Annotated in this window: 47 protein-coding genes, 3 tRNA genes and 1 pseudogene (1 of these 51 only partly in view); 34 read left to right on the forward strand and 17 right to left on the reverse strand. The window is 67.0% G+C overall.

The window, feature by feature from the left end; all coding sequences use genetic code 11:
* Positions 1-558: pseudogene (rnr, locus tag AC13FN_RS01105) on the reverse strand (ribonuclease R) (its annotated part extends 1,671 nt beyond the left edge of the window); the annotation flags it as partial.
* Positions 559-917: 359 nt separating this feature from the next.
* Between rnr and AC13FN_RS01110 the strand changes: the two are divergent.
* A tRNA-Leu gene (locus AC13FN_RS01110) sits at positions 918-1,002 on the forward strand.
* A 133-nt stretch (positions 1,003-1,135) separates the two neighbouring features.
* Here the strand turns inward: AC13FN_RS01110 and AC13FN_RS01115 are convergent.
* Complete coding sequence (locus tag AC13FN_RS01115) at positions 1,136-2,242, reverse strand: SPFH domain-containing protein (protein ID WP_217015543.1); 1,107 nt, start codon at positions 2,240-2,242, stop codon at positions 1,136-1,138.
* A gap of 4 nt (positions 2,243-2,246) precedes the next feature.
* Positions 2,247-2,858, reverse strand: coding sequence for a CFI-box-CTERM domain-containing protein (locus AC13FN_RS01120; protein ID WP_482995092.1), 612 nt, complete (start codon positions 2,856-2,858; stop codon positions 2,247-2,249).
* Here AC13FN_RS01120 and AC13FN_RS01125 point away from each other — a divergent pair.
* Positions 2,832-3,524: a hypothetical protein gene (locus tag AC13FN_RS01125; RefSeq protein WP_482995093.1), complete on the forward strand. Its 693-nt coding sequence runs from the start codon at positions 2,832-2,834 to the stop codon at positions 3,522-3,524. The genes AC13FN_RS01120 and AC13FN_RS01125 overlap by 27 nt on opposite strands.
* Positions 3,525-3,596: 72 nt before the next feature.
* A tRNA-Leu gene (locus AC13FN_RS01130) sits at positions 3,597-3,681 on the forward strand.
* A gap of 71 nt (positions 3,682-3,752) precedes the next feature.
* Here the strand turns inward: AC13FN_RS01130 and AC13FN_RS01135 are convergent.
* Entirely contained in the window at positions 3,753-4,499 is a 747-nt protein-coding gene (locus AC13FN_RS01135; RefSeq protein WP_329921757.1) for a sulfite exporter TauE/SafE family protein, read from the reverse strand.
* 99 nt (positions 4,500-4,598) lie between these two features.
* Between AC13FN_RS01135 and AC13FN_RS01140 the strand changes: the two genes are divergently transcribed.
* The 3 genes from AC13FN_RS01140 to AC13FN_RS01150 all read left to right on the forward strand — a co-directional run bounded on the left by AC13FN_RS01140 (position 4,599) and on the right by AC13FN_RS01150 (position 6,233).
* A complete protein-coding gene (locus AC13FN_RS01140) occupies positions 4,599-5,498 on the forward strand; it encodes a LysR family transcriptional regulator (protein ID WP_329921755.1) in 900 nt (299 codons plus the stop codon).
* Positions 5,499-5,548: 50 nt separating this feature from the next.
* Positions 5,549-5,633: transfer RNA gene (locus AC13FN_RS01145), tRNA-Leu, on the forward strand.
* Positions 5,634-5,954: 321 nt separating this feature from the next.
* Entirely contained in the window at positions 5,955-6,233 is a 279-nt protein-coding gene (locus tag AC13FN_RS01150) for a hypothetical protein (protein WP_197644740.1), read from the forward strand.
* Positions 6,234-6,344: 111 nt separating this feature from the next.
* Here AC13FN_RS01150 and emrB read toward each other — a convergent pair whose 3' ends face one another.
* The 4 genes from emrB to emrR are packed head-to-tail and all read right to left on the reverse strand — an operon-like array spanning position 6,345 to position 11,065.
* Positions 6,345-7,931, reverse strand: a complete 1,587-nt coding sequence (emrB, locus tag AC13FN_RS01155; protein ID WP_054171346.1) for a multidrug efflux MFS transporter permease subunit EmrB — start codon at positions 7,929-7,931, stop codon at positions 6,345-6,347.
* A gap of 7 nt (positions 7,932-7,938) precedes the next feature.
* Complete coding sequence (emrA, locus tag AC13FN_RS01160) at positions 7,939-9,120, reverse strand: multidrug efflux MFS transporter periplasmic adaptor subunit EmrA (RefSeq protein WP_053449231.1); 1,182 nt, start codon at positions 9,118-9,120, stop codon at positions 7,939-7,941.
* A gap of 11 nt (positions 9,121-9,131) precedes the next feature.
* Positions 9,132-10,625: a multidrug efflux transporter outer membrane subunit EmrC gene (emrC, locus tag AC13FN_RS01165; RefSeq protein ID WP_482984294.1), complete on the reverse strand. Its 1,494-nt coding sequence runs from the start codon at positions 10,623-10,625 to the stop codon at positions 9,132-9,134.
* Entirely contained in the window at positions 10,622-11,065 is a 444-nt protein-coding gene (gene emrR / locus AC13FN_RS01170; RefSeq protein WP_005415875.1) for a multidrug efflux system transcriptional regulator EmrR, read from the reverse strand. The genes emrC and emrR overlap by 4 nt, the downstream gene beginning before the upstream one ends.
* Positions 11,066-11,237: 172 nt before the next feature.
* Between emrR and AC13FN_RS01175 the strand changes: the two genes are divergently transcribed.
* Together AC13FN_RS01175 and parC are read left to right on the forward strand one after the other, a co-directional pair.
* The gene (locus AC13FN_RS01175; protein WP_010486276.1) at positions 11,238-12,119 is read left to right on the forward strand and encodes a helix-turn-helix domain-containing protein; all 882 of its coding nucleotides are present in this window, start codon (positions 11,238-11,240) and stop codon (positions 12,117-12,119) included.
* 60 nt (positions 12,120-12,179) lie between these two features.
* Entirely contained in the window at positions 12,180-14,423 is a 2,244-nt protein-coding gene (gene parC, locus AC13FN_RS01180; RefSeq protein WP_049436494.1) for a DNA topoisomerase IV subunit A, read from the forward strand.
* Between the two features lie 245 nt (positions 14,424-14,668).
* On the opposite strand, the gene bfr is transcribed toward parC, so the two are convergent.
* Positions 14,669-15,157, reverse strand: a complete 489-nt coding sequence (gene bfr / locus AC13FN_RS01185; RefSeq protein ID WP_010486279.1) for a bacterioferritin — start codon at positions 15,155-15,157, stop codon at positions 14,669-14,671.
* 124 nt (positions 15,158-15,281) lie between these two features.
* On the opposite strand from bfr, the gene AC13FN_RS01190 reads away from it, so the two are divergent.
* Positions 15,282-17,609 carry a penicillin acylase family protein gene (locus tag AC13FN_RS01190; protein WP_482984293.1) on the forward strand — a complete coding sequence of 776 codons (2,328 nt, stop codon included), beginning with the start codon at positions 15,282-15,284 and terminating at the stop codon, positions 17,607-17,609.
* 123 nt (positions 17,610-17,732) lie between these two features.
* Here AC13FN_RS01190 and AC13FN_RS01195 read toward each other — a convergent pair whose 3' ends face one another.
* Both AC13FN_RS01195 and asnB read right to left on the reverse strand, forming a co-directional pair.
* Positions 17,733-19,121, reverse strand: a complete 1,389-nt coding sequence (locus AC13FN_RS01195) for a cation:proton antiporter domain-containing protein (protein ID WP_401741128.1) — start codon at positions 19,119-19,121, stop codon at positions 17,733-17,735.
* Positions 19,122-19,220: 99 nt separating this feature from the next.
* Positions 19,221-20,912 carry an asparagine synthase B gene (gene asnB, locus AC13FN_RS01200; RefSeq protein WP_217015531.1) on the reverse strand — a complete coding sequence of 564 codons (1,692 nt, stop codon included), beginning with the start codon at positions 20,910-20,912 and terminating at the stop codon, positions 19,221-19,223.
* A gap of 333 nt (positions 20,913-21,245) precedes the next feature.
* Here asnB and AC13FN_RS01205 point away from each other — a divergent pair, with 333 nt between their 5' ends.
* The gene (locus AC13FN_RS01205; RefSeq protein WP_482984292.1) at positions 21,246-22,124 is read left to right on the forward strand and encodes a tetratricopeptide repeat protein; all 879 of its coding nucleotides are present in this window, start codon (positions 21,246-21,248) and stop codon (positions 22,122-22,124) included.
* A gap of 125 nt (positions 22,125-22,249) precedes the next feature.
* On the opposite strand, the gene dapE is transcribed toward AC13FN_RS01205, so the two are convergent.
* Genes dapE through map form a run of 6 tightly spaced genes read right to left on the reverse strand, consistent with a single transcriptional unit; the run spans position 22,250 to position 29,182 of the window.
* Positions 22,250-23,377: a succinyl-diaminopimelate desuccinylase gene (gene dapE / locus AC13FN_RS01210; RefSeq protein WP_482984291.1), complete on the reverse strand. Its 1,128-nt coding sequence runs from the start codon at positions 23,375-23,377 to the stop codon at positions 22,250-22,252.
* Positions 23,374-23,745 carry an arsenate reductase gene (locus tag AC13FN_RS01215; protein WP_192840217.1) on the reverse strand — a complete coding sequence of 124 codons (372 nt, stop codon included), beginning with the start codon at positions 23,743-23,745 and terminating at the stop codon, positions 23,374-23,376. Before AC13FN_RS01215 ends, dapE begins: the two co-directional genes overlap by 4 nt.
* Before the next feature lie 31 nt (positions 23,746-23,776).
* A complete protein-coding gene (locus AC13FN_RS01220; protein ID WP_049436488.1) occupies positions 23,777-24,643 on the reverse strand; it encodes a hypothetical protein in 867 nt (288 codons plus the stop codon).
* Between the two features lie 2 nt (positions 24,644-24,645).
* Entirely contained in the window at positions 24,646-25,710 is a 1,065-nt protein-coding gene (dapD, locus tag AC13FN_RS01225; RefSeq protein WP_478410798.1) for a 2,3,4,5-tetrahydropyridine-2,6-dicarboxylate N-succinyltransferase, read from the reverse strand.
* Complete coding sequence (locus tag AC13FN_RS01230) at positions 25,710-28,319, reverse strand: [protein-PII] uridylyltransferase (RefSeq protein ID WP_456044017.1); 2,610 nt, start codon at positions 28,317-28,319, stop codon at positions 25,710-25,712. Before AC13FN_RS01230 ends, dapD begins: the two co-directional genes overlap by 1 nt.
* 20 nt (positions 28,320-28,339) lie before the next feature.
* A complete protein-coding gene (map, locus tag AC13FN_RS01235; RefSeq protein ID WP_049436485.1) occupies positions 28,340-29,182 on the reverse strand; it encodes a type I methionyl aminopeptidase in 843 nt (280 codons plus the stop codon).
* Positions 29,183-29,355: 173 nt separating this feature from the next.
* Here map and AC13FN_RS01240 point away from each other — a divergent pair, with 173 nt between their 5' ends.
* From AC13FN_RS01240 to AC13FN_RS01355, 24 genes are all read left to right on the forward strand, one after another.
* Entirely contained in the window at positions 29,356-29,886 is a 531-nt protein-coding gene (locus tag AC13FN_RS01240; protein WP_054171335.1) for a Csu type fimbrial protein, read from the forward strand.
* Positions 29,886-30,635 (forward strand): fimbrial biogenesis chaperone, encoded by a 750-nt coding sequence (locus AC13FN_RS01245; protein ID WP_482984290.1) that lies wholly within the window; start codon positions 29,886-29,888, stop codon positions 30,633-30,635. Before AC13FN_RS01240 ends, AC13FN_RS01245 begins: the two co-directional genes overlap by 1 nt.
* 7 nt (positions 30,636-30,642) lie before the next feature.
* The gene (locus tag AC13FN_RS01250) at positions 30,643-33,021 is read left to right on the forward strand and encodes a fimbria/pilus outer membrane usher protein (RefSeq protein ID WP_482984289.1); all 2,379 of its coding nucleotides are present in this window, start codon (positions 30,643-30,645) and stop codon (positions 33,019-33,021) included.
* On the forward strand, positions 33,018-34,055 hold the full coding sequence (locus AC13FN_RS01255; RefSeq protein ID WP_329921728.1) for a Csu type fimbrial protein: 1,038 nt from the start codon (positions 33,018-33,020) through the stop codon (positions 34,053-34,055). The genes AC13FN_RS01250 and AC13FN_RS01255 overlap by 4 nt, the downstream gene beginning before the upstream one ends.
* 132 nt (positions 34,056-34,187) lie before the next feature.
* On the forward strand, positions 34,188-34,433 hold the full coding sequence (locus AC13FN_RS01260) for a hypothetical protein (protein ID WP_401741144.1): 246 nt from the start codon (positions 34,188-34,190) through the stop codon (positions 34,431-34,433).
* On the forward strand, positions 34,433-35,131 hold the full coding sequence (locus AC13FN_RS01265; RefSeq protein ID WP_482984288.1) for a fimbrial biogenesis chaperone: 699 nt from the start codon (positions 34,433-34,435) through the stop codon (positions 35,129-35,131). The genes AC13FN_RS01260 and AC13FN_RS01265 overlap by 1 nt, the downstream gene beginning before the upstream one ends.
* Before the next feature lie 219 nt (positions 35,132-35,350).
* Positions 35,351-36,157 (forward strand): 30S ribosomal protein S2, encoded by an 807-nt coding sequence (gene rpsB, locus AC13FN_RS01270; protein ID WP_005408748.1) that lies wholly within the window; start codon positions 35,351-35,353, stop codon positions 36,155-36,157.
* 126 nt (positions 36,158-36,283) lie between these two features.
* Complete coding sequence (gene tsf / locus AC13FN_RS01275) at positions 36,284-37,159, forward strand: translation elongation factor Ts (protein ID WP_054171331.1); 876 nt, start codon at positions 36,284-36,286, stop codon at positions 37,157-37,159.
* A gap of 258 nt (positions 37,160-37,417) precedes the next feature.
* Positions 37,418-38,956: a GGDEF domain-containing protein gene (locus AC13FN_RS01280; RefSeq protein ID WP_049436476.1), complete on the forward strand. Its 1,539-nt coding sequence runs from the start codon at positions 37,418-37,420 to the stop codon at positions 38,954-38,956.
* A gap of 121 nt (positions 38,957-39,077) precedes the next feature.
* Positions 39,078-39,806, forward strand: a complete 729-nt coding sequence (gene pyrH / locus AC13FN_RS01285; protein ID WP_010486325.1) for a UMP kinase — start codon at positions 39,078-39,080, stop codon at positions 39,804-39,806.
* Between the two features lie 96 nt (positions 39,807-39,902).
* Positions 39,903-40,457 (forward strand): ribosome recycling factor, encoded by a 555-nt coding sequence (frr, locus tag AC13FN_RS01290; RefSeq protein WP_032127942.1) that lies wholly within the window; start codon positions 39,903-39,905, stop codon positions 40,455-40,457.
* 5 nt (positions 40,458-40,462) lie between these two features.
* Positions 40,463-41,230: a polyprenyl diphosphate synthase gene (gene uppS, locus AC13FN_RS01295; RefSeq protein WP_032127943.1), complete on the forward strand. Its 768-nt coding sequence runs from the start codon at positions 40,463-40,465 to the stop codon at positions 41,228-41,230.
* Positions 41,227-42,063, forward strand: coding sequence for a phosphatidate cytidylyltransferase (locus AC13FN_RS01300; protein ID WP_439448826.1), 837 nt, complete (start codon positions 41,227-41,229; stop codon positions 42,061-42,063). The genes uppS and AC13FN_RS01300 overlap by 4 nt, the downstream gene beginning before the upstream one ends.
* Before the next feature lie 2 nt (positions 42,064-42,065).
* Entirely contained in the window at positions 42,066-43,256 is a 1,191-nt protein-coding gene (locus AC13FN_RS01305; RefSeq protein WP_482984287.1) for a 1-deoxy-D-xylulose-5-phosphate reductoisomerase, read from the forward strand.
* A gap of 55 nt (positions 43,257-43,311) precedes the next feature.
* The gene (gene rseP, locus AC13FN_RS01310; RefSeq protein ID WP_049436474.1) at positions 43,312-44,670 is read left to right on the forward strand and encodes an RIP metalloprotease RseP; all 1,359 of its coding nucleotides are present in this window, start codon (positions 43,312-43,314) and stop codon (positions 44,668-44,670) included.
* 74 nt (positions 44,671-44,744) lie between these two features.
* Positions 44,745-47,108, forward strand: coding sequence for an outer membrane protein assembly factor BamA (gene bamA, locus AC13FN_RS01315; RefSeq protein ID WP_049436473.1), 2,364 nt, complete (start codon positions 44,745-44,747; stop codon positions 47,106-47,108).
* A 440-nt stretch (positions 47,109-47,548) separates the two neighbouring features.
* Positions 47,549-48,571 (forward strand): UDP-3-O-(3-hydroxymyristoyl)glucosamine N-acyltransferase, encoded by a 1,023-nt coding sequence (gene lpxD / locus AC13FN_RS01320; RefSeq protein ID WP_049433841.1) that lies wholly within the window; start codon positions 47,549-47,551, stop codon positions 48,569-48,571.
* Complete coding sequence (gene fabZ / locus AC13FN_RS01325; protein ID WP_008265823.1) at positions 48,568-49,026, forward strand: 3-hydroxyacyl-ACP dehydratase FabZ; 459 nt, start codon at positions 48,568-48,570, stop codon at positions 49,024-49,026. Before lpxD ends, fabZ begins: the two co-directional genes overlap by 4 nt.
* Before the next feature lie 16 nt (positions 49,027-49,042).
* Complete coding sequence (gene lpxA / locus AC13FN_RS01330) at positions 49,043-49,834, forward strand: acyl-ACP--UDP-N-acetylglucosamine O-acyltransferase (RefSeq protein WP_049433842.1); 792 nt, start codon at positions 49,043-49,045, stop codon at positions 49,832-49,834.
* Entirely contained in the window at positions 49,831-51,090 is a 1,260-nt protein-coding gene (gene lpxB / locus AC13FN_RS01335; RefSeq protein ID WP_054171329.1) for a lipid-A-disaccharide synthase, read from the forward strand. Before lpxA ends, lpxB begins: the two co-directional genes overlap by 4 nt.
* Positions 51,087-51,722 (forward strand): ribonuclease HII, encoded by a 636-nt coding sequence (locus AC13FN_RS01340; RefSeq protein WP_054171328.1) that lies wholly within the window; start codon positions 51,087-51,089, stop codon positions 51,720-51,722. Before lpxB ends, AC13FN_RS01340 begins: the two co-directional genes overlap by 4 nt.
* Positions 51,723-51,950: 228 nt before the next feature.
* Complete coding sequence (gene dnaE / locus AC13FN_RS01345) at positions 51,951-55,541, forward strand: DNA polymerase III subunit alpha (RefSeq protein ID WP_197646192.1); 3,591 nt, start codon at positions 51,951-51,953, stop codon at positions 55,539-55,541.
* A gap of 64 nt (positions 55,542-55,605) precedes the next feature.
* Positions 55,606-56,475 (forward strand): hypothetical protein, encoded by an 870-nt coding sequence (locus tag AC13FN_RS01350; RefSeq protein WP_054171327.1) that lies wholly within the window; start codon positions 55,606-55,608, stop codon positions 56,473-56,475.
* A gap of 113 nt (positions 56,476-56,588) precedes the next feature.
* Positions 56,589-57,548: an acetyl-CoA carboxylase carboxyltransferase subunit alpha gene (locus AC13FN_RS01355; RefSeq protein ID WP_049433847.1), complete on the forward strand. Its 960-nt coding sequence runs from the start codon at positions 56,589-56,591 to the stop codon at positions 57,546-57,548.
* Positions 57,549-57,671: the final 123 nt, after the last annotated feature.

The following is a 57,671-nucleotide window of genomic DNA, read 5'->3' on the forward strand; positions in this document are numbered from 1 at the left end:
GCCATCGCGCGCGCCACCGGTCTGGTCCGGCGGTACCTGCACGTTGCGCTGGATGCGCTTGTCGTCGGGCACCACGTAATTGATGCCCATTTCAATGCTGAAGCGACCGATCAGGCGGGTCATGCCGCGTTCGAGCACGCGCGCAATGCTGCCTTCGCGACGGCCACGGTGGTCGATGCCGGTCACGCGGGCCAGCACCTTGTCACCGTGCATGACCTTGCGCATTTCATACGGGGGCAGGAACAGGTCGTCGCCCCCCTCGACCGGGCGCAGGAAGCCGAACCCTTCCGGGTTGGCGATCACCACGCCGGTGACCAGGTTCAGGGTCTGGATCGGGGCGAAGCCGCCACGGCGGTTCTGCACCAGCTGGCCATCACGGACCATGGCACCGAGCCGGCGCGACAGCGCTTCGGCACGATCGGGTGCGGTCAGGCCCAGGCGTGCGCCCAGTTCCTCGGCGGTCTGCGGCCCTTCGCAGCGCTCCAGCAGGGCCAAGATGGCCTCGCGGCTGGCGATGGGCTGTTCGTATTTCTCCGCTTCACGCGCGGCATAGGGATCGTCGATCACCTTGCCGGTCGGCGGCAGCTTGCGGCCCGGGGTCGGGCCTGGCGCGTCAGTATTGCGGACCTTGCGGCCACGCGGTGGTGCGCCGCCTTCATTCAATTCGGGGAACCAGCCCGGCAACGGCTTGCCCGGCTTGGTGGTGCGGGCTGCGCCCGCCTTGGCGCCCTTCTTCGGGCCCTGGCTGCGGGAGGTGCTCCCGCCCTTGCTTGGTTTTTTGGTAGTCATCGCCCTACATGGTAGCCGTTGACGGCGTGCAGAACGGGTCAGTGGCCGTCTTGAAGGCCTTGCGTGAAAAATATTCAGGAAGTCGTTGACAGCCTGCGGATTCATCTTCACAATTGCGCCTCTGGAACGCCCAGGTGGCGGAATTGGTAGACGCACTAGTTTCAGGTACTAGCGGGTAAAACCGTGGAGGTTCGAGTCCTCTCCTGGGCACCACGTTTCAAGGCTTCGGCCGCACAGAACCCCGCCATGGCGGGGTTTTTGCGTTATGCCCGTCCCCCACGCCAGCAATGGCGGCATGGAAACGGGACGCCGCCATCGGCGTCCCGGCGGATAACCGGTAGAGGCGCTAGGGCAGCGGCGGCGGGTCACCCGGGATCGGTGGCATGCCCCCTTCTGCAAGCGGCGGGATCTCCCGCACCGCCTTCCAGGCAGGCAATCCCTCATGCCAGACCAGTGTCTCCACAGTGATGCGACGCTCACGCAGGAGGCGCAACACCTGCTCAAGGCCGTGAGGCCCCGACGCATTGCCGTCCACGGCCAGGAAGTACTGCGTGGCGACAGGAAGCGAGGGAGGCTGTGCCGGCAGGCGCGGCGTCAGCGCATCCAGCTGACTTGCCATGCCCCGCCCCAACCCCAGGCCAGCACCGAGCCCCAGCCCGGCCTGCACCGCCGGATTGCCTTCGTTGGCCGCTGCGGTTTTCAACACGTCGATCGACCTGTCGTACTGGTAGATATCGCGCCCCAGCATGTTCAGCTCAGCCGTCTTTTCCTTCAGTTCCTTCAGCCGCCGGAAGCTCGGATCGTCTTCCGGTACGTTGACCGAGTGGAAGTAGAAATTGACGACGCTGACACCGAATTGACCCATCTCTTCATCGATGGCCGCACTGCATTGCGCAGCAATCTCCTCAAGGTGCAGCGACGCTTCGACGACGGAGATGCGCAGCGTCGTCAGCGCGCGCGCCAGGTGCACGTTGACGGCCTGCAGCACCACCCCGGTGAAGTACTCGACCACCTGCCCGGCCGAAAAGCCGGTCCCCGCCCCCACCAGCGACTCCAGGAACCGCCGCGCGTCGGTGATCCGGAAACCGTACTGGCCATAGGCGCGCACCGGCACGACCACGCCGTATCGGGGATCCTCCAGCTGGATCGGGCGACGGGTCCCCCACAGGTTGTCCAGCTTCGAGACGAGATTGACGAACCAGACTTCGGCCTGGAACGGACTGTCCATTCCGAACGGCACACTGGTGAGCGTGGTCAGGAAAGGCAGATTGTGCGTATCGAGCGTAATCGTCCCTTCGCGCACCTCCTCGCGGATGGTGCCGCGGTAGACGAAGAACGCGACCTGGCCGGGCTTCACCACCAGCTGCGAACCCCACCTCAGGCGGGTGGAGGGAAACTTCCAGACGAAGTCCTGCGCAGTGTTCTCGAACGCAACGACATCAATGAGCGCCATGCAGTCAGGCCTCGATCATGTTGGCAGACAGGCGACGGCGCGCCCACGCAGCCAGCGGTGCAACAAGCAGCACCCGCGTAGCGCCACGGGCCAGCGCACTGCCCTCGATCAGGCGAGCCACCGGCGGCGAGCAGCGATAGTAGAACCTGACAAAGCGGCGGCCTGCCGCTGTCCTGCGCAGCACGCGGTCCCGATACCGCCGCAGCACCCGCACGCTGCCATCCTCATATGAGCCCATGGCCGCCGTGGCAATGAAACACCCCGTCTTCGCCGGCGGCGGCAGGCCACCGGCCACCGCTTCGGGCCAGGCGCTGGCATCGTAGACGTTGTTGTAGAACTGCCTGCAGTACTTCTGGAATCCCTGGCACCAGTCCAGCGGCGGATCCGAATGGACGGTCGCGCCCTGGATGCGCACTTTCAGGACCTGAGCAGCGCAGATCGTCTTCAGAAGCGCTTCGGAGATGATGTAACGCCCATTCTCGAAGCAGAACAGCTGGCCACCGATGTGCTCGACCTGGGTGTCCTGCTCGGTGAACTCGACCCGTTGATTGACCTGGTCGCAATTGAAGATGATCACACCATCGCGCGCATGGAACCAATCATCGGCACGGATCACCACGCAATCGAGCACAAGGACATCGAGCTCAGCCGTCTTGACACGCCGCAGTGTAAACCGGGCATTGAACGCGCTCAGATTTTCCGAGCTGATGGCGACCTCGTCCAGGTAATCGCGGATGTAGAGGTTGCCCTCTCCCCACATGAACTGCTGGACATGCGTGATTTCGGTCTTTTCGGTGAACTCGTCGAAGGTTTTCTCGACGAAGGAATCTGCTGCATCCGACACTTACACTCCCCCTGTTTGCTGCAAAAGTGCGCCGAGCCTCCGCTCGACGTTTTCAATCTTCCGGGCAATGCTCGGATGACCGGTTTCAACCTGCTGCTCGACAAGAAACGCGAGCTCGCGACGCAAGGAGGCCTCCAGGGCACGCGGCTCCGCTTCGCCGGCACTCCCGGCATCCATCGCGGGCCCGACCGCCGCTGCCTCTTCCGCCAGGCTTCCACAGTAGGCACACACCCGCATTGCTGCCCGCAGGGGCGCACCGCACGACCGACACTCCACCATTCACTCCTTGCTGCTGCATGCCAGGATCTCGTTTCCAACCCGACCACGGCAGGCATGCTCCCTGCGCCGCGTCGGTCAGCGCTGCATCATCGGGCCAAAACGTGCGGCAATCCAGACGGCAAACGGGTGGGACGCATGGGGGCCTGGCTGCCCTTGTGAGCCCCCTCGCAGGCATACCGGGCACAGGTGTTGACACCCCCGTCACAACACCCCATAATCTCGCTCCTCGACGCCCAGGTGGCGGAATTGGTAGACGCACTAGTTTCAGGTACTAGCGGGTAAAACCGTGGAGGTTCGAGTCCTCTCCTGGGCACCACGTCGAGAATGAGAAAAACCCGCGAAAGCGGGTTTTTTCATGCCCGGAATCCGGCATTGCGGCCACCGGCATCAGACCAGCGGCCGCAGCACCAGCTCCAGCCCAAGCAGCAGCAGGAACCCGAGGAAACAGGCGCGGAACACCCGTGCGCTGATGCGCTGCCGGATCACCTGCCCCAGCCACATGCCCAGCAATGCCGGCAGCACCGCCAACGCACTCAGCCCCAGCTGCTGGATGCCGAATGCGCCATGCAGCACCAGGCCGGTGGTCAGCGAAATCGTCGACACAGTGAAGGCCAGCCCCAACGCCTGCACCAGCTCCTCGCGCTGCAATCCCAGCGACTGCAGATACGGTACCGCCGGCATCACGAACACGCCGGTGGCGCCGGTCACCACGCCCGACAATGCCCCCACCAGCGGCCCCAGCCAACGCTCGCGCCGCTGCGGCACCCGGAACACCGGTGCAAGCAGGGCATAGACGGCATAGACCACCAGCGCCACTCCCAGCGCAACGCGCGACCAGGTGCGATCGACCCGCACCAGCAGCGCCGCCGAACCCAGTGTCACCACCACCACCGCCAGCATCATCGGCCACAGGCGCCGCACGATGGGGCCCAGCGACGGCCCGGACAACAGCTGCCACGCATTGGTGACAAAGGTGGGGATGAACAGCATCGATGCCGCCGCCACCGGCGACAGCGCGCCACCGAGCAGACCCATCGCCACGGTCGGCAACCCCATGCCGGTCACGCCCTTGACCACGCCAGCCAGCACGAACACCACCACCAGCAGCACGTAGAAGTACATCGATTCACTCATGCCTTCATTGGATCGGGCCGTCGCCCGGCGCACAATGCGGTCTTCCCCGCCCACCCTTCGGCTGACCCGAAGGCTCGGGCATTGCGATGAGGGCATGACATGCGGATGGATATCGCCGACCTGCGCCTGTTCCTGGCGATTGCTGAGGCGGGCAGCATCACGGCCGGCGCGGCGCAGGCAAACCTGGCACTGGCTTCGGCCAGCGAACGCCTGCGCACGATCGAAGCCGATGCCGGCACCGTGCTGCTGAACCGCCATCCGCGTGGCGTCAGCCTGACCGAAGCCGGCGCCGCCCTCGCCCACCATGCACGCCTGATCCTGCAGCAGCAGGCGCAGCTGCGCGGCGAACTGCAGGCATTCGCGCATGGCGCGCGCGGCACCCTGCATCTGTATGCCAACACCGCAGCGCTGACCAACTACCTGCCCTCGCGGCTGGCACCATGGCTGGCCGAACGCCCACGCCTGCACGTGGAACTGCTGGAGCGCACCAGCCCCGAAGTCGTGCGTGCGATCAGCGCTGGCCAGGCCGAGGCCGGCATCATCAGTGATGCGGTCGACGCTGCCGGCCTGCAGCAGCATGTGGTGGCCGAAGATCCACTGGTGATGCTGCTGCCCGCAGACCATCGCCTCCCATCGCGGCGCAGCGTGGCCTTCGCCGATGTTGCCGGCGAGACCTTCGTCGCCCTGGCCGATGGCAATGCACTGCAGACCTACATCGAGGACCAGGCGCGCGACATCGGGCGGCGCCTGGACGTGCGTATCCGCATGAAGACCTTCGAAGGCGTGTGCATCATGGTCGGCCACGGCATTGGTATCGGCATCGTGCCGCGGACCATCGCCCGCCAGCATCGGCGCAGCACGCATACCGTCGCCGTACCGCTCGCCGATGCGTGGGCACAGCGCCGCCTGTGCGCCTGTTTTGCCGAGTGGGCGCAGTTGTCATCGGCAATGCGCAGCCTGCTGCTTCACCTGGGCGTGCAGCCGCAGAAAAAGCTGTGAAATGTTGTTGACACATCCTCTGCCGTACCGCACAATTCGTCTCCTGAGTCGCCCAGGTGGCGGAATTGGTAGACGCACTAGTTTCAGGTACTAGCGGGTAAAACCGTGGAGGTTCGAGTCCTCTCCTGGGCACCACGACTCAAGATGATCAAACCCGCGAAAGCGGGTTTTTTCGTTTCCGGGGTTTGGCGAGCGTGGCATCGCATCTACCGCTCGAACTGTCGTATCTCGCACCACCCAGGCGTCACCCGCTGGTGCATACCCCCTCCGGGCGCGTCGTCACCAAACCCTGAACGGCCTCCTTTTGGGTCGCACTTCACGTTACGCGTTCAATTCGTAATTTTCCTAGTCGGAGATCTACCCGATTCCTTTTCGGTGGAAGGCAGCTTTACGGGAGCCGGTTGCAGGTCTATCGCCACGACCTGACCAGCGCCCCCTTTCCCCAAAGGAGCCCCAATGCAGCGCAACATCATCTGCCCTCACTGCCACACCGGCTCGAACCACGGCGTACGCGTATGCGTGGGATGCCAGGCCGAGGTCCACTACGGCGCATCGAAGGAGGCCGTAGTGTTCGTCTTTGTCGCCGCCATCATCTGCGGCGCACTGGTCGGCAGCCGATTGCAGGCCACTGCCGGCTGGATCACGTGCGGCGCCGTACTTGTGGCGGGAATGTGGGCCGTTTCCCGATTGTTCCGTGATCGGGTGGAGTTCAAGCGCATCTATCGCACGCGCTGAACCTGCACCGCTGCACTCCCCCAACGGCAGGGCCCGTGCGACCCGCATTGCACAAACAAGAACCCCGCCTTGCGGCGGGGTCAAAATACAGCACGTGTTTCCAGGGAGTTTTCAGTGCCCGCCGCCGGCGGCCGCACCTGCGCCTGCGCCGAACGGCGGTTTGGCCAGCCAGAGGAACGCGATGATCGCCAGGAAGATCCAGCCCAGCAGGAAGAAGATGTCGTTGAAGCCCATCTGCGATGCCTGGTGGTTGATCATGTTGTTCAATACCGCTGCACCATGTTGCAGGTCGCCCTGCCCCATCGCCGTCACCTGGTCCTGCATGCCCGGCTGATAGACCGAGATGTGCTCGGTCAGGTCAGCATGGTGCACCTGGGTGCGCCGCGCCCACAGCCACGTCGTCAGCGACGCCGCGAAACTGCCGCCCAGCGTACGCAGGAAGGTGGCCAGGCCGGAGCCCGCCGCGATCTCGCGCCCATCCAGGTCCGACAGCAGGATCTGCAGCACCGGCATGAAGAAAAGCGCGACGCCGATGCCCATGATCAGCTGCACGCCGGCCACGTGGGTGTAGTCCACCTGCAGGTTGAAGTTCGAACGCAGGAAACTGGTCATCGACAACACGATGAACGCCACCGTGGCCAGCATGCGCATATCGAAGCGCGATGCATACTTGCCCACGAACGGGGTCATGATCACCGGCAGGATGCCGATCGGCGCCGTCGCCAGGCCCGCCCAGATCGCGGTGTAGCCCATGTCACGCTGCAGCCACTGCGGAATCAGCAGGGCCACGCTGAAGAACGCCGCGTACGCCACCACCATCGCCAGCGTACCGGCGCGGAAGTTGCGATGCCGGAACAGCTTCAGGTCGACGATCGGATCCTTGTCGGTCAGTTCCCAGATCAGGAACACCGTCAGCGTGACTACGGCCACACACGCCAGCACCACGATCTTCATCGACGAGAACCAGTCCTCGTCATTGCCCAGGTCGAGCACCAGCTGCAGCGCACCGACACCGATCACCAGGGTGACCAGGCCGACATAGTCCATCTTCGGCTTCTCGATGTGCTCCGGGCGCCCCTTCAGCTGGTTGCCCACCACCAGCGCGGCAAAGATGCCCAGCGGCACATTGATCAGGAAGATCCATTCCCAGCTGTAGTTGTCGGTGATCCAGCCACCGAGGATCGGGCCGCAGATCGGCGCCACCACGGTGATCATCGCCAGCAGTGCCAGCGCCTGCCCGCGTTTCTCGCGTGGATAGATCGAGACCAGCAGCGACTGCGTGATCGGGTACATCGGGCCGGCCACGAAGCCCTGCAGCGCACGCGACAGCACCAGCATGCCCATGCTCTGCGCCAGGCCGCACAGCAGCGAGGTGATGACGAAGGCCAGCGTGGCCCAGACGAACAGCTTGCGTTCGCCGAAGCGGCGGCTGAGCCAGCCGGTAAGCGGCAGCGCGATGGCCGTGCTGACCGCGAACGAGGTGATGACCCAGGTGGCCTGCTGCGAACTGGCGCCAAGATTACCGGCGATGGTCGGCAGCGAGACGTTGGCGATGGTGGTATCGAGCACCTGCATGAACGACGCCATCGCCAGGCCCACGGTGCACAGGGCGACGCTGGGCGGCAGGAACCCGGAGGCCGCACCCGGCGCCGCCGGTGCGCCCGGAGCGCCGGGCGCGGCTGGAGCTTGTGCGGACATGGCGACCTCAGCCCACCTTTGCCTGCTGCTGCGGCAGGTTGCCCTGGATGATCGTGTGGATCACCTCGTCGGCATCATGCAGCTGCTTGGCATACACGTCGGTGTCGAACACCGTGCCCTTGGCCGGAGTGCTCGGCAGCACTTCGCCCTTCTGGTCACGCAGGCTCACTTCGGCCTTCATCGACAGGCCGATGCGCAGCGGGTGTTCGGCCAGCTGCTTGGCATCGATGGCGATGCGGACCGGCACGCGCTGCACGATCTTGATCCAGTTGCCGCTGGCGTTCTGCGCCGGCAGCAGCGAGAACGCCGAGCCGGTGCCCAGGCCCAGGCTCTGTATGCGACCCTTGTACTTCACGTCACCGGCGTACAGGTCCGACTTCAGCTCCACTTCCTGGCCCAGGCGCATGTGGCGCAGCTGGGTTTCCTTGAAGTTGGCCTCGACCCACATCTGCTCGGTCGGCACTACCGCCATCAGCGCGTTGCCCGGCTGCACGCGCTGGCCGACCTGCACCGAACGACGGGCAACGTAGCCGGTGACCGGCGCGACGATGCCGGCGCGGGCGTTGTTGAGGAAGGCCTGGCGCAGCTGCGCGGCGGCCGCCTGCACGTCCGGCTGGGTGGCGATCACGGTGTCGTCGACCAGCGCGCGGTTGCGCTCGACGGTCTCGCGCGAACCGGCCACGGCGGCTTCGGCAGCGGCCAGCTCGTCACGGGCGTGGGCCAGTTCTTCATTGGAAATGGCGCCGGTGGCGGCCAGGTCCTTGCGGCGGGCGAAGTCGTCGCGCACGCGCTTCAGGGTCACCTGGCGGGCGTTCAAGTCCGCCTGCGCACCTTCTACGCTGCGGTACAGGCCACGGGTCTGGCGCACGGTCTTGGCCAGGTTGGCTTCGGCCTGCTGCAGCGCCACCGATGTATCGGACGGGTCCAGCTGCACCAGCAGCTGGCCGCGCTCCACGCGCATGCCGTCATCGGCGTTGATGGCGACCACGGTACCGGCCACCAGCGGGGTGATCTGCACCTGGTTGCCCTGCACGTAGGCGTCGTCGGTCTCTTCGAACCAACGGCCGAACATGAAGTACCACAATGCCAGTGCGGCAAGCAGCAGCACGACGATCACGAACAGGCCGCGCAGCAGGTTGCCGCGGCGGTTGGAGGCGGCCGGGGCCGCAGTGTCTTGGGTCTGGCTCATGGCGGAAGTCTTCAGGAATGCGAGGAATCGGAATGGGAGGCGATCGGTGCGCGGTCGGCGTCAGCGGGCTGGAAACCACCGCCCAGCGCCTTGCTCAGGCGCACCGAGGTCTGCACCTGCTGCGACTGCAGGCCGGCCAGCTGCTGCTGCGACTGCAACAGCGTGGACTGCGCGGTCAGCACGTCCAGGTAGCTGCCGATGCCGGCGCGGTAGCGCTGCTGGGCCAGGTCGAAGGCCGAGCGTGCGGTGTCCACGGCCTGCTGCTGCGAATGCGCCTGCTGCGCCAGCGAGCGCACCGCGTTGACCTGGTCGGCCACGTCGCGCAGCGCATCGAGCACGGTCTGGTTGTAGTTGGCCACCGCCAGGTCGTACTGCGCATCGGTGTTGGCCAGGTTGGCGCGCAGCTTGCCGCCTTCGAAGATCGGCAGGCTCAGCGCCGGGCCGATGTAGGCGAAGGTGGAGCTGCTCTTCAGCAGGTCACCCACGTTCGGGGCAACCACGCCGGCCAGCGCGGTCAGGTTGAAGCTCGGGTAGAACTTGGTCCTGGCCACCTTGATCTGCTTGTCGGCCGCTTCCACGCGCCAGCGCGCGGCCACGATGTCCGGGCGACGGCCCAGCAGTTCGCTGGGCAGCACGCCCGGCAGCTGCAATGCCACCGGGTTCAGCGGTTGCGGGCGCTGGATCGACAGGCCACGGTCCGGGCCCTTGCCGACCAGTGCCGCCAGCGCGGTGCGGGCGGCGTCGATGCGCTGCTGCGCGGCCTGCACCTGCTGCTGTGCGGCCGGCACGCGGGCTTCGGCCTGGCGCACCTGCAGGTCGCTGTCGATGCCGGCGCTACGGCGCTGGCGGGTCAGTTCCAGCGACTTCTGCGAGCGGCCCAGCTCTTCTTCGGCCACGTCATTGAGCTGCCATGCATAGGCCAGATCGGCATAGGCCTGGGTGATGCCGGTGGACAGGTTCAGGCGTGCAGCCTGGGCTTCGACGGTGGCGGCATGGGCGCCGTCCACGGCCGCTTCCCAGGCAGCGCGCTTGCCACCCCACAGGTCCACGCCATAGCTGAAGTCAAAGGCGACCTGGCTGCTGCCGGCGTAATGGCCACCCATCTCGCTGCCTGCCATCGACTCGGGCAGGCGCAGGCCGGTGTAGCCACCGGACACCGACAGGCTCGGCAGTCGGTCGGCGCGCGCGGTACCCACCTGCGACTGGGCCTGGCGCAGGCGCGCATCGGCGGCGTCCAGGCTCGGGTGACCGGCCAGGCCTTCGGCAACCAGGGCGTCCAGCTGCGCATCGCCCAGCGCCTTCCACCAATCCTGCGCCGGGAAGCCGGTGGCGCTCAGGTCGGTGTCGGCCAGGGTGCGTTCGCTGTGCAGGCTGTCCACATCGAGCACGTGGCCCTGCGGGTTGAGGCCAAGACTGCTGGCGCAGGCGGCCAGGGCCAGGGCCAGCGCTGACACCAGCAGCGCGCGCCCGGACCGGCGGAGAGTGGAATGCGGGATCGGGTTCATGGGGTCGTCAGGGAATCGCGGATTCGGGTAAGGAGGGACAGCAGCAGCGTGCGCTCGTCGGCGGAAAGATCACGCAGGGCGTAATCCATCACCGCGTCGCCACGCAGCTTCAGCCGCGCCCACAGCGCGCGGCCTTCATCGGTCAGTACGATCTGCAGCGCCCGCCGATCCTGCGCATGCGGCTCGCGGCGGACGCAGCCCAGCGCCTCCAGCTTGTCCAACAGGCGGGTCACCGCACTGGGCACCTGGTCGATGGCCTGGGCCAGCTCGTTGGCCGTGCACGGGGCCATGTTGGAAAGCACCTTCAACCCGATGTAGTGGGTGAAACCGATACCCAGGTCTTCTTCAGCCATGGATGCGTCGAGTTGACGGACCAGGCCGTCGCGCACCTGGCGCAGCAGCAGGCCGAAGCTGGGGGGAGTGGTTGCAGGACAGATCATGGGGGAGCATTCTCTTCCAAAAAAAATATTTCTCAATGGAAATATTCGATCTGGCATCGAATGCTGTGTTGCAGCAGCGGGCTGGATCAATGAAGGCGCCTACCTTAATGATCTGGTCAGGTGGCCCGGTAGTACAATTCAGCCAATGGATGACACATTTCAGCCAGTAGATATGATGAACAAGGCAGAAATTCCCCCTTCCAAGCGCCTGCTCAGGGATGACGCACTGGACTGGTTCGAGCGCAATGACGGGCCACCGGCTGTCGCCTTCCGCTTCGACAGCCCGCAGGGATTGGTCCGAGAAGTGGATTGGCATCATCACCAGCGCGCGCAGCTGATCTGCGTGGAGCGCGGCCTGTTGACCACCCGGACCTCGCACGGGACATGGTCACTGGCGCCGGGCTCGGCCGGCTGGATGCCGCCGCTGGAGCCGCATACGGTCACCCTCGACGGCCCGCTGCGCGGCTGGGGCATGGCACTGGCCGCGCCGGCCTGCGCCACCCTGCCTGCCGATCCCTGCGTGCTGGGCCTGTCCAAGCTGGCGCAGGCGCTGGCCGACCGCATCTGCGAATGGCCGCTGGGCTATGACACCACACCCGAGCGCCAGCACATCATCGAGGTGCTGCTGGACGAGATCCGCACCGCGCCACGCCAGCGCATGCATCTACCGATGCCGCACGACCGGCGCCTGCTGAAGATCGCCTCGCAGCTGCTGGCCGACCCCTCCGACGAGCGCAGCCTGGCCGAATGGGCGCATTGGGCCGGCCTGTCGCCGCGCAGCCTGACCCGCCACTTCCGCGATGAGACCACGCTCAGCTTCGCCCAGTGGCGGCAGCAGGCCCGCTTGTCCGAGGCCCTGCGCCAGCTGACCGACGGCCGCAGCGTGGCCGACATCGCCCACGCGCTGGGCTTCAGCAGCGCCAGCGCCTTCGTCACCGTGTTCCGCCGCCACTTCGGGCTGCCGCCGGGGCGCTACCTGGCACGGGCCGGCCACGGCCTGGAAACCGGGCTGGACCCTGCACGCGGCTTGGCATCCCCCGCCGCATCCGGATAATCACAGGATTGCGAGCGGCGACCGCCGTCGCCGCCTCCTGACAACAGGTAACAACGCCGCATGACCGAACTTGCCCGCCCCGTGTTCCACGGATTCGAACAACTGCCGCTGCGCGAGTACGCCGAACGCGCCTACCTCGACTACTCGATGTACGTGGTCCTGGACCGCGCCCTCCCGTTCATCGGCGACGGCCTGAAGCCGGTGCAGCGCCGCATCATCTATTCGATGAGCGAGCTGGGCCTGAACGCCGCGTCCAAGCCGAAGAAGTCCGCGCGCACCGTCGGTGACGTCATCGGTAAGTACCACCCGCACGGCGACAGCGCGTGCTACGAGGCGCTGGTGCTGATGGCCCAGCCGTTCTCGTACCGCTACCCGCTGATCGAGGGCCAGGGCAACTTCGGCTCCAGCGACGACCCGAAGTCGTTCGCGGCGATGCGTTACACCGAATCCAAGCTGACCCCGATCGCCGAAGTGCTGCTGGGCGAACTGGGCCAGGGCACCACCGACTGGGCACCGAACTTCGACGGCACCCTGCAGGAACCGACCTGGATGCCGGCGCGGCTGCCGCACCTGCTGCTGAACGGCACCACCGGCATCGCCGTGGGCATGGCCACCGACGTGCCGCCGCACAATCTCAACGAGATCGTCAGCGCGCTGCTGCACCTGCTGGACAACCCCGATGCCAGCGTGCGCGACCTGTGCGAGCACGTGCAGGGCCCGGACTATCCGTCCAGCGCCGAGATCATCACCGCGGCCAATGACCTGCGCAACATCTACGAGACCGGCAACGGCAGCGTGCGCGCACGTGCGACCTTCACCAAGGAAGCGCACAACATCGTGGTCACCGCGCTGCCGTTCCAGGTGTCGCCGTCGAAGGTGATCGAGCAGATCGCCGCACAGATGCGCGCCAAGAAGCTGCCGTGGCTGGAAGACATCCGCGATGAGTCCGACCATGCCAACCCGGTGCGCGTGGTGCTGGTGCCGCGTTCCAACCGTGTCGACGCCGAGCAGCTGATGGGCCACCTGTTCGCCACCACGGACATGGAACGCAGCTACCGCGTCAACCTCAACGTGATCGGGCTGGACGGCCGTCCGCAGGTGAAGAACCTGAAGATGCTGCTCAGCGAATGGCTGACCTTCCGCAGCAACACCGTCACCCGCCGCCTGCAGCACCGCCTGCAGAAGGTCGAGCGCCGCCTGCACCTGTTGGAAGGCCTGCTGGTCGCCTTCCTCAACCTGGACGAGGTGATCCATATCATCCGTACCGAGGACGAACCGAAGGCAGCGCTGATCGCGCGCTTCGGCCTGTCCGAGGAACAGGCCGAGTACATCCTGGAAACCAAGCTGAAGCAGCTGGCCCGCCTGGAGGAGATGAAGATCCGTGGCGAGCAGGACGAGCTGGCCAAGGAGCGCGAGAAGATCCTCGGCATCCTCGACAGCAAGGCCAAGCTGAAGAAGCTGATCCGCGACGAACTGACCGCCGACGCCAGGAAGTTCGGCGACGCACGCCGTTCGCCGCTGGTGCAGCGCCAGGCCGCACAGGCCATCGACGAGACCGAGCTGGTGCCGAGCGAGCCGATGACCGTGGTGCTGTCGGAGAAGGGCTGGATCCGTGCCGCCAAGGGCCACGACGTCGATGCGTCCGCCCTCTCCTACCGCGACGGTGATGCCCTGCAGGGCGCGGTGCGTGCGCGCAGCACCCAGCAGGTCGCGTTCCTCGACAGCGAGGGCCGCGCCTACTCGACGCCGGTGCACACCCTGCCCTCCGCGCGTGGCAACGGTGAACCGCTGACCGGCCGCTTCTCGCCGGCTGCGGGTACCAGCTTCGTGACCCTGGCCAGTGCCGAGCCGGACACCCGCTTCGTGCTGGCCTCCAGTCATGGCTATGGCTTCGTCACCCGCTTCGAGAACCTGATCGGTCGCAACAAGGCCGGCAAGGCGATGCTGAACCTGTCGGCGGGTTCATCGGTGCTGACCCCGTCGGTAGTGGCCAATGTCGCCACCGACCGCATCGTGGCAGTGACCAGTTCGGGCAACCTGCTGGCGATCGCTGCCAACGACCTGCCGGAACTGGACAAGGGCAAGGGCAACAAGATCATCGAGATCCCGAAGGCCAAGCTCGCCACCGAACGCGTGGTCGCCATCGTGGCGATCAGCCCGGGACAGACCCTGCAGGTACGCAGCGGGCAGCGCACGATGGGGCTGAAGTTCAACGAGCTCGACGCCTACCTCGGCGCCCGCGCCACCCGCGGCCACCTGCTGCCGCGCGGCTGGCAGAAGGTGGAAGGGTTGTCGGTGGAGTAAGGCGCCCGCCTGGTAGGTGTCGACCTCGGTTGACACGCCTTGCCTGACGTCAGATACGAAAAAGCCGGGGCAATCCCCGGCTTTTTCGTTGTCGGCTGGCGGGCGGTGGAGCAGCTGGCTGGCGAAAGCTGGCTGGCGGTGCTCCGGTGCTGGCGGGCGACAGAACTTTTGTAGAGTCGAGCCATGCTCGACTCGGATCCAACAGCAGCCGAGCATGGCCCGGCTCTACAGAGAGCGGTGCCGGCTCAGTGCGCCGGGGCGCCGTTGCCGTCGATCTTGCTCAGCTGGTACAGCTCCAGGCCGATGCGCTTGATCAGGCCCAACTGCTGCTCCAGCCACCAGGCGTGGTCTTCCTCGGTGTCCTTCAGCTGCGCCAGCAGGATGTCGCGGCTCACGTAGTCGCCGTTCTCTTCGCACAGCTTCATGCCGGCGGCGAGATTGTTCCGAACCGCGTATTCAGTGTCGAGATCCTTCTGCAGCATCTCTTCCACGGTCTTGCCCGGCTCGGTGGCATGCGGACGCATGTCCGGGTCGCCGCCGAGGAACAGGATCCGGCGCAGCAGCGCATCGGCGTGCTGGGTTTCCTCTTCCATCTCGTGGTTCAGGCGTTCGTACAGCGCGAACAGGCCCTGATCCTCGTAGCGGCGGGAATGGATGAAGTACTGGTCGCGGGCTGCAAGCTCGCCGCGCAGCAGTTCCTTCAGGCAGGCGATGACGTCCGGGTTGCCTTTCATGGGGGGGCTCCTGTGAATCGATGTGACATAGGGTGCCGCATTTCAAAATACGGTGATCTAATCGGAATCAGTCGCAGTTGCGCCTGCGGCTACAATCGGCCCACGAGTTCGGAAAGGACGTGCGATGCGACGTACATGGCGTTGGGTGCTGGACGTGTTGATCGCCATCGTGCTGGTCACCGCACTGGTCCTGTGGCTGCTGCTGCGCGGCAGCCTGGCCGACCTGGACGGCGAGCATGCGCTGCCGGGGCTGGCCAAGCCGGTCACCATCGAGCGCGATGCGCTGGGCGTGGTCACCATCACTGCGGGCAGCCAGGCCGACGCGATGCGTGCATTGGGCCGCGTGCATGCGCAGGAACGTTACTTCGAGATGGACCTGATGCGCCGCAGCGCCGCCGGTGAGCTGTCGGCACTGTTCGGACCGAAGGCCATCGACGCCGACAAACGCATGCGCGTGCATCGCCTGCGCGCGCGCACCGAGGCGAACCTGCAGGCCGCGCTGGGCGAAAACGGCGCGGCCGTGCGTGCCTACGTCGACGGTGTCAACGAAGGGCTGGCCGGCCTTTCCGTGCGGCCGTGGGCGTACCTGCTGCTGCGGCAGTCACCGCAACCGTGGAAAGCCAGCGACAGCGTGCTGGCCGGGCTGGCCATGTACGCCGACCTGCAGGACCCGGACAACCAGACCGAGCTTGCGCTCAGCCGCATCCGCGCAGTGGTGCCGCCCGCGCTGTACGCGCTGATCGCCCACGACGGCACCGAATGGGATGCACCGCTGTTCGGCGAACCGACCGGCAACGCCACGCTCCCCGATGCCAGCCAGCTGGATCTGCGCACGTTGAAGGGGAAGCCAGGCACCGGGCAGGAAGAGGCCGATGTCATCGGCAGCAACAACTTCGCGGTGGCCGGTGCACTCACCGCCGACGGCCGCGCGATCGTCGCCGACGACATGCACCTGGGCCTGCGCGCGCCCGGCCTGTGGTTCCGTGTGCGCCTGCGCTATCCCGACCCGCAGGCCGCGGGCGGCCAGGTCGACGTCACCGGCTTCTCGCTGCCCGGCCTGCCGGCGGTGATCGTCGGCAGCAACGGGCACGTGGCCTGGGGCTTCACCAACAGTTACATCGATACCGCCGATTACCGCACTGAACCGGCCAACGCCGCGGTAACCGTGCATGAAGAACACATCGCCGTGGCCGGCCAGGCCGACGTGCTGTTCCCGGTGCGCGAAACCGCCTGGGGCCCGATCCTGCATACCCACGCCGATGGCAGCGGCGATGCGCTGCGCTGGGTCGCCCACCTGCCCGGCGCGGTGCGCCTGGACTTCGGTGACCTGGCCCGTGCCGGTGACCTGGACGGTGCCCTGCAGTTCGCCGACCACGCCGGCATCCCCGCGCAGAACCTGGTGGTCGGCGACCGCAGCGGGCGCATCGCCTGGCGGCTGATCGGCGCCCGCCCGGATCGCGGTCCGGGCTGTGCACCGGCCGGCTTCACCGCCGCCAGCAACCAGGACTGCGCGCCATGGCCAATCCGCAGCGATGCCTCACCGGCATTGATCGATCCCCCCAACCATCGCCTGTGGACCGCCAACGGTCGCGTCCTCGACGGTGAGGCGCTGGCTACCGTCGGCAACGGTGGCTATGACCTTGGCGCTCGCGCGCGGCAGATCCGCGACCTGCTGGCGATCCAGGAGCGCTTCGACGAACACGACCTGCTGGCGATCCAGCTCGACGACCGCGCGGTGTTCCTGCAGCGCTGGTGGGCACTGCTGCATGACGTCATCGAAGGCAGTGACGATCCTGCGCTGAAGCGGTTGAAGTCCGTCAGCCACCAGTGGGGCGGCCGGGCCTCGGCCAGCTCGGTCAGCTACCGGGTGGTGCGCGCGTTCCGCACGCAGGTGATGGATACCCTGTCCGATGCACTGCTGGCCCCGGCCAACGCGCAGCTGGGCGATGACTATCTGGATCCGCGCCTGGCGCAGCTGGAAGGTGTGGCCTGGCCGATGCTGCAGCAGCGCCCCGCCAACCTGTTGCCACCGGCCTACGACAGCTGGGACACGCTGCTGCATGATGCCGCACGCCGCACCGAGAGCGAGCTGGCCAAGCAGGGCCCGCTGACCAAGCGCACCTGGGGCGAACGCAACACTGCGGCGCTCTGCCACCCGATCGCACGAGCGTTGCCCGAGGTTGCCAAGCGCTGGCTGTGCATGCCCGCCGACCAGCTGCCCGGCGACCGTGATATGCCGCGCGTGCAGACGCCGAACTTCGGCGCCTCCGAACGCATGGTGGTCTCGCCCGGCCACGAGGCCGACGGCATCGTGCACATGCCCGGCGGCCAGAGCGGGCATCCACTGTCTCCGTACTGGGGCGCCGGCCACGAAGACTGGGTGCATGGGCGGCCGACGCCGTTCCTGCCCGGCAAGGCGCAGCACACGATGACGCTGGTTCCAGCGCGCTGACGGCGGCACCCACATACCCGAGGGTGCGCTGCACGCTGTAGAGCCGAGCACGGGCTCGGCTCCGCGCCAGAAGCAGCCGAGCACGGGCTCGGCTCTACAGAATGCCCGCGCGGCGCTACTGGGTCAGCTTCTACGCCGCTCGATCAGGTTCAGCAGCGGCCCGGTCATTGCAGTGGTCACCAGCGCCATGATCACCAGCACCGCAAACAGGCGGTCGCCGAGCAGGCCCAGCTCGTAGCCCAGGTTGAGCACGATCAGCTCCATCAGGCCACGGGTGTTCATCAGCGCGCCCAACCGCCACGCCTCGCGCGTGGGCATGCCCGCGCTGCGTGCGGCACTGAAGGTGCCCAGCAACTTGCCGGCCGTGGCTACCGCGATCACCACCACGCACAGCACGATGTCGCTGGCCTGCAGCGCATCGGCGCGCATGCGCAGGCCGGTCATGGCGAAGAACAGCGGCAGCAGCAGGGTCACCGCAAACGGTTCGACGCGGGCCATCAACAGGTCGCGCAACCGCGCGTTGGACGATACGGCGACGCCCGCCGCGAATGCACCGAACAGCGCATGGATGCCGAGCATCTCGGTGATCAGGGCACTGCCCAGCGACAGCAGCAGGATGCCGAGCAGCCAGCGCCCTTCACGGCCCGGCACGATCTGCTGGCGGGCGAACCACGGCTTCACCAGCCCCAGCATCAGCGCCACGAAGGCGACCACGCACAGCAGGTTGAGGCTGGCCGGCAGCCATCCGCTGGCCTGTGCAGCCGCCACGATCAGCGCCAGCAGGCACCATGCGGTGGCATCGCCCAATGCCGCGCAGGCGATGGCGGTCTGCCCCAGCGGCGTCTGCGTGATACCGCGGTCGGCAAGGATGCGCAGCAGCACGGGAAAGGCCGTGATGCTCATCGAAATACCAACGAAAAGTGCGAATGCAGTGAAGCCTACGCCCTGCGGGCCGTGCTGTGGATACAGCCAGATTGCGAGGGCGACGCCGAGCACGAACGGCACCGCGATGCCAGCATGACTGACCGTGAAGGCGAAACGCCGGCGCCCGCGCAGCGCCGCCAGGTCCAGCTCGGCACCGGCCACCAGCAGGAACATCAGCACGCCCAGCTGGCTGAGCATGCCCAGCGGGCCCAGCGAACTGGCCGGGAACAGGGCACCATGCAGCTGCGGTAACAGGCTGCCAAGGACCAGCGGCCCCATCATCAGGCCGGCGGCCATCTCGCCGATCACCGCCGGCTGGCCAAAGCGCTTGAGCAGCGCACCTGCGCCCTTGGCCACCAGCAGCAGCACCAGCAGCTGCAGCAGGAACAGGCCCAGCGGTGACGCCAGGTGCTGCGCCCAGCTGCCTTCGGCAGCAACCGTGGCACGCGCGACCGCCTCGGGCGCCGCCGGCCCCGCATACCGCGCCAGCAGCACGCCGGCCAGCAGCGGGACACCGGCCCAGGTCAGATAACGCCATCCCCATTTCGTGGGCCGCATGCCGCCGCCCGCCTGTACGTCCATGAACATTCCCCAATGCGCAGGGGGCGATCATACAAAAAGGGGACGGAGGGGATTAAGTCGTTAGTGGCACAAACGACCTAATCCCCTCCGTCCCCTTTTTGGGGCTTAGGCCAGCGCCTGCTCGTGCACGCCGGCGATCGCGCGGCCGGAAGGGTCGGCCGCCGCCGCGAAGCTGGCATCCCAGGCGATCGCCGCCGGCGAGGAACAGGCAATCGATTTGCCGCCCGGCACGGTCTCGGCCGCCGCGCGGGTCGGGAAGAACTGCTCGAACAGGTGGCGGTAGTAGTACGCCTCCTTGGTCTGCGGCGGGTTGTGCGGGAAGCGCTTGTCGGCGGCCGCCAGCACGCGGTCGCTCACCTGCGCTTCGGCATGCGCCTTCAGCCCGTCGATCCAGCCGTAGCCGACGCCATCGCTGAACTGCTCCTTCTGCCGCCACAGGATGCTGTCCGGAAGGTAGCCATCGAACGCCTCGCGCAGCACCGCCTTCTCGATGCGACGGCCACCGAACCCGGCACCGACCATCTTGTGCGCGGCATCGAAGCGCATCGCCACGTCGAGGAATTCACGATCCAGGAACGGCACGCGCGGCTCCACGCCCCAGGCCATCATCGATTTGTTGGCACGCAGGCAATCGTAGTTGTGCAGGGCATCGAGCTTGCGCACCAGCTCGTCGTGGAATTCGCGCGCATCCGGCGCCTTGTGGAAGTACAGGTAGCCACCGAAGATCTCGTCACTGCCCTCGCCGGACAGCACCATCTTCACGCCCATCGCCTTGATCCGTCGTGCCAGCAGGAACATCGGCGTCGATGCACGAATGGTGGTGACGTCGTAGGTCTCGATGTGGCGGATCACTTCCGGCAGCGCATCGAGGCCTTCCTCGAACGTGTACTCGAAGCCGTGATGCACGGTGCCGAGTGCCTCGGCGGCGATCGCGGCGGCGGCCAGATCAGGCGAGCCCTTCAAACCGATCGCGAATGAATGCAGCCGCGGCCACCAGGCTTCGGTCTGCCCACCATCCTCGATGCGGCGACGCGCGTAGCGTGCGGCAACTGCCGCCACCAGCGACGAGTCCAGGCCACCGGACAGCAGCACGCCGTACGGCACATCGCTCATCAGCTGGCGCTCCACCGCATGCTCGAACGCCTGGCGCAGCTCGGCCAGATCGGCCTGGCGGCCCTGTACGTCGGCATAGTCGCGCCACGGCTGCTGGTAGTAGCACACCAGCTCACCACGGGCACTGTCGAAATAGTGGCCCGGCGGGAACTGCGCGACGTCGGCACAGGTATCGACCAGCGCCTTCATTTCCGAGGCCACGCGCAGCCGCCCCTGGGCATCGTGGCCCCAGTACAGCGGCACCACGCCGACCGGGTCGCGCGCCACCAGCACGCGGCCGCTGTCACGGTCCCACAGGGCGAAGGCAAAGATGCCGTTGAGCTGCTCCAGCCACTGCGCCGGCGATCCGCCCTGGCGGTACAGCGCGTTGATCACTTCACAGTCCGAACCGGTCTGGAAGTCGTAGGCGGTAGTCAGCGCGGCCTTCAGTTGCTGGTGGTTGTAGATTTCGCCGTTGACCGCCAGCGCCAGCTGGCCATCGGCCGACAGCAGCGGCTGCGAACCACCGGCCGGGTCGACGATGGCCAACCGCTCGTGGACCAGCAGCGCGCCTTCGTCGAGGTACACGCCGCTCCAGTCCGGGCCACGGTGGCGCTGGCGCTGCGACAGTTCCAGCGCATGGCGGCGCAGGGAAGGAAGATCGTCACCGGCCTGCAGGCCGAAGATTCCGAAGATCGAACACATGGGGGAGCTCCTGTTGGGGTCACGGGTGGGAAGGTGTTCGACCGGCCATCCAGGCCCGGGTGGGCGGCGCCCGGGCACAAAAAAACCCGCATCGGCTGATGCGGGTTTTCTGGTGTCCGGGCGTGTGTTGCTGTCTATCTACCCAGGGCGCAGTCCCGCATCGGCCGCGCACGATTATTCGCGCGCAGATTATTGCGGTTGTTGTTATTGACGGCGGTGGCCAGGCGGATCGACATGGCATCGACCCTACCCTGGTTTCCGGCGCGGTGCAACAGTTGCGTCGGCAACCACGCCTGGAGCGCATAATGGCGCGCCCTGAACCGTGTAACAGGAATGCAACACCGCAATGGACGCACCGGCGCACTGACCGCCCTGCTCTGCCTGGGCCTGGCGGCCTGCCAGACCCTGCCCCCGCCTTCTACGCTGCCGCAATCCCAGCGGCAGGCATTGGAACAACGTGGAACCGACGGCAGCTTCGAGGGTGCCTTCGAGACCGCGCAAACCTTCGAGCGCTTCAACGATCCGCGCGCCATCGCCTACTACGAGCGTGCCGCAGCGGTCACCCCCTGGACCTTCCACAATACCAAGGCGGAAGAAGCACTGGGCCGGATCTGGATCTCCGGCACGCTGCGCCATGCCGACAGCCCCCACATCAACCCGGCACCAGTGCTGCGCGCATCCTGGCGACGTGGCGAACGCGCCTATCTGGCGGCGGCCTACCACGGCAATCCCTATGCGTTCTTCGGGCTCGCCAAGGCCTATCGTCAGCGTGGCGACACGCAACAGGCGCTGCGCTGGGACCTGCGCGGCATGATCTACGAGCGCTACCCGAGTTCGTCGTCACGTCTACCGGATGCGGTAGCCGCACAGGGTGACACCGTGCATCCGCTGGTTGCGCGGATCCAGCGTTGCGCCGAGCGTGGCGATGCCGAAGCGCAGGTGGACCTGGGCGCGCTGCTGGAGAAGGGCATGGGACTGCCGCGCGATCCGGCACGTGCGCTGCAGCTGTACCAGCGCGCCGGTGAGAAGGGCAATGTGTTCGGCCAGTACTTCGCCGGGCTGCTGCTGGGCCGAAGTGCGCCGGGGGTGGAGAAGGACACCGAGGCGGCGGCGCGCTGGTTTGCCAAGGCCGAGGCGCAGCGCTTCTACATGGCGGCGCCGAGTTACTGGAAGAAGGCGGTCGAGCCGCCGTTCTTCCTCTTTTCGGAATAGTAGAGCCGAGCCATGCTCGGCTGCTTCTGCCGGGAAAAACCAGCCGAGCACGGCTCGTGCTCTACAGGAAAACAGCCCAGGCGAGAGGCCGCGCCGACCAACGGTCGGCACCCACCGTCGCAGGCTCACGCCAGCAGCCGTTCCACCAGGCGCTGGTACAGCCCCGGCAACGCTTCCAGATCGTCCACGCGCACGTTCTCGTCCACCTGGTGGATGCTGGCGTTCACCGGCCCCACTTCGATGCACTGCGCACCCAGCGGCGCGATGAAGCGAGCATCGGACGTGCCGCCGCCGGTGCTTTCTTCCGGGGGACGGCCGATGTGCCCGGCCAGCACTGCACGTGCGGTGGCGCGCAGCGTGCCTTCCGGGGTGTAGAACGGCTCACCGCTGCGGTGCCACTTCAGCGTGTACTGCAGGCCATGCCGGTCCAGCAGTGCGGTGATCTCCGCCTCCAGCTTCGGCGCATCCCAGTGCGGGTTGTAGCGGATGTTGAAATCCACTTCGAGCTCGCCGGGAATCACGTTGTTGGCACCGGTGCCGGCGTGGATGTTGGAGATCTGCAGGCTGGTCGGCGGAAAGCTCTCGTAGCCTTCGTCCCAGCGCCGCGCACTCAGTTCGGCCAGCGCCGGAGCCGCCTGGTGAATCGGGTTGCGTGCCTTTTCCGGATACGCCACGTGGCCCTGCACGCCCTGCACGCGCAGCTTGGCCGACAGGCTGCCACGACGCCCCACGCGCAGCAGGTCGCCCAGGATCGCGGTCGATGACGGCTCACCGGTGACGCACCAGTCGATGCGCTGGCCGCGTTCGGCGAACAACCGTGCGACGTGGCGCACGCCATCGATGGCGTCGCCCTCCTCGTCGCTGGTCAGCAGCACCGCCAGCGTACCGGGGTGATCGGGATGCGCGGCGACGAACTGCTCGGCGGCGACCACGAACGCGGCCACGCTGCCCTTCATGTCGGCGGCGCCACGGCCATACAGCACGCCATCGCGGATCTGCGGCGTGAACGGGTCGCTGGTCCAGGCCTCGCGCGGACCCGCCGGCACCACGTCGGTATGGCCCAGCAGTACCAGTACCGGCGCGCCCTGGCCATGGGTCGCCCACAGGTTATCGACGTCGCCCAGGCGAAGGTGATCGCACTCGAACCCGGCCTGCTTCAGGCGTGCCGCCAGCAGTGCCTGGCAGCCAGCATCATCCGGCGTCACCGAGGGTCGTGCGATCAGTTCGCAGGCCAGGTCGAGGACCGCGCTCATGCGTCACCCACGCCGAAGCGGGCCTTGAAGCCGTTGTCACTGAAACCCTGGCTGACCGCGCCATCGGCGGTGACCACCAGCGGGCGCTTGATCAGCTGCGGGTACTCGCGCAGCAGCAGCTTCCATTCGGCCTCGGAATCGGCAGCCTTGCGGTTGTCCGGCAGCTGCCGCCAGGTGGTGGAGGACTTGTTGACCATCGCCGCCAGGCCACCCAGCTGCGCTGCCCATGCCAGCAGTGTTTCCGGGCTCGGCTTGTGCTCGCGGTAGTCGACGAAGGTGTACGGCACGCCGAAGCGGTCCAGCCACTTGGTCGCCTTCTTGCAGGTATCGCAGTTCTTCAAACCGTAGACAGTGGTGCTCATGGCCATCTGTGATGCTGGAAAACAGAGGGCCAGAATCTCACAACAGGCGCTCGGACACGACCCGGAATGGCACCCGTGGCAGCAGGAAGGCCAGCCCCTCGTGCAACGCCACGCCCATCGCCTGCAGGCGCGGGCACTGCAGCTCGCCTTCCAGCTGCAGCGGCTGCAGGCGGTCGATCTCCACCGGCAACGCGATGCGGGTGCTGGCCCAGCGACAGTCGCAGGTACGGGCGATGGCCTCGTCCTGGCAGGTGAGGAAACGCAGGAGGGCCTGATGGCCACCGAAAGCCGCCGTCCATGCCGCGTCCTCCCAGCCCGCAGCAGCCTGCCACTGCAGGTACAGCTCCGGCGCACTGCCCTGCCCGCCTTCGATCCGGGTATGCCCACCGCCATCGGCGCGCACCGCATGTTCGAAGCGGGTGGACAGATGCGGCTGCATGGCATCGCTGAAGGCACGCGCGCCGGCGACGAAGGGCAGCTGGTCCATCACGTTGCGGTCGAACAGCACCACCGGTGTCCCGTCCGGAGCATCGTCACGACGCAGGTACCAGCGCCAGTTGCTCTGCCTTGGAGACGGCATCAGGGAACGCAGCGGCCCGGCCAACGCCGGCCCGAAGTGGCCGTGACGGTAGCTGAGGATGGTGTAAGGCGTACGTCCGGCATGGACCACGTAATGATGGCCTGGCGGTGGCATCGGCGCGTGGCGCACGTCGACCCACCAGCTCACGTAGACCACATCGCGCACATCACTGACCAGCGCTGGCATCGGCCAGCGCCGCGATAGTGCGCGGCGCAGCCGGGTCCAGCGCGGGGCGTGCAGCAGGCGCGGCAGCATCCGCCCGAACAGGGTGTCGGACGGATGCCGGTAGATCGCGGACTGCGCCAGATCCTCCGGCGCAGCCACCTTCAGTCGGCCAGGCCGCGCAGCAGGTCGTTGACGCTGGTCTTGCTGCGGGTCTTGGCATCAACCTGCTTGACGATCACCGCGCAGTACAGCGAATGGGTACCGTCCTTGCTCGGCAGCGAGCCGGACACCACCACGCTGTACGGCGGGATGTAGCCGTAGGTGATTTCGCCGGTGGCACGGTTGTAGATGCGGGTGCTCTGGCTGAGGAACACGCCCATGCCGATCACGCTGTGGTGACCGACGACCACGCCTTCCACCACCTCCGAACGGGCACCGATGAAGCAGTGGTCCTCGATGATGGTCGGGCTGGCCTGCAGCGGCTCCAGCACGCCGCCGATGCCGGCGCCGCCGGACAGGTGGCAGTGCTGGCCGATTTGCGCGCACGAACCCACGGTGGCCCAGGTGTCGACCATGGTGCCTTCGCCGACGTAGGCGCCGATGTTGGTGAAGCTCGGCATCAGCACCACGTCCTTGCCGAAGTACGTACCGCGGCGGGCGATCGCGCCCGGCACCACGCGCACGCCGCCGCGGCGGAACTTCGCTTCGTCATAGCCGGCGAAGCGCGATTCGACCTTGTCCCAGAACGGCGCCGGGCGGGCATCGACCACGGCCATGTCATTGACGCGGAAGTACAGCAGCACGGCCTTCTTCAGCCACTCGTTGACCTTCCAGCCACCCTGGCCATCCGGCTCGGCGACGCGGAACTCACCGCTCTCCAGGCCGTCGATCACGCGGTTGACCAGCGGCTTGGTCGAGCCCTCCAGCTCGTGCAGGGTCAAGGTGGCACGGCGCTCGAAGGCGCTCTCGATACCAAACTTCAGCTCTTCCACGCCCGGTGCCGACGGCTTGCGCAGCGACTTGCGGGCGATGGTTTCGGCGCGGACGGCTTCGGCGCTCCTGGCCGGTGCCTTCTTCGCTGCAGCCGCTTTCTTCGCCGGGGCCTTCACCGCAGCGGCCTTCTTCGGCGCAGTGGCCTTCTTCGCGGCCGGTGCGGCGGCAGCAGGTTTCCGGGCCGCTGCGCTCTTGGGGGTCGCGGCGGTCTTCTTGGCGGGCTTGGTGGCCATCAGGCGGGGTCTCCGGCGTTTCGATCAGGGTCCAGGCAGGCCAGCATCGCGTCATGCAACTGCTGCCGGGCAGGTTCAGTCAGGGGGAGGTCGTGTTCGTCACTGATCACGAAGGTGTCTTCGGCGCGTTCGCCGAACGTGGCAATGCGCGCATCATGCACGCGCAGGCCCTGGTTGCGCAGCACGAACGCCACATCGGCCAGCAGGCCGGGGCGGTCGGGGGCGACCAGGGCAAAACGGGTTGCGCCCGGCTCATCGCGGAATTCGATGCGCGGAGCGAAGCGGAAGTGCCGCAGCTGCCGTGGTACCACCCGGCGTGACGGCCGCAGGCGCGACAGGTCACCGCTGAGTGCCTCGCGCAGCGCCGCTTCCAGATTGGCACTGCTGCCATCGGCAAAGGTATCGGCCGGGTTCACTTCGAAGGTATCGAAGATGGTATCGGCCGGGCCGTCCAGCACGCGTGCGCGGTGGATGCCGTAGCCCTTGCGGTCCAGCGTCATCACGATCGCGGCGAACAGGCCGTCGCGGTCCGGCGAATGCACGAATACTTCCAGCGCGGGGTCGTCGACACTGATCCGGCGTACCTTCACCAGCGCCTGGCCCTGCTTCACCGGCACCAGCGCGGCGGCCTGCCAGGCCAGCTGCTCAGGGCGCAGGCGGATGAAGCCCTCATCAGGCATCACCGCGAACTGGCGGTCGATGGTTGCATCGTCGTAACCCCGCTCGCGCACCAGCGCGCGCACGCTGTCGCGCGCCTCGGCCACGCGCTCGGCCGCCGGCACCGGGTGCTCCAGCCCCTCGCGCAACGCGCGCCGGGTGGCGAAGTACAGGTCGGCCAGCAGGCGGTCCTTCCATGCATTCCACAGCTTGGGGCTGGTGCCGGCGATGTCGGCGCAGGTCAGCAGGTACAGATAGTCCAGGCGATCGCGGCTGCCGACCAGGGTGGCGAAGCGATGGATCACCTCCGGGTCGGCGATGTCCTGCTTCTGCGCGGTCACCGACATGCGCAGGTGCTGTTCGACCAGCCACGCCACCAGTTCGGTGTCGGACGTGCTCAGCGCATGCGCCTGGCAGAACGCGCGCGCGTCCACCGCGCCCAGCTCCGAATGGTCGCCGCCACGGCCCTTGGCGATGTCATGGAACAGGCCGGCGAGCAGCAGCAGCTCGGGCTTGCGCAGGCGTGGCCACACTTCATGCGCGATCGAGAAGCGCTCGTCGGCACGGCTGCTGGCGAACAGGCCGATGTTGCGCAGGACCATCAGCGTGTGCTGGTCGACGGTGTAGACATGGAACAGGTCGAACTGCATGCGCCCGCTGACCTGGGCGAAGGCGGGAATCCACTGGCCAAGCACGCCCAGCCGCGCCATGCGCGAGAGCGTATCGACCGGGCGCTGGCCGCGCAGCAACGCCAGGAACTGCTCGCGCGCATCGACGTCAGCCTGGTCGTAGGCCGGCAACAGCGGCAGCGCTTCGGCCAGCGCGCGTGCCGTCAGCGAATGCAGGCCGCGCACCTGCGGATTGTTGGCCCAGCTGGCAAACAGTGCGAACACCTGGCCGATATCGCCGCGCGGCCAGTCAGCTTCGTTGGCCGCCAGGTAGCCACGGCGCAGGGAAAAGCCCACGGTCAACGGCTCCGGCTGCGCCTCGCCGTCGAACTGCTCCTCGAAGCGCTGCAGCAGGCGGTCGCTGATCCGGCGCACCACCAGCGCGGCGCGGTAGAAGCCCTGCATCATCTTCTCGACACCGAGATTCTCGGCATCGTCTTCGAAGCCCAGGCGCGCGGCCAGGGTCTTCTGGTAATCGAAGCGCAACCGTTCTTCGGGGCGTCGCGCCACCAGGTGCAGGCCGAAGCGCAGCCGCGCCAGCACTGCACGTTCGCGCTTCAACGCGGCGGCTTCGTCGGCACCGAGATGGCCCAGCCCGACCAGCGCTTCCAGGTCACGTACACCGAACGCGCGAAGCGCCATCCAGCCCAGCGTATTGAGATCGCGCAGGCCACCGGGGCCATCCTTCAGATCCGGTTCCAGGTTGTCGGCGGTGTCGCCGAAACGCTGGTGGCGGTTGCGCAGCTCTTCCAGCTTGGCCAGGAAAAAGGTGCGTGCCGGCCACAATTCCCGATCGTCGATGGCCTCGCGCAGCGCACGGCGGGCAGCGTCATCGGCCAGGATCGGGCGCGCCTCGATCAGCGCGGTCAGTACGGTCTGGTCCGCCGCCGCCTCACGGCACTGCGGCGCCGAACGCACCGCATGGCTGACCGCCAGCCCGCAGTCCCACAGCAGTGCGAACAGGCGTGCCAGTGCGGATTCATGCGCCAACTGTGCCGACGGATCACCGAACACCAGCAGGTCGATGTCCGATCGCGGGAACAGTTCACCGCGGCCATAGCCCCCCACCGCGAACAACGACAGCCCGCTATCGGCTGGCAGGCAACGCTGCCACGCCAGGCGGATCAGATGGTCGGCGGCACGCGCGCGCAGCGCCAGCAGGCGCTCGATGTTGTCGCCCTGGTCGAAGCGGCGGTACAGGCGTGCGTCAGCCTGCTGCAGCGCCTGGCGCGCGGCAGCAGCCCAGTCCGGGTCGTTGAGCGACGCGGCCGGCGTGTCCAGCAGCGAACTCGCCGGCAGCATCTTCAGGAGACCTGCGACTCGCCCGGCGACAGGGTCAGCACGTCCACGCCGGTCTCGGTGACCGCGATCATGTGCTCCCACTGTGCCGACAGCTTGCGGTCCTTGGTCACCACGGTCCAGCCATCCGGCAGCACCTTGTTGTAGCGGGTGCCCTCGTTGATCATCGGCTCGATGGTGAAGGTCATGCCCGGCTGCAGCACCAGGCCCTGGCCCGGGCGGCCGTAATGCACCACCTGCGGCTCATCGTGGTAGACCTTGCCGATGCCGTGGCCGCAGTACTCGCGCACCACGCTGAAACGCTCGCCTTCGGCATAGCTCTGGATGGCATGGCCGATGTCGCCCAGGGTGGCGCCCGGGCGCACCGCGCGGATGCCGCGCCACATCGCTTCGTAGGTGGTTTCCACCAGGCGGCGGGCCATCACCGACGGGGTGCCGACGAAGAACATGCGGCTGGTGTCGCCGTGCCAGCCATCCTTGATGACGGTGACGTCGATGTTGATGATGTCGCCATCCTTGAGCACCTTCCCTTCGCTGGGGATGCCATGGCAGATGACGTTGTTGACCGAGGTGCACACGGTCTTGGGGAAGCCGCGGTAGCCGACGTTGGCCGGAATGGCGCCCTGCACGTTCACGATGTGGTCGTGGCAGATGCGGTCCAGTTCCTCGGTGGTGACACCGGGCTTGACGTGGGGGGTGACGATGTCGAGCACTTCGCTGGCCAGGCGGCCGGCGATTCGCATCATCTCGATTTCCTGCGGGGTTTTCAGATTCACGCTCATGGCCCCCATTATCGCCGATCCGGCCACAATCTGAACGAACGCCACCCAACTGGCGATCCGGGCCATGCACGGTTCCGGCAAGGAAAGTGAAAGCGTGATCGCCGCCACCCTTTCACCTCCCTGTTTATCACGAAATACAGACACTTACGCCACCTAAGCTGGGGTCACCGTCGCCGAAGCGGTGCCGAACGTGCCGCCTTCGCCTTGTTCAACGGACCTTCGGGTCAGGGAGGTTGTCCATGCGATCCGCGCTTCGTTCCCCGCTTGCCTGGGCCCTGGCCGGGATCCTGCTGTCCAGCCCGGCCCTGGCTGCAGACACCACCACCTTCAATGTCACCCTGGTGGTCACCAAGGCCTGCACCATCACCGCTGCGGCCGCCACCAACGTCGACTTCGGCACGGCGGCCTCGACCACCGCTACCCCCACCCTGGGCCAGGGCACGGTCACCGCCCAGTGTTCGGCACTGACCCCGTACACGATTTCACTGAATGCAGGTGCCAACGCCAGCACCGCGAATGACGTCACCACCCGCCGGATGAAGAACACCAACGCCGCGGTGACCGCCAACAACTACGTCGGCTACCAGCTCTACCAGGACGCCGCACACACCCTGGTCTGGGGTGCCACCTCCGGCACCAACACCCAGGCTGGCATCGGCACCGGGCTGGCCGTGCCCTACATCGTCTACGGCCAGATCCTGAACCTCAGTACGAACAACCCGGCGACCGGTAACTACCTGGATACGGTTACCGCCACGATCACCTATTGATGGAGCACGCCCGCATGGCCCGACCCCGCCCGTGGCGCGCCACCGGCGTGGCGCTGCTCGTCCTGAGCCTGGTGCTCGCCGCCCCTGCCGAAGCCACCAGCCTGCAGGTCGCCCCCACCAGCCTGCAGCTGGAAGCGCGCCAGCGTGCCGGCGAGCTTTGGCTGACCAACAGCGGCACCTCGCCGGTGAAGCTGCAGGTGCGGGTGTTCCGCTGGGTGCAGCAGGACGGCCAGGAACAACTGTTGCCCACCGATGAGCTGGTGGTCACCCCGCCGATGCAGGAACTGGCTGCCGGACAGCAGCAGCTGGTCCGGGTGATGCGTCCGGACAGGACGCCACCGCCTGCACAGCAGCATTACCGCTTGATTGTCGACGAGGTGCCCGATCTGGCCACCCGTGCCGAAGGGATGCAGTTCGTGCTGCGCTATTCGATACCGGTGTTCGTGCAACCCGCCGCCGGCAAGCTTGCGCCGCAGCTGCAGGCCCGCCTGGTGCAGTTGCCCGATGGCCGCAACGGCGTCGAGGTGGCCAACGCGGGCAACAGCTATGCACAGATCGCCGATCTCGCGCTGGGCAGTGCCATGCGCCCGCGCATCGTGCATCCCGGACTGCTGGGATACGTGCTGCCCGGGCAGGTGATGCGCTGGCCGATCGAGCGCACGGCGATCGACCGCGACAACGACCAGATCACGGCCAAGCTCAATGGCGAGTCGGAACAGACGCCGCTGTCGCCTCCATCGGCTCGCTGAGGCGTTGATGGGTGCGCTGCTTGCTGCCCTGGCTCCTGCGGCGATCCAAGCCGCCCATGTGTCCGGCGCAGCGGCCACCGCCGCCGCCGATGCATCAGGCATCTCCGCCGATGCGATCCTGCCACCGCCCACACCATTGACCGCCAACCAGACGCTGTACCTGGACGTGTCGCTCAACAGCACCCCACGCGGCCTGATGCCTTTCATCGAGAACCGTGGCCGCCTGCAGGCCAGCCCCGACGTGCTGCGCCAGCTCGGCTTCAACGCCAACGGCGATGCACCGGTGTACCTGGACCAGATCAGCGGCGCGGTGGTGCGCTATGACGCACGCCTGCAGACCCTGGCGCTGGACGTGCCGCTGGACCAGCTGACCCTGCCGACCACCGTGCTCAGCCGCCCGCAGACGCGCGCCCCCGCAGGCAGTGCCTCACCCGGACTGCTGCTCAACTACGACGTGTATGGCAGCCGGGTGGATACGCTCGGCAACCTCAGCCTGAGCTCGGAACTGCGCCTGTTCGGCGTCGGCAACGGTACCTTCGAAAACACCGCGGTCAGCCGACGCTACCAGCAGCCCGGCGATCGTCGCTGGCGCGGTGAGAGCGTGCGCCTGGATACGCGCTGGAGCCTGGATTTCCCCGACAAGGCGATGACGCTGGAGGTCGGCGATTTCTACAGCGGCTTTGTCGACTGGACCCGCCCGGTGCGCCTGGGCGGTCTGCAGATCGGCCGCAACTACGGCCTGCAGCCGTATCGCGTGCTCACTCCCACGCCCAGCTTCCTCGGCCAGGCCGTGGTGCCCTCCACCGTCGAGCTGTATGTCGACGGCCTGCGCCAGTACAGCGGCCAGGTCCCGGTCGGCCCGTTCCAGCTGGCCGCGCAGCCAGGCATCAGCGGCACCGGCAGCGCACAGGTCGTGGTCACCGACGCATTCGGCCGCATGCAGACACTGGATTTCAGTTTCTATGGCACCCAGCAACTGCTGGCCAAGGGCCTGTCCGACTGGTCGGTCGGCGTCGGCAACCTGCGCGAGGACTTCGGCCAGCGCTCCTTCGCCTACGACGATCGCACCGTGGCCAGTGCCAGCTGGCGCGGCGGCATCAGCGATACCTTCACCGGTGAAGCGCATGCTGAAGGCGGAGGTGGCCTGGCCCAGGCCGGCATAGGCGGCTGGTGGCTGGTGGGCGGCGCCGGCGTGTTCAACGCGGCCTACGCGCACAGCAACCATCACGGCCTGCAGGGCGGGCAGTGGGCACTGGGTTACAGCTGGAACAACCGCCGTCTCAACGTCAACCTGCGCAGCGTGCGCAGCCACGGCGACTACCGTGACCTCGGCGCGCTGCAGGGCAACCTGCCGCCGAGCATCAGCGAACAGGCCACGGTCGGGCTGGATCTGCTGCGGTTGGGCACGCTCAGCGCCAGCTACCTGCGCCTGCGCTACCCCAATGGCGAAGACAACCGCTATGCCAGCCTGTTCTGGTCGCGCACCTGGAGCCAGCGCTGGTCGGCCTACCTGTCGGTGAACCAGAACCTGGACCACAGTGATGACCGCAGCATCTATCTGTCGGTGACCGCCAGCCTGGGCAACAACCGCCAGGCCAGCCTGTCCAGCCAGCGCAACGGCGACAGCCAGACCTGGGTGGCCGACGTCACCCAGCCGGTGCCCGGCGATGGCAGTGCAGGCGGCATCGGCTGGCGCGCGCAGGTGCGCCACGGCGAGGACGGCAACGGCGGCCTGGCCGAAGTCGGCATCCTCAATGACATTGGCCGCTACTCGTTCGGCGCCTCGCGCCAGGGCGGGCTCAACTATGCCTACGGCAGCGCCAGTGGCAGCCTGGTCTGGATGGGCGGGCACGCGTTCGCCACACGCGAGGTCTCGGACGCGTTCGCGGTGATCAGCACCAACGGCGTCGGCGGCGTGCCGGTGCGGCTGGAGAACCGCCTGATCGGCGTCACCGATGATCGTGGCCTGTTGCTGGTCAGCCCGCTGCTGTCCTGGCAACGCAACCGGGTCTCGATTGACACCCTGGACCTGCCCGAGGACATGCGTGCCGACCGCATCGAGGACTGGGTGACGCCGCGCCAGCGCGCCGGTACCCACGTGACATTCCAGTTGCGCTCGCGTCCCTCTCTGAGCCTGACGCTTCAGAGCATGGACGGGCAGCCACTGGAAGTGGGCAGCGAAGTGCAGCTGCCCGATGGACACCAGGCCACGGTGGGCTATGACGGCCTGCTGTACCTGGAAGACATCGCTGCCGGCAGCGTGCTGTACATCACCACCAGCCGCGGCCAGTGCCGGGTGAAGGTACCCGACCAGCCCAAGGTGGTGGCGTCTGGCGCCCGGCCGAAGCCGGCACCGCTGCAGTGCATTCCGGAGGTCGCGCCGTGAGGGTGCTGCTGCTCGGCGTGCTGCTGGTCACCGGCCTGCTCGCGGCACTGCCGGCCCGGGCGACAGCGGTCTGCACGGCAATCGCGAACCCGACCCTGCCATTCGGCAACATCAACAGCAACGCTCCCGGCCCTACGGCGGCAACGCTGAACATCACGGTGACCTGCACCACCGCCGCACTGAGCCTGCTGGCCACCACCGGCGTCCGCGTCTGCGTGGGTATCGGCGCTGGCAGTGGCGGCGGCAGCAGCTCCACCTTCCGCACGATGTCCACCTCCACCAGCGACACCATGAACTTCCAGTTGTACAACACCGCCAGCTACAGCCAGGCCACCGGCCTGGTGCCGCACGGCACGCCACCCGCGCAGGAGCTGACCATGAGCTACAGCGTGCCGCTGCTGACCGGCGGCAGCGGTGCGCAGTCCGTGCAGCTGTTCGCGCAGATCCCTGCCAACCAGATCCTCGCTTCGGGTGCCTACAGCAGCACCTTCAGCGGCGCCAACGTGGTGCTTACCTGGGCCTGGAACGAAGTCCTGCTCGGCACCGCCACCGTGCCGGCCACCTGCAACGGCGGCGCGACCGGCACCAACAGCGCCAGTGGGGCATTCAGCTTCACCGCCACTGCCAACGTGCTGCCGCAATGCGGCAGCTACGTCACCACCAGCATGGACTTCGGCAACGTCACCGGCAGCATTCCCGCCAACATCGACCGGACCGCCACGCTCACGCTGACCTGCCTGAAGAACACTGCCTACCAGATCAGCCTCAACAACGGCCAGAACAACCCCGCCGCCTCCACCACCCGACGCATGGCCACCACCATTGGCAGCGGCACCTACTACCTCCCCTATGAGCTGTACCGCGATGCCGCGCGCAGCCTGCGCTGGGGCAATACCCTCAACGTCGATACCGTTGGCGGCACCGGAAGTGGCAGCGCGCAGCAGCTGACCATCTATGGCCGGGTGCCGCCGGTCACCGGCCAGCCCGCGGCCGGTACCTACAACGATCTGGTGCAGGTGACGATCACCTATTGAGTCCCCTGTAGAGCCGAGCCCGGCTCGGCTTCATTTTCTGGCATCCGGCAGGCCGAGCATGGACTCGGCTCTACAGTTCCGGCGCATCCTGCCGATACCGCGCAACGGGTCCTACAGCACGGTGGATGGCAGGTGGTTCGCGCACTTCTGATCGGGGCGATGCTGGTCGCCAGTACGCCCGCGTGGGCCGATCCCGGCAGCACACCCCTGCAGATCCGGCTGACCGTGGTCGAGGGCTGCAGCGGTGATGCCGGTAATACCCGATGCGCGGCACCGCACAAGCGCAGCGACGCGCCCGAGCTTCCGCAACAGATCCGCGACCTCGCGCCGCCGGCCGACAGCGACGACGCGGTGCCTGCCGTGACCGTCATCTACTGATGCGTACCCTGCTGAGCCTGCTGGTACTGCTGCTGGCGCTGCCCGCGGCGGCGCTGGACCTGGTGCCGACCACCCTGCAGCTGCCAGCCGAAGGGGGGTACGGCGAGCTGTGGCTGTACAACCCCGGGCCCGGCCGCTGGCAGGGCGAGGTTCGGATCCTGGCCTGGGAACAGCAGGCCGACGCGGAAAAGCTGCGTCCCAGTGACCAGATCCTGGCCAGCCCTGCCCGGCTCGACCTCCCGCCCGGCACCCGCCAACGCATCTGGCTGCTGCCCCGGGAGAGGTCGCCCATTGCCGTCGAGCAGGCCTACCGGGTGCTTCTGGCTCCCAGTGAACCGGACCTACCACGGTACTCGCTGCCCTTGTTCAGGGGACACGCCGTGCCCTTGGCGCGGCCGGAGCTGCATGCCGGGATCGAACCCGGCACGTCACATCCCTTTCTGAGATTGAGCAACGCAGGTACCGTACACGCCCGCCTGCACGATCTTGCGTTCGTCGCCGACGATGGCCACCGCACCCTGCTGCTGCCGGGACTGGCCGGCTACCTGCTGGCGGGCCGGGAGCGCCGCTGGGCCCTCCCCGCCCATGCCGACGGCTATGCCCGTGGCCATTTCCAGGCCCGGCTGCAGGACGGCCGCGTGGTCGATCTGACCGTGCCGGACCCGCCAATTGCAGCGAGCGCACCGAGCGGGCTATAATCGACCGGATTCCTGCCGCCTGCGTGCGCGGGAGACCGTCCACACCGGACGTCACCGGTGAATCCACACCTGCTGCCCCCATCCGTGCCGGGGTGCTCCGCAAGGAGTTCGGCCACGGAGGCAACAGGGAAGCCCAACCCCGGAACCGATCGCGCTTCCACGCGTCCCGCATACCTATCCCGCGGGCGGAATCGCTGGTTCCATATCAGGAGTATTGCAATGCCCCAGGTCACCATGCGTCAGATGCTGGAAGCCGGCGTCCACTTCGGCCACCAGACCCGCTACTGGAACCCGAAGATGGCTCCGTACATCTTCGGCGCCCGCGGCAAGATCCACATCATCAACCTGGAAAAGACCGTCCCGCTGTTCAACGACGCGATGAACTTCATCTCGTCGGTTGCCCAGAAGCGCGGCACCGTCCTGTTCCTGGGCACCAAGCGCAGCGCCCGCGAAACCATCAAGGAAGAAGCCGAGCGTTGCGGCATGCCGTTCATGAACCAGCGTTGGCTGGGCGGCACCCTGACCAACTTCCGTACCGTCAAGCAGTCGGTTGCCCGCCTGAAGGAACTGGAAGCCGGTGAAACCGACGGCACCTTCGAAAAGCTGGTCAAGCACGAAGTGCTGGGCCTGCGTCGCGAGCGCGACAAGCTGGAAGCCTCGCTGGGCGGCATCAAGGACATGAACCGTCTGCCGGACGCCATCTTCGTGATCGACATCGGCCACGAAGACATCGCGATCAAGGAAGCCAAGAAGCTGGGCATCCCGGTCATCGCCGTGGTCGACACCAACTACAACCCGGAACTGGTTGATTACGCCATCCCGGGCAACGACGACGCCATCCGCGCTGTGCAGCTGTACGCCCGCGCCGCTGCCGACGCCGTGCTGGAAGGCAAGGCTGCTGCTCCGCACGCCGCTTCGGTGCGTGAGGAAGAGTTCGCTGAAGCCGCTGCTGAAGGCGAAGAGAAGCCGGCCCGCCGCGCTCCGGCCAAGAAGGCTGCCAAGAAGGGCGACGACGCCCAGGCCTGATCCAGGCCCCGGGGTGGACGCCCGGCGTCCACCCTCCCTGCACGCAGCCTTTGGCGCGTGACAGGACCGTGTCACACGGGCCGGCCACCATGCCGGCCCAACCCCTTTCTTTCGTGAGGTAATCCCGTGGAAATCACTGCTTCCCTGGTCAAGGAACTGCGCGAGCGCACCGGCGCCGGCATGATGGAATGCAAGAAGGCGCTCACCGAAGCCAACGGCGACATCGACGCTGCTGCTGAAGCCATGCGCAAGTCCGGCGCCGCCAAGGCCGACAAGAAGGCTGACCGCGTGGCCGCCGAAGGCCGTCTGGGCCTGGCCCAGGATGGCGGCAAGGCCGTGCTGGTCGAAGTCAACTCGGAAACCGACTTCGTCGCCAACGACGACAACTTCAAGTCCTTCGTCAACGCCGTCGCTGCCGCTGCCCTGGCATCGGGCGCCACCGACGTGGAAGCCGTGAAGGCTGCCAAGCTGGCCGATGGCCGCACCGTTGAAGAAGCCCGCGCCACCGCCGTGCAGACCCTGGGTGAGAACATCCAGATCCGTCGCATGGTGAAGATCGACGGCAACAACACCATCGGCGCCTACGTCCACACCAACGGCAAGGTTGGCGTGCTGGTCGACCTGGTCGGCGGCGACGTCGAGCTGGCCCGTGGCCTGGCCATGCACGTGGCTGCGCTGAAGCCGCCGCACAACAAGGCTTCGGACGTTCCGGCCGACTTCGTCGAGAAGGAAAAGGAAATCGAGCTGGCCAAGATGTCCGAAAAGGACAAGGCCAAGCCTGCCGAGATCCTGGAAAAGATCATCAGCGGCAAGATCAACAAGATCGTCAGCGACGTGACCCTGTACGGCCAGACCTACGTGCTGGGCGACACCACCGTCGAGCAGGTGGTCAAGGCCGCTGGCGCCGACGTGGCTGGCTTCAAGCTACTGATCGTCGGCGAAGGCATCGAGAAGGTGGTGGAAGACTACGCCGCTGAAGTTGCCAAGGCGATGCAGGTCTGATTCCAGCCTTCCGGCTGCGAGGCGACCAGAAGGAGCCGCGGGAAACCGCGGCTCTTTTTTTATGCCCGGGACAATGGGAGGCCCATGCTCCAACTGTTGGTGCGCACACCGACGCCGCGCACACCGGCACCTTTGCGTTGCGCGCGAATCAAGCCGATACTCGGCGCAGGGAATCCACAGTCACATAGCAGGAACGAAAATCGCGGACTGTGATGCATTCCTAGGTATTCTTGTCCCAATGGAATTGAACGACCCGACATGCCTCCCGAGCTGACAGCTGCCCTGGCGCTCTGCCGCAACCTGCCTTCGCCACCCGGTATTGCCCTGCGCATCATCGAACTGGCACAGGACCCGGAAGCGGACATCGCCACCGCCGCCGACATCATCGCCATCGACATGGCGCTGAGCGCTCGCATGCTGCGCATCGCCAATTCGCCGCTGTACGCCAGTCGTCGCCGCATCGAGAACCTCGGCCAGGCACTGACCATGCTGGGCCTGAATGCCACCATCAGCCTCGCCCTTGGCTTCACCGTTACCGACGGCCTGACCGGCGGCAGCGGCGCTGGCCATGACCTGCGCCAGCGCGCGTGGAAGCGCAGCATTCTCAGCGCACTGGCCGCCAGCCAGCTGGGCCAGGCCCGCGGCCTGCGCCGCCTGGAGGAACTGATGCTGGCCGGGCTGCTGCAGGACCTGGGCGTGCTGTGCCTGGCCCAGGCCGAATCGGAGCGCTACCTGCCGCTGCTGCGCGAAGCCCGTGACAACACGGACCTGGTTGCCCGCGAGCGCGACGCGCTCGGCTGCAGCCACGCCGATGTCGGCGCCTGGGTGGCCGAGCAATGGGGCCTGCCGCGCTATCTGGTGGAGAGCATCAGCCACAGCGAGGACGACGACGCTGCCGATTCGCCGTTCCAGGCCTGCGTGCAGCTGTCCGGCGCTGTCGCCGACATCTGGCTGGACGAAGATGCCGATGCCGCCCGCGAGCGTGCCTTGCACCAGGTACATGACCGGCTGGAACTCGACAGCGCCCGTTTCGACCAGGTGCTGACCCGCATCAGCGAGGCCCTGCCGGACATCGCCAGCCTGTTCGAGGCCGGCCTGAACTCGCCGTTGCGCGTGCGCGAGTTGATCGACCACGCGCAGGAGCTGGCGACCCTGCGCAACCTGCGCGAGCTGCAGGATGCCGACCAGGCGCGCCGCCGCGCCGACGAATTCGAGGCGCGGGCCAAGCGCCTGGCCGACCAGGCCCACCGCGACGCCCTGACCGGCGTGCTCAACCGCCGCCAGCTGGAGGCGGTGCTGGAGCAGGAGTTCCTGCGCGCCGGCCGCCAGGGCTGGCCGCTGTCGGTGGCCTTCATCGACCTGGACGACTTCAAGAAGATCAACGATGCCCACGGCCACCTGACCGGCGACGAGGTGCTGCGCGCCTTTGCCGGCAAGCTGCAGGGCCAGCTGCGCAACAGCGACACCGTGGCCCGCTTCGGCGGCGAGGAATTCGTCGCCCTGCTGCCCAATACCAGCGAAAGCGTGGCCCTGGACGTGATCCGCCGGGTGCTGGCCAACATCGTCGCCACGCCGATGGCCGAGCTGGAGGGAGGGCCGTTGTTCGTCACCTTCTCCGCCGGCGTGGCCACCCAGGGCGGCTACGAGCGCTTTGCCGACGTGCAGGACCTGCTGCGTGCCGCCGACGATGTGCTGTACCGATCGAAGAACCTGGGCCGCAACCGGGTGATCGCGCGCTCCCCCGGCGCCCTCGGCCACGACGAGCTGTCAGCGACCGCCGGCGCCGAGCTGGGCTGAACGGGACGCCCCGCGTGACCGGGGCGAACGCCAGGATTTTGCGCCGCAGTGCACAAAACACTATGGCCCGACGCCGCATGCGCGTAGAATCGCCCGCGATTTCCACGCACCCGAGGTCCCCATGTCCAAGCTCGCCTATCGCCGCATCCTTCTGAAACTATCCGGGGAGGCGCTGATGGGAGATGAGGACTACGGCATCGACCCGAAGATCATCAACCGCCTGGCCCGTGAGGTCATCGAAGCCCAGCAGGCAGGCGCCGAAGTGGCGCTGGTGATCGGCGGCGGCAACATCTTCCGCGGCGCCGGCCTGGCCGCTGGCGGCATGGACCGGGTCACCGGCGACCAGATGGGCATGCTGGCCACGGTCATCAACGCCCTGGCCATGCAGGACGCCCTCGAGAAGCTGGGCGCCAAGGCCCGGGTGATGAGCGCGATCAAGATCAACGACGTATGCGAGGACTACATCCGCCGCCGTGCCATCCGCCACCTGGAAAAGGGGCGCCTGGTGATTTTCGCCGCTGGCGTCGGCAGCCCGTTCTTCACCACCGACTCCGGCGCCGCGCTGCGTGCGATCGAGATCGGTGCCGACCTGCTGCTGAAGGCGACCAAGGTCGATGGCGTGTACGACAAGGACCCGAACAAGCACAGCGACGCGGTCCGCTTCGACAGCCTGAGCTACGACGAAGTGATCCGCCGCGGCCTGGAAGTGATGGATACGGCGGCCTTCGCACTGGCCCGCGACAGCGACCTGCCGATGCGCGTGTTCGACATGGGCCAGCCGGGCGAGCTGCTGAAGATCCTCAGCGGCGAGAACATCGGCACCCTGGTCCAGGGCCGCGACCCGGCCTGAGCCTGAGCGCCAGGCGAGCTCCGGGCCGATTCAGGCCCGGCAGCGTCCCGTATTCGCCTATAATCGCCCGATTCCAGTTACACCCAGGACCGGGCGATGCTCAACGACATCAAGAACAACGCGCAGACGCGCATGGCCAAGAGCATCGACGCTCTGAAGCACACCCTCACCTCGATCCGCACCGGCCGCGCCACCCCGGCCCTGCTGGACCGCGTCACGGTCAGCGCCTATGGCAACGCCAGCACCCCGCTGAACCAGGTCGCATCGATCTCCAACGCCGACGCCCACTCGCTGCTGGTCACGCCGTTCGACAAGAGCATGATCAAGGAGATCGAAAAGGGTCTCTACAACGCCGAGTTCACCCCGAACACCCTGGGCACCGCGATCCGCATCAACATGCCGCCGCCGACCGAAGAGCGCCGCAAGGAGCTGGCCAAGCAGGTGCAGAAGGAAGGCGAAGGCGCCAAGATCGCGATCCGCAACATCCGTCAGGACGCGAACAAGGAAATCGCCAAGCTGGTCAAGGACAAGGCGATCAGCGAAGACGAGAAGAAGCGCGGTGAAGACGACATCCAGAAGTTGACCGACACCAACATCAAGGACGTCGACAAGGTCGTTGCCGACAAGGAAAAAGAACTGCTGTCGGTCTGAAGTCGATGCCTTCAGTCCCGCCTCCATTGCCGGCCGCCCTGCCCCGCCACATTGCCATCATCATGGATGGCAATGGGCGCTGGGCACAGCAGCGCCGTCGTCCGCGCGTGATCGGCCACCGGGCCGGCGCGCGTGCGGTCAACCGCACCATCGAGCGCTGCCTTGAGCTGGGCATTCCGGCACTGACCCTGTTCGCGTTCTCCAGCGAAAACTGGGGCCGGCCGCAGGAAGAAGTCGATGCGTTGATGAAGCTGTTCCTCGGCGCGCTCGACCGCGAAGTGGACGAGCTGCATCGGCGTGGCGTGCGCGTGCGCTTCATCGGCGAGCGCGAACGCTTCGGCGCCGGGCTGGTCAGCCGCATGCAGCTGGCCGAGCAGCGCACCGCGGACAACACCACCCTGACCCTGTCGATCGCCGCCAGCTACGGTGGCCGCCAGGACATCGCCCGTGCTGCGCGCGCACTGGCCGCCGAGGTCGCCGCCGGCCGCCTGCTGCCCGAACAGATCGACGAATCGCTGCTGGGCAGCCAGGTCGCCCTGGCCGACCTGCCGCCACCGGACCTGTTCATCCGCACCGGTGGCGACACCCGCATCAGCAACTTCCTGCTGTGGCAGCTGGCGTACACCGAGCTGTGGTTCACCGAGGCGCTGTGGCCGGACTTCGATCCCGCTCTGCTGCAGCAGGCGCTGGACGCCTATGGCAGCCGTGAGCGCCGTTTCGGCCTGACCAGCGCCCAGATCGCCGCACTGGCCACCGAGACTTCCAGCCCATGACCAAGACCCGAGTCCTTGCCGCGCTGATCATGGCGCCGGTCGCCATTGCCGCGATCCTGCTGCTGCCGACCCAATGGCTGGCAGCGGCGGCCGCTGCGGTGCTGCTGATCGGCCTGTGGGAGTGGCTGAAGCTGGCCGGCATCGAAGACACCCTGGCGCGCACCGTGCTGCTGGTGCTGAACCTGCTGCTGATGGTGCTGCTGGTCTGGGCCGATGGCAGCACGCTGGTGCTGTTCCAGATAACCACGCTGGCCGGTGTCGCCTGGTGGTTGGCGGCGCTGGTCTGGCTTCGCTTCTTCAATTTCGGTGCGCAACCGTCTGCACCCTCGCGCATCGTGAAGATGCTGGCGGGTACACTAGCCATCGTTCCGGCCTGGGCCGCGCTGGTGCTGATCCATGCTGGCGGCGATCCGCCGGGCAAGCAGGGCCACCTGTGGCTGCTGGCTGCCCTCGCGCTGGTCTGGGCGGCCGATTCGGGCGCCTATTTCGCCGGCCGTCACTTCGGCAAGCACAAGCTGGCCCCGCGCATCAGCCCGAACAAGACCTGGGAAGGCCTGTTCGGCGGCCTGCTGGCCGGTGTCGCCGTGGCCGTCGGCCTGGGCTGGCTGGCCGGCATCGATGCCGCACACCTGCCGGGCCTGCTGATCACCTCGGTGGTGGCCGTGTTCGCCTCGGTGCTGGGTGATCTGTTCGAAAGCCTGATCAAGCGCCACGCGGGCGCCAAGGACTCGGGCCACCTGATTCCGGGCCATGGCGGCGTGCTCGACCGTGTCGACGGCGTCCTGGCTGCAGTGCCGGTGTTCGCACTCGGCAAGGAAATCTTCGGGTTCTGACCATGAATGCTGTCGCAGACCTGCGCCGGGTCGCCGTGTTCGGCGCCACCGGCTCGATCGGTGCCTCCACGCTGGACGTGATCGCCCGCCACCCGCAGCGCTACCAGGCCACCGTGCTGGCCGCCGGCCGCCAGGTGCAGGCGCTGCTTGCGCTGTGCCGCCAGCACAGGCCCGTACACGCGGTGATCGCCGACGAATCGCTGTTCGCCGAGCTGCGCGACGGCCTGCGCGATGCCGGACTGGCCACCGAGGCGCATGCCGGCCATGCCGCGCTGGACCAGCTGGCCGCCAGCGATGCCTGCGACACCGTGGTTGCCGCCATCGTCGGTGCGGCCGGGCTGTCTTCCACGCTGGCTGCGGCCGCCGCGGGCAAGCGCATCCTGCTGGCCAACAAGGAATCGCTGGTGCTGGCCGGTGAGCTGCTGACCCGCACTGCCCAGCACGCTGGCGCTGAGATCATTCCGATCGACAGCGAACACAGCGCGATCTTCCAGTGCCTGCGCTCGCGCGACGCCAGCACTGACGGCGCCGGTGTGCGCCGGATCCTGCTGACCGCCTCCGGTGGCCCGTTCCGCGGCCGCAGCCGGGCCGCGCTGGCCCAGGTCACCCCGGCCCAGGCCGTGGCCCACCCGAAATGGTCGATGGGCCCGAAGATCTCGGTCGATTCGGCGACGTTGATGAACAAGGGCCTGGAAGTGATCGAGGCCCACCACCTGTTCGGCATCCCCGGTGAGCGCATCGAAGTGCTGGTGCATCCGCAGAGCCTGGTCCACTCGCTGGTCGAGTTCGTGGACGGTTCGACCCTGGCGCAGATGGGCCTGCCGGACATGCGCACCACCCTGGCCGTTGGCCTGGGCTGGCCACAACGCATCGAATCGGGCGTGGCCGGGCTGGACCTGCTGGCCCAGGGCCGGCTGGATTTCGAGGCCCCCGATACCGATGCCTTCCCCTGCCTGGCCCTTGCCTGGCAGGCGATGCAGGCCGGTGGCACCGCGCCGGCGGTGCTGAATGCTGCCAATGAAGAGGCCGTTTCAGCGTTTCTTCAGGGCCGGATCGGGTTCCTGACCATCCCGGAGCTGGTTGCTAACGCTCTTTCAACACTGCCGACCCAGCGAGCCGATACACTGGAGGTCCTGTTGTCCGCCGACCAGCGGGCACGCCAGCTGACCCTGAACGCCATCGACGCCGCCTGAACGACCGCCTCGCCCAGCATGACGCCGCCGCCCCTGCCCGCCACTGTGAGCCTGCATGACTGACTTCATCGGATCGGTCTGGTGGATGATTGTCAGCCTCGGGCTGCTGGTCACGTTCCACGAGTTCGGGCATTACTGGGTCGGGCGCCTGTGCGGGGTCAAGATCCTGCGCTTCTCGGTCGGCTTCGGCCGGCCGCTGTGGTCGCGCCGGGACAAGCACGGTACCGAATTCGCTATCGCCGCCATCCCGCTGGGCGGTTATGTGAAATTCCTCGACGAACGCGAAGTCGAAGTCCACCCGCACGAGCGCGGCCAGGCCTTCAACCACAAGACCGTCTGGCAGCGCATCGCCATCGTCGCCGCCGGACCGATCGCCAACCTGCTGCTGTGCATCCTGCTGCTGTGGGCGATGTTCGTGATCGGCAAGCAGGATTATTCGCCGACCATCGGCCGTGTCAGCGGCATCGCCGCCAGCGCCGGCCTGACCAGCGGCGACCGCGTGCTGCGCGTGGACGAGCGCCCGGTGGTCACCCTCGGCGAGGCCAGCATGGCGCTGACCGCCGCAGCGATGGACCGCCGCGACGTGAAGCTGGAAGTGCTGGACCCGGCCGATCAGGTGCGCGTGCGCACCCTGCCGCTGTCGCAGCTGCCCTCCGGTTTCGATGAACGACGCGTGCCGATCCTGGCTGGCCTGTACTGGCAGTCGTGGCTGCAACCGGCACGGGTCGATTCGCTCACCGCGGACTCCGTGGTGGCCGGGCAGCTGCAGCCGGGCGATCTGATCGTGGCGATCGACGGCCAGCGCATCGACGGTGCCGACCAGGTCATCGGCGAGATCCAGACGCTGGGCCGCGCTGGCGGCCCGGGCATGATCGAGGTCCTGCGGGGCGGCGAACGCCTGGCGCTGGAAGTCACCCCGCGCCAGGGCAAGGATTCCAAGGGCGAGCCGATCTGGCAGATCGGCGTGCAGTTCCCGACCTCGTTCAGCCCGCCCTATGACACCCTGCTGCGCTATGGCCCGCTCGACGCGGTCACCGTGGCCGTGCGCGAAACAGGCCGCCTGGCGGCCGATTCGCTGGGCATGATGGGCCGCATCGTCACCGGCAAAGCCTCGCTGCAGAACGTTTCCGGGCCAGTGACCATCGCCCGCGTGGCCAATGTTTCAGCCAAACGCGGCCTGGACTGGTTCCTGCAGTTCCTTGCCCTGCTGTCACTCAGCCTGTGCATCATCAACCTGTTGCCGATCCCGATCTTGGACGGCGGCCACCTGCTGTATTACCTTATCGAGTTGGTCAAGGGCAGCCCGCTGAGCGAGCGTGCCATCGCCGCCGGCCAGTACATCGGCCTGGCGTTGCTGGCCGGGCTGATGGGGTTGGCGTTCTACAACGACATCCTCGGCCTGGTCCCGCGATGAACTTTTCCATGTTGTTGCCGTCTACAGCGTCGGCATCCCGCACCAACGAAATCGACCTTCCTACCGGACGTGACATGACGCGACTCCCCAATCGCCGCCTGCTGGCCCTCGCCCTCGCCGCCGTCACCGGCGCTCCCGCCCTGGCCCAGGCAGCCGAGCCCTTCACTGTCAGCGACATCCGCGTGGATGGCCTGCAGCGCATCAGCTCGGGCACGGTATTCACCTACCTGCCGGTGGAGCGTGGCGAGACGGTCACCGACAACAAGGTCGGCGAGACTATCCGCGCCCTGTACAAGACCGGCTTCTTCGAAGACGTGCAGCTGGACCGCCAGGGCAGCATCCTGGTGGTGACCGTCAAGGAACGCCCGGCGATCAACAAGCTGACCGTGACCGGCAACAAGGACATCAAGTCCGAGCAGCTGCTCAAGGGCCTGTCCGACATCGGCCTGACCGAGGGCGGCACCTTCGATCGCCTGAGCCTGGACCGCGTGACCCAGGAACTGCGCCGCCAGTACAACGACCGCGGCAAGTACAACGTCGAGATCACCCCGACGGTGAGCCCGCTGGACCGCAACCGCGTGGACATCGCGATCGCCATCAAGGAAGGCAAGGCGGCCAAGATCCGTCACGTCAACCTGGTCGGCACCGAGAAGTTCGAGAGCAAGGACATCCTGGAGACCTGGGAGTCCAAGGAGCACAACTGGGCGTCGTGGTACCGCCGTGACGACCAGTACTCCAAGGAAAAGCTGTCCGGCGACCTGGAAAAGCTCAATTCCTGGTACCTCGACCGCGGCTATGTCGACTTCAGCATTGATTCGACCCAGGTGTCGATCAGCCCCGACAAGCGCGACATGTTCCTCACCGCCGGCGTGACCGAAGGTGCGCAGTACAAGATCTCCGAGATCAAGGTCAGCGGCGACACGATCCTCCCGCAGGAGGATGTCGAGCGCATGGTGATCCAGAAGTCCGGCGACACGTTCTCGCGTGCGCTGCTGGAATTCAGCTCGGACACCATCACCAACTCGCTGTCGAACATCGGCTACGCGTTCGCCAAGGTGAACCCGATCCCGACCACCAACCGCCCCGAGCAGACCGTGGCGATCAACATGCAGGTCGTGCCCGGCCCGCGCGTGTCGGTGCGTCGCATCCTGTTCCGTGGCAACACGCGTACGTCCGACGAAGTGATGCGTCGCGAAATGCGCCAGTTCGAGAACAGCTGGTACTCGCAGGCCGCGATCGACCGCTCCAAGATCCGCCTGCAGCGCCTGGGCTACTTCGAGTCGGTGGACGTGGAAACCCCGGCCGTCAGCGGCAGCAACGACCAGGTCGACGTCGTCTACAACGTCAAGGAAACCACGTCCGGCAGCTTCGTGTTCGGCCTGGGCTACTCGCAGTCCTACGGCATGACCACCTCGGTGCAGCTGTCGCAGAACAACTTCCTCGGCGGCGGCAACCGCGTGTCGGTCGAAGCCTCGCGCAGCAGCTACCTGCAGCGCTACGGCTTCAGCTACACCAACCCGTACTTCACCGATGACGGCGTGTCGCTGGGCTACAACCTGTCCTGGCGCGAGCTGGACTACTCCGACTTCAACACCGCGCAGTACAACAGCACCAATGGTTCGGCGCAGGTGGTGTTCGGCGTGCCGATCACCGAGACCGATACCGTCTCGCTGATGTTCGGCATCGACAGCAACCAGATCACCACCTACCAGGGCTCGACCCCGCAGTCGATCATCGACTACATCAACGCCGTCGGTAAGCGCACGTTCCATGCCTGGCGCACCGAGCTGGGCTGGGCGCGTGACTCGCGCAACGACTACTTCATGCCGACCCGCGGTACCTACCAGCGCATCGGCCTGGAAACCACGCTGCCGGGTTCGACCATCGAGTACTACAAGCTGAACTACCAGATCAGCAAGTACTGGCCGATCATGCCGTCGCTGGTGATCAACACCCGTGCCGAAGTGGGCTACGGCGATGCCTATGGCAACGACTACACCCGCACGCTGACCAACCCGGACGGCACCACCCGTACGGTGACCGCCAGCGGCCTGCCGTTCTTCGAGAACTTCTACGCCGGCGGTACCAACTCTGTGCGTGGCTTCGAAGACAACACCCTCGGCCCGCGCGAAGTCACCAACGGCTATCCGGAAGGCCAGCCGCTGGGTGGTTCGCTGAAGACCGTCGGTTCGGTCGAAGCCTACTTCCCGCGCCTGTTCGACAGCCCGTCGGCACGTGTATCGGCCTTCGTCGACTTCGGCAACGTCTACAACGGCACCAAGAACTTCAAGGCCAACGAACTGCGCGTGTCCACCGGTGTGGCCCTGCTGTGGCGCGCCCCGGTCGGCCCGATCTCGATCAGCTACGCCTTCCCGCTGAAGAAGGAAGACGATGACAAGATCGAACGGCTGCAATTCACCTTCGGTGGCCAGTTCTAAGAACTGACCACCGAAGGTGCGCCGCGGCTTGCTGCGCAAGCAGCGGGTCCCGACCTACCTCCTATCCCCCGCGCCACTGGCGCGCCCCCCTTAACAGAAGGGGGGCTCTCCACCAGACGGGTCTCGAATCGCCGGGCATTGCCCGGCGTTTTCGTTTAGAAGGGCTGGCGGAAGCGAGCGCTCCGCTTTTGATCTTTCCTGTTTTTCCGTGGCTGGCACTCGCGCCACGCCGTCGGAGGGCGGATGGGTGGGGCCTGCGAGGGTGTGAGCCGCATGGATGCGGCGACCAAGGCTACATGGACGTACTTGCGCCGTCCCTCGCGGGCCCCACCCGTCCGACCCAGCCCACGGGCCTGACTCTGCCAGCCACGAGGGGCCCCGCCGTTGGCCGCAGAACCGCCCCGCATGACCGCAATGGCGTCACACGTTAAACTCCCGCCGTGAATACTCCCACTTACACCGCCCAGCAACTCGCCGAGCAGTTCGGCCTGCAGGTCCATGGCGACCCCGCCACCGCCATCCATGGCGTGGCTACCCTCGCCCATGCCGGACCTGGCCAGCTGACCTTCCTCGCCAATCCACGCTACCGCGCCCAGCTGGCCGACAGCCAGGCCTCGCTGGTGGTCCTGCGTGCCGACGACGCCGAGGCCGCCCCCGGCGCCGCGCTCGTGGCCAAGGACCCGTACACCACCTTCGCCAAGATCGCCGCGCTGTTCGACATTGCGCCGACGCGCCCGCCGGGCATCCACCCCAGCGCCGTCATCGATCCCAGCGCCCAGGTCGCCGCCAGCGCCCATATCGGCCCGTTCGTCTCCATCGGCGCGCGCAGCGTGGTTGGTGAGAACTGCATCATCGGCACTGGCAGCGTGATCGGCGAAGACTGCAGCCTGGACAACGGCTGCGAGCTGATCGCGCGGGTCACCCTGGTCACCCGGGTCAAGCTCGGCAAGCGCGTTCGCGTGCATCCCGGCGCCGTACTCGGCGCCGATGGCTTCGGCCTGGCGATGGACGCCGGCAAGTGGATCAAGGTGCCGCAGCTCGGCGGCGTGCGCATCGGCGACGATTGCGAAATCGGCGCCAACACCTGCGTCGACCGTGGCGCGCTGGAAGACACCGTGCTGGACGAAGACGTGCGCCTGGACAACCTGGTGCAGATCGCGCACAACGTGCAGATCGGCGCGCACTCGGCCATCGCCGGCTGCACCGGCATCGCCGGCAGTGCCAAGATCGGCCGCTACTGCCTGCTCGGCGGCCACGTCGGCGTGGTCGGCCACCTCGAGATCTGCGACAAGGTCGTGATCACCGGCAAGTCGGTGGTCCGCAATTCCATCCATGAGCCGGGCGAGTACTCGTCCGGCACCCCGTTGACCGACAACCGCACGTGGCGCAAGAACGCCGCGCGCTTCAAGCAGCTGGACGCATTGGCTCGCCGCGTCCTGGCTGCTGGCAAGGAGAAAGAATGAACGACACGCTGCAGCTTCCGATCGACGTCTGCCAGATCCAGGAACTGCTCCCGCACCGCTACCCGTTCCTGCTGGTGGACCGGGTGCTTGAGCTCGACATCGAGGCCAAGCGCATCCTTGCGCAGAAGAACGTCAGCATCAACGAGCCGTTCTTCCAGGGTCACTTCCCGGGCCGCCCGATCATGCCCGGCGTGCTGATCATCGAAGCGCTGGCGCAGGCCGGTGGCGTGATGACCCAGCTCACGCTCGGCCGTGACTCGCAGTCCAAGCTGTTCTACATGGTCAAGGTGGAAAACGCCCGCTTCAACAAGCAGGTCGTTCCCGGCGATGTGCTGATGCTGGACGTGCAGATGAAGCGCCTGATCCGCAACATGGGCTGGTACTACGGCGAAGCCAAGGTCAACGGTGAAGTCGTTGCCTCGGCCGAAGTCATGTGTGCCGGCGCCAAGGGCTGATCCACTGGAGGCAGGAATGACTGACAACGCACCGCGGATCCACCCGACCGCCGTCATCGACCCGGCCGCGCGCCTGGCCGATGACGTCCAGGTGGGCGCGTTCACCCTGATCGGCGCCGATGTGGAAATCGGTGCCGGCACGGTGGTCGGCCCCCACTGCAGCATCCACGGCCCGACGAAGATCGGCCGCGACAACCGCTTCATCGGCCACGCAGCGGTCGGTGGCGAACCGCAGGACAAGAAGTATGCAGGGGAGCGCACCGAGCTGGTGATCGGCGACCGCAATGTGTTCCGCGAGTTCGTCACACTGAACCGTGGCACCGGCGGCGGCGGCGGCATCACCACCATCGGCAACGACAACTGGATGCTGGCCTACACGCACGTGGCGCATGACTGCCATGTCGGCAACTTCTGCGTGTTCTCCAACAACACCACCCTGGCCGGCCACGTGACCGTGGGCGACTACGTGATCATCAGCGGCTTCGCCGGTGCCCACCAGTTCTGCCGGATCGGCGCGCATGCCTTCCTCGGCATGGGGGCGCTGACCAATGGCGACGTTCCGCCGTTCACCATGGTCGGCACCGATTCGCTGGGCCGCCCGCGCGGCATCAACAGCGAAGGCCTGAAGCGCCGCGGTTTCGATGCCGAGCGCATTTCCGCCATCAAGCGTGCCTACCGCACCCTGTACGTGGCGGGCCTGCCGCTGGCCGAAGCCAAGGTGCAGCTGACCGAACAGGCGCGTGACAGCGATGACGTGAAGGCCATGCTGGACTTCATCGAGCACGCCGAGAGGCCCTTGCTGCGATGAGCAGCACGACCGGCCAGGCGCCGGCCGGCGCCGCCGTGATTCCGCTGGCCTCGATGACCGGCAGCGTCCCCGCGCAACGGGTGCTCAGCGAGCGCCCGTTGCGGATCGCCCTGGTGGCCGGTGAGGCCTCTGGCGATCTGCTCGGTGCGGGCCTGGTTCGCGAACTCAAAGCGCGCTTCCCGAATGCCGAGTTCGCCGGCATCGGAGGCGACGCCATGCGCAGCGCCGGCTGCCAGACCTGGCACGATGCCAGCGAGCTGGCGGTGATGGGCCTGACCGAAGTGCTGCGCCATCTGCCGCGCCTGCTGAAGCTGCGCTCGGCGTTCCGCCAGCGTGCGCTGGACTGGCAGCCGGACGTGTTCATCGGCATCGACGCCCCCGACTTCAACCTGGGCATCGAGCGCTGGCTGAAGCAGCGTGGCGTGCGCACCGTGCATTACGTCAGCCCCTCGGTCTGGGCCTGGCGTGAGAAGCGTGCCGAGAAGATCGGCAGCAGCGCCGACCTGGTGCTGTGCCTGTTCCCGATGGAACCGCCCATCTATGCCAAGCACGGCATCGACGCGCGCTTCGTCGGCCATCCGATGGCCGACGACATTCCGCTGCAGGGCAACCGCGAGGAAGCGCGCGCCGCGCTTGGCCTGCCGACTTCGGCCAAGGTGCTGGCGGTGCTGCCGGGCAGCCGCCTGGGCGAAATCTCGCGCCTGGGCGAGCCGTTCTTCGAAGCCGCCTGGCAGGTCTCCGAGCGCATCCCCGGCCTGCACGTGGTGGTGCCTGCCGCCAACCCCGCATGCAAGCGGCTGATCGAAGAGCAGCTGTCGCGCTCGGCGCTGCCGGTCGCGTACTCGCATGTACTCGACGGTCAGGCCCGCAACGCCATGATCGCCGCCGACGTGGTGGTGCTGGCGTCCGGTACCGCGACCCTGGAGGCGATGCTGGTGAAGCGGCCGATGGTGGTCGGCTACCGTGTCAACGAACTGACCTATCGTCTGGTCAAGGCATTCGGCCTGATCAAGGTCGACCGCTTCGCCCTGCCCAACATCCTGGCCGGGCAGGACCTGGCACCGGAACTGATGCAGCACGACTGCACGCCGGACAAGCTGGCCGCGGCCATCCAGCAGTGGTTCGACCACCCACAGCGGGTGACCGACCTGCAGGGCACCTATGCCCGCCTGCATGAGCGCCTGCGCCGCAATGCTTCGGCACGTGCCGCCGACGCCGTCGGCGAGCTGCTGATGCGCGACCAGGCCCAGGCATGAGCCGCCGCCACGCCGCAGCGGCCAGCCTGGCCCTGTTCGATGGCAGCGCGGTAATCGAGCCGGAACGCCTGGTTGCCGGCGTCGATGAGGCAGGCCGTGGTCCGCTCGCCGGGCCGGTGGCGGTGGCGGCGGTGGTGTTCGACCCGGCGCGGCCACGCATCAACGGCCTGGACGATTCCAAGCAGCTCACTGCGGCGCGCCGCGAGCAGCTGCATGACCGCATCATCGAGCGCGCCCTTGCCTGGCACGTGGTGCTGGTGGACGTGGACACCATCGACCGCCTGAACATCTACCAGGCCACCCTGCAGGGCATGCGCGATGTCGTCGCCGCGGTCGCCCACGTGGCCGGCTTCGCGCGCATCGACGGCAACGTGGTGCCCAAGGGCCTGGTACTGCCGGCGCAGGCGCTGATCGGCGGCGATGGCATCGACCGCGCGATCATGGCCGCATCGATCCTGGCCAAGGTCTCGCGCGACCGTTACATGCTGGACGTGCATGCCCGCCACCCGCAGTACGGCTTCGAGCAACACAAGGGCTACGGCACCCCGGCCCACCTGGCCGCCCTGCGCGAGCACGGCCCCTGCATGGAGCACCGGCGCAGCTTCGCCCCGGTGCGCGAGTGCCTCGGTTGACCTTGTAGAGCCGAGCCCATGCTCGGCTTTCCGCAGCAGCCGAGCGTGGGCTCGGCTCTACAGGAAACGGCCTCCCGCACGCCTGAACCCGGTCGTCCTCCGGGCATGTCAAGAGCTTGTCGCGCCTCCCCGCCCTCGCTACCCTGACCGGGCACTCCAGCGCTTCCCGACCCCGGCGACGATTTCCCCGTCGGCACCCGGGGCCCGCGCGCTCCAACCTGGTCCGGCATGTCCAACTCCCGCTTCGTACATCTCCACGTCCACACCGAGTTCTCGCTGGCGGACTCCACCATCCGTGTGCCGGCCAAACCGGACCAGGCGGACCCGAAGAAGGCCAAGCAGGCCAACCTGCTGTCGCGTTCGGTCGAGCTCGGCCTGCCCGCGCTGGCAGTGACCGACCTCAACAACCTGTTCGCCCTGGTCAAGTTCTACAAGGCCGCCGAAGGCGTGGGCATCAAGCCGATCGCCGGCGCCGACGTGCTGATTGCCGAGGAAGGCCAGGACCCGTGGCGGATGACCCTGCTGTGCCGCGATCGCGAAGGCTACCTGAGCCTGTCGCGGCTGCTGACCCGCGCCTGGATGGAAGGCCATCGCCCCGAGGGCGGCGTGGCCGTGCACCCGGACTGGCTGAAGGCAGGCAACGCCAACCTGTTCGCATTGGCCGGGCGGCAGAGCCTGGCCGGGCGCCTGGCGCTGGACGGCAAGCATGAACTGGCCGAGCAGCAGCTGGCCGACTGGCAGCGCGTGTTCGGCGATGGCCTGCACCTGGAGCTGACCCGCACCGGCCGCGAAGGCGAGGAAACCTTCAACCAGTTCGCGCTGATGGCCGCCGGCCAGCGTGGCCTGCCGGTGGTGGCCAGCAACGACGTGCGCTTCCTGTCGCCGTCGGACTTCAGCGCGCACGAAGCGCGCGTGTGCATTTCCACCGGCCGTGTGCTGGACGACCCCAAGCGCCCGCGCGAGTACAGCGACCAGCAGTACCTGAAGTCGGCCGAGGAAATGTGCGCGCTGTTCGCCGACATCCCCGATGCGATCGACAACACGCTGGCGCTGGCCGAGCGCTGCAACATCGAGATGCGGCTGGGCACCTACTTCCTGCCCAACTATCCGGTGCCGGACGACGAGACCCTGGACACCTGGATCCAGAAGATGTCGCGCGATGGCCTGGAAGAGCGCCTGGAGAAGAATCCGCTGGCCCCGGGCAAGACCCGCGAAGAGTACTTCGAGCGCCTGGAGTTCGAGCTCAACACCATCATCAAGATGGGCTTCCCGGGCTACTTCCTGATCGTGGCCGACTTCATCCAGTGGGGCAAGAACCAGGGCATCCCGATCGGCCCCGGCCGTGGTTCGGGTGCCGGTTCGCTGGTGGCCTGGGCGCTGAAGATCACCGATCTGGACCCGTTGCCGTACAACCTGCTGTTCGAGCGCTTCCTGAATCCGGAACGCGTGTCGATGCCCGACTTCGACATCGACTTCTGCATGGACCGCCGCGACGAGGTGATCGACTACGTCGCGCGCAAGTACGGGCGCGAGCGCGTCAGCCAGATCATCACTTACGGCACCATGGCCGCCAAGGCGGTGGTGCGCGACTCCGGCCGCGTGCTGGGCTTCCCGTACGGCCTGGTCGATGGTGTTTCCAAGCTGATCCCGAACATCCTCGGCATCCACCTGAAGGATGCACTGGGCAAGGGCAAGGAAGGCCCCAGCTCGGAAATGGCCTCGGCCGAACTGATCCAGCGCTACGAGACCGAGGACGATGTCCGCGACCTGATCGACCTGGCGCTGCAGCTGGAAGACCTGACCCGCAACGCCGGCAAGCATGCCGGTGGCGTGGTGATCGGGCCCGAGCCGCTGAGTGAGTTCTGCCCGCTGTACGCCGAACACGACGAGAACGGGCTGGGCAAGAACCCGGTCACCCAGTTCGACAAGAACGACGTGGAAGAAGTGGGCCTGGTGAAGTTCGACTTCCTCGGCCTGCGCACGCTGACCATCATCGACTGGGCGGTGAAGGCGATCAACAAGCGCCACGAGCGCGCCGGCATCCCGCCGGTGGACATCGCCGCGATTCCGCTCGACGACACGCCCACCTACAAGGACATCTTCGCCAACGGCAACACCGGCGCGGTATTCCAGTTCGAATCCTCGGGCATGCGCCGCCTGCTGAAGGACGCGCGCCCCGACCGTTTCGAAGACCTGATCGCGCTGGTGTCGCTGTACCGCCCTGGCCCGATGGACCTGATTCCTTCGTTCAACGCGCGCAAGCACGGCCAGGAAGAAATCATCTATCCCGATCCGCGCACCGAAGCGATCCTGAAGGACACCTACGGCATCATGGTGTACCAGGAGCAGGTGATGCAGATGGCGCAGATCGTCGGCGGCTACTCGCTGGGCGGCGCCGACCTGCTGCGCCGCGCGATGGGCAAGAAGGTGCCGGCCGAAATGGCCAAGCACCGCGAGATCTTCCGCGAAGGCGCGGCCAAGGACGGCGTCGACGAGGCCAAAGCCGATGCGATCTTCGACCTGATGGAGAAGTTCGCCGGCTACGGCTTCAACAAGTCGCACGCCGCCGCCTATGCGCTGGTCAGCTACCAGACCGCGTGGCTGAAGCGCCATTACCCGGCCGAGTTCATGGCGGCCACGCTGTCCTCGGACCTGGACAACACCGAGAAGGTGGTCGGCTTCCTGGACGAGGTGCGCAACCTCGGCCTGACCGTGCTGCCGCCGAAGGTGAACCACTCCGCCTTCATGTTCGAAGCCGTCACCCCGGACACCATCCAGTACGGCCTGGGCGCGATCAAGGGCGTCGGCCAGGGTGCCTGCGAAGCGGTGGTGGACGAGCGCCTGAAGGGTGGCGACTACAAGGACCTGCTCGACTTCTGCACCCGCGTCGGCTCGGCCAAGCTCAACCGGCGCACGCTGGAAGCGATGATCAACTGTGGTGCGCTGGATGAGCTCGGTCGCAACCGTGCCTCCCTGATGCTGCAGTTGCCGGAAGTGATCAAGGCCACTGATCAGATGGCGCGCGAGCGTGCGTCCGGGCAGAACTCGCTGTTTGGCGGGCCCGACCCGAGCACCGTGTCGATTCAGCTGGACCTGCCCGAAGCCGAAGAATGGCCGTTGCTGCAGCGCCTCAACGGCGAGCGCGACACGCTCGGTTTCTACCTCAGCGGCCACCCGTTCGATCCCTGGCGCGACGATGTGCGCGATCTGGTAGGCAACGACCTGGGTTCGGTGGAGAAGATCTGGAGCGCCAACAGCGGTGGTGGTGGTGGCGGCGAGAAGCGCTGGCGCCCGGAAGTACAGACCGTACTGGCCGGCCAGGTGGTTGGCGTGCGCCGCAAGGGCGAGAGCCAGATCTTCATCCAGCTCGAAGACGGCCGCGGCCGCGTCGAGTGCAGCGCGTTCTCCGACGCGATGGCCGAGTTCGGTCACCTGATGACCAAGGACCGCATCCTGGTGGTCAAAGGCGGCCTGCGCGAGGACGAGTTCAACGGCGGCTACGCGCTGCGCATCCGCCAGTGCTGGGACTTCGACGAGGTCTGCGCCAACTACGCCACGCGGTTGTCGCTGCGCCTGGACCTGCGCCAGCAGCGCCCGGTCTGGGAGCGCATCGATGCCCTGCTCGACCGCCATCGCCCGGGGCGCACGCCACTGCGCCTGGACCTGCTGCTGAAGGGTCCGCAGGGTGGCATCGCCGGCATGCTTGATGTGTCCGGGCAAAGCGCGGTACGCATTGATTCCAAGCTGATGGAGGCGCTGCGCGCCGACCCGGCCGTGCGCACGCTGAAAGTGCGCTACAGCCCACCGTGGGCCAGCTGAGGCTGGCTCCCTGGTTTTCCTGCCCCCCCTGTTTCCCCGTTCCAAGTATCAAGGACGATTGCCGATGAAGACCCTGCTGTTCCCGTTTGCCGCCGCTCTGGCCCTGGCCGCCTGCTCGCCGTCGAAGATCGAGTTCCAGATCGACAACCCGACCGACACGCCGCTGGCGCTGAGCATCGATGGCAAGGACCTGCCGGTGGCCGCACAGGGTTCGCGCCCGATCTCGCTTGCCGTCGGTGAGCACCGCCTGCACACCGACAAACTGGGCGACGTGCGCTTCATCGTCTACGTCGATGGCCGCGGCGGACTGATCAACCCGACCCTGAGCGAGTACGTGGTCGCCCGCGAGATCTACGTCACCGACGAGAGCAAGCTGAAGAACTTCGGCACCGGCAAGGCGGGCATCGAGCTTGGTGGGGTCGACTTCGAAGGCCCGTTCGAGAAGCACCACGAACTGTTCATCGACAAGACCTGGACCTACGACGTGCGCGAGCCCTTCCCGAAGGAAAAGGTGGTGGCCCACGTCGATGCCAGCGGCGGCCAGATCGTCGCCAAGGTGTTCACTGCCCCCGACTTCATCGCCTACGTCGAGGAAGGCATGGACGAGCCCGGCGCGTTCAAGCGTGAGCAACCGGCCGGCTACGTGGCCCCGACCTACCGCCTGGAACCGGCCCCGGCCAGCCTGCCGGCGCTGGTACCGGCCTTCGAGGCGCATGCCGCGCCGCTGCGCGAGGTCTATGCGCACTGGCTGAAGGCAACCACCGCCGATGAACAGAAGGCCCTGCGCAAGCAGGACTTCGCCGCGCAGATGGCCTTCACCTCGGCCACCGCCACCCTGGGCAGCGGGCTGGGCCGGGAGGCCAACGAGGCCTACAACGACTTCGTTTCCCAGCGCAGCCAGCTGATGGGCCGCAGCGCCCTGGTGGTGCCCTGAGCTGACTGGCGCGCCCTGCCCGGCTGCGCTACCGTCGCCTTCCAGACGAAGGCGTACGGGTGGTTTGCACGCATTCGGCTAGAATTCCCCTCTTCTTTACACGACGGCTTCCGATGAATCCGAACTACCTCGACTTCGAGCAACCCATCGCCGACCTGGAAGCCAAGATCCAGGAACTGCGCAACGCCAGTGCCGGGCCGGCGGTCAATGTCGAGGCGGAAGTGCACGCGCTGCAGGACAAGCTGCGCATGCGCACCGCGCAGATCTTCCGCAACCTGACCTCGTGGCAGGTGCTGCAGCTGGCCCGTCATCCGTCGCGCCCGTATACCGCCGACTACCTCCGCGTCATGTTCGACGAGTTCCAGGAGCTGGCCGGCGACCGTGCCTTCGCCGACGACAAGGCGATCATGGGTGGCCTGGCCCGCATCAACGGCCGTGCGGTGATGGTGATCGGCCACCAGAAGGGCCGTGACACCAAGGAAAAGATCAAGCGCAACTTCGGCATGCCCAAGCCGGAGGGCTACCGCAAGGCCCTGCGCCTGATGAAGATGGCCGAGCGTTTCGGCCTGCCGGTGCTGACCCTGATCGACACCGCCGGCGCCTGGCCGGGCATCGACGCCGAATCGCGCGGCCAGTCCGAAGCGATCGCGCGCAACCTGATCGAGATGGCCGAACTGAAGGTGCCGATCATCTGCACCGTGATCGGAGAAGGCGGCTCCGGCGGCGCGCTGGCGCTGGGCGTGGGCGACCGCACCGTGATGCTGGAATACTCGGTGTACTCGACCATCACCCCGGAAGGCTGCGCCTCGATCCTGTGGAAGGATGCCGGCAAGGCCAAGGACGCGGCCGAACAGCTGGGCCTGACCGCCCCGCGCCTGAAGAGCCTGGGCCTGGTCGACAAGGTCGTGCGCGAGCCCACCGGCGGCGCCCACCGCAACCCGACCCAGATGGCCAAGCGCCTGAAGGCCGTGCTACTGAACGAACTGGACGCGCTGGACAAGCTGTCCACCGAACAGCTGCTGGAACAGCGCTACAAGCGCCTGCGCAGCTACGGCACGTACGAAGCCGCATAAGACCGGTAGTGCCGGCCGCTGGCCGGCAACATGCAGGTGCTCGTAGAAACGAAAGAGCCGGGCAGATGCCCGGCTCTTTCATTTGCGCGTTGACGGCACCCACGCATGGCGTGGATCTGCCGG

This window comes from Stenotrophomonas sp. 115C5 (assembly GCF_056861055.1).

Coding starts and splice junctions, on each gene's coding strand:
- AC13FN_RS01340 (WP_054171328.1), top strand. CDS start 51,087: ATGAGCCGCCGCCACGCCGCAGCGGCCAGCCTGGCCCTGTTCGATGGC.
- AC13FN_RS01250 (WP_482984289.1), top strand. CDS start 30,643: ATGGGTGCGCTGCTTGCTGCCCTGGCTCCTGCGGCGATCCAAGCCGCC.
- AC13FN_RS01125 (WP_482995093.1), top strand. CDS start 2,832: ATGGAACCAATCATCGGCACGGATCACCACGCAATCGAGCACAAGGAC.
- AC13FN_RS01215 (WP_192840217.1), bottom strand. CDS start 23,745: ATGGCCATGAGCACCACTGTCTACGGTTTGAAGAACTGCGATACCTGC.
- AC13FN_RS01195 (WP_401741128.1), bottom strand. CDS start 19,121: ATGTTCATGGACGTACAGGCGGGCGGCGGCATGCGGCCCACGAAATGG.
- asnB (WP_217015531.1), bottom strand. CDS start 20,912: ATGTGTTCGATCTTCGGAATCTTCGGCCTGCAGGCCGGTGACGATCTT.
- AC13FN_RS01115 (WP_217015543.1), bottom strand. CDS start 2,242: ATGGCGCTCATTGATGTCGTTGCGTTCGAGAACACTGCGCAGGACTTC.
- AC13FN_RS01205 (WP_482984292.1), top strand. CDS start 21,246: ATGCAACACCGCAATGGACGCACCGGCGCACTGACCGCCCTGCTCTGC.
- AC13FN_RS01175 (WP_010486276.1), top strand. CDS start 11,238: ATGATGAACAAGGCAGAAATTCCCCCTTCCAAGCGCCTGCTCAGGGAT.
- dnaE (WP_197646192.1), top strand. CDS start 51,951: ATGTCCAACTCCCGCTTCGTACATCTCCACGTCCACACCGAGTTCTCG.
- emrR (WP_005415875.1), bottom strand. CDS start 11,065: ATGATCTGTCCTGCAACCACTCCCCCCAGCTTCGGCCTGCTGCTGCGC.
- AC13FN_RS01140 (WP_329921755.1), top strand. CDS start 4,599: ATGCGGATGGATATCGCCGACCTGCGCCTGTTCCTGGCGATTGCTGAG.
- AC13FN_RS01280 (WP_049436476.1), top strand. CDS start 37,418: ATGCCTCCCGAGCTGACAGCTGCCCTGGCGCTCTGCCGCAACCTGCCT.
- rpsB (WP_005408748.1), top strand. CDS start 35,351: ATGCCCCAGGTCACCATGCGTCAGATGCTGGAAGCCGGCGTCCACTTC.
- lpxB (WP_054171329.1), top strand. CDS start 49,831: ATGAGCAGCACGACCGGCCAGGCGCCGGCCGGCGCCGCCGTGATTCCG.
- rseP (WP_049436474.1), top strand. CDS start 43,312: ATGACTGACTTCATCGGATCGGTCTGGTGGATGATTGTCAGCCTCGGG.
- emrA (WP_053449231.1), bottom strand. CDS start 9,120: ATGAGCCAGACCCAAGACACTGCGGCCCCGGCCGCCTCCAACCGCCGC.
- AC13FN_RS01150 (WP_197644740.1), top strand. CDS start 5,955: ATGCAGCGCAACATCATCTGCCCTCACTGCCACACCGGCTCGAACCAC.
- AC13FN_RS01245 (WP_482984290.1), top strand. CDS start 29,886: ATGGAGCACGCCCGCATGGCCCGACCCCGCCCGTGGCGCGCCACCGGC.
- AC13FN_RS01240 (WP_054171335.1), top strand. CDS start 29,356: ATGCGATCCGCGCTTCGTTCCCCGCTTGCCTGGGCCCTGGCCGGGATC.
- pyrH (WP_010486325.1), top strand. CDS start 39,078: ATGTCCAAGCTCGCCTATCGCCGCATCCTTCTGAAACTATCCGGGGAG.
- bamA (WP_049436473.1), top strand. CDS start 44,745: ATGACGCGACTCCCCAATCGCCGCCTGCTGGCCCTCGCCCTCGCCGCC.
- dapD (WP_478410798.1), bottom strand. CDS start 25,710: ATGGCCACCAAGCCCGCCAAGAAGACCGCCGCGACCCCCAAGAGCGCA.
- uppS (WP_032127943.1), top strand. CDS start 40,463: ATGCCTTCAGTCCCGCCTCCATTGCCGGCCGCCCTGCCCCGCCACATT.
- AC13FN_RS01265 (WP_482984288.1), top strand. CDS start 34,433: ATGCGTACCCTGCTGAGCCTGCTGGTACTGCTGCTGGCGCTGCCCGCG.
- fabZ (WP_008265823.1), top strand. CDS start 48,568: ATGAACGACACGCTGCAGCTTCCGATCGACGTCTGCCAGATCCAGGAA.
- parC (WP_049436494.1), top strand. CDS start 12,180: ATGACCGAACTTGCCCGCCCCGTGTTCCACGGATTCGAACAACTGCCG.
- bfr (WP_010486279.1), bottom strand. CDS start 15,157: ATGAAAGGCAACCCGGACGTCATCGCCTGCCTGAAGGAACTGCTGCGC.
- emrB (WP_054171346.1), bottom strand. CDS start 7,931: ATGTCCGCACAAGCTCCAGCCGCGCCCGGCGCTCCGGGCGCACCGGCG.
- frr (WP_032127942.1), top strand. CDS start 39,903: ATGCTCAACGACATCAAGAACAACGCGCAGACGCGCATGGCCAAGAGC.
- AC13FN_RS01350 (WP_054171327.1), top strand. CDS start 55,606: ATGAAGACCCTGCTGTTCCCGTTTGCCGCCGCTCTGGCCCTGGCCGCC.
- map (WP_049436485.1), bottom strand. CDS start 29,182: ATGGCCCGGATCGCCAGTTGGGTGGCGTTCGTTCAGATTGTGGCCGGA.
- AC13FN_RS01300 (WP_439448826.1), top strand. CDS start 41,227: ATGACCAAGACCCGAGTCCTTGCCGCGCTGATCATGGCGCCGGTCGCC.
- lpxA (WP_049433842.1), top strand. CDS start 49,043: ATGACTGACAACGCACCGCGGATCCACCCGACCGCCGTCATCGACCCG.
- AC13FN_RS01135 (WP_329921757.1), bottom strand. CDS start 4,499: ATGAGTGAATCGATGTACTTCTACGTGCTGCTGGTGGTGGTGTTCGTG.
- AC13FN_RS01190 (WP_482984293.1), top strand. CDS start 15,282: ATGCGACGTACATGGCGTTGGGTGCTGGACGTGTTGATCGCCATCGTG.
- AC13FN_RS01355 (WP_049433847.1), top strand. CDS start 56,589: ATGAATCCGAACTACCTCGACTTCGAGCAACCCATCGCCGACCTGGAA.
- dapE (WP_482984291.1), bottom strand. CDS start 23,377: ATGAGCGCGGTCCTCGACCTGGCCTGCGAACTGATCGCACGACCCTCG.
- emrC (WP_482984294.1), bottom strand. CDS start 10,625: ATGAACCCGATCCCGCATTCCACTCTCCGCCGGTCCGGGCGCGCGCTG.
- AC13FN_RS01305 (WP_482984287.1), top strand. CDS start 42,066: ATGAATGCTGTCGCAGACCTGCGCCGGGTCGCCGTGTTCGGCGCCACC.